Source organism: Kribbella koreensis (assembly GCF_039525325.1).
Classification (GTDB): domain Bacteria; phylum Actinomycetota; class Actinomycetes; order Propionibacteriales; family Kribbellaceae; genus Kribbella; species Kribbella koreensis.
This window is the reverse complement of the sequence record NZ_BAAAHK010000017.1, coordinates 206,984-264,654: the sequence shown is the minus strand read 5'-3', so window position 1 is coordinate 264,654 and position 57,671 is coordinate 206,984. Positions and strand designations below refer to the sequence as shown.

Here is a 57,671-nt window from a genome sequence, read left to right as displayed (position 1 = left end):
GGACATAGGGGAACACGCCGGCCTGATAGACGTTCCCGGCTCCGACCAACCGTGCGATGTGCGACATCACGTTGGTGTTGAACAGGGTGTTCGGTTGCTCCAGATCCCAGACCTGGACGTCGAGATGATGATCGAACTGAACGACCGCCAGGTCGGCAGTGGGCCGGGTCTTCAGCAGCGCCTCGATCAGCGGGTAGGTGATCGAATGGTCACCACCGATGCCCGCCAGCACGGTGCCGGCCGGAAGCGCCGCCAGGATCTCGGCAGCCGTGGCCGACAGCTCGGCGAGCGAGATACCGAGCTCGCAGTTGCCGATGTCCCAGACTCCTGCCAGCTGCCCGGGCCCGTCCGCCGGGGTCAGGTCGAGGACTACCGACGGCCCGGTCGACCAGGCCATGTGGGATGACGCCCGCCGGATCATCGCCGGCCCGTTCTCACTTCCGTTCTTGGCGGACCCGGCAGACGTCGGTATGCCCAGCACAGCTGCTACGGCTCCTGCCTCGACTTCGGCCGGCAGCGCCGGGCGCGCACCCGCGAAGACCGGGTGAGTCGTCGCCGGTGCGGACTGGGCGTCATCGGTCATCGCCATGCGACCGCGATCCAGAGTGCGACGAATCCGCGGGAGGCCGGGACCTCGCTGCGCCGGCTGGCCCCGGTGTCTGCCAGGTCGATCCGCACGCTCTCCTGCAGCAGCGTCTCGAAGAAGGCCATCAGAGCCGCCCGGGCCAGCCCGGCGCCGAGGCAGTAGTGCGCCCCCGCGCCGAAGGAACTGTGCAGGATCGACGGCCGGCTGATGTCGAACTCGGTCGGGGCAGGACTCACCCGTGCGTCATGGTTGGCCAGCGCCAGCGCGGGGAACATCCATTGGCCGCGCTGAACCGGGCATCGTCCCAAGGTCAGATCCGCCGCGGCCACGCGGTCGGTCAAGGTGACCGACGAGTCGTGCCGCAGTACCTCTTCCACAGCGTTCGCCAGGAGATCGGGCCGGCTCCGGAGCAACTGCTGCTGATCGGCATGCCCGGCCAGCTGATAGACGCCGTTGGCCAGGGCGTCCGCCATCGGCTGCACCCCCGCGACCAGTACCGACAGCGCAGCGGAGATCATCTCCTCGGCCGACAACCGGCCGTCGCGCTGAGCCCCGATCAGATCGCCCAGCAGATCGCCTGCCAGGCCCTGCCGCGCCTCCAGCTCCTCGAGCAGGTACGCGACCAGCTCGACCTTCGCGCCGACGATGAGCCGCTGTTCCGGACTGTCCAGCGGCACGCTGAACTCGCGAACCAGCAGCCGGGTGTTCTCCACGAACATCTCCCGATCCGGCGTTCGCACTCCGAGCACACAGGCCAGCACGTCGATCGCGTACGGAAGGGCCGCGCCGGCCACGAAGTCCGTGCCGGCCGTCTGCCAGTTCCGGACCGCGTCCACCGCCGCGTTCTTCAGGCTCGGGCCCAGCTCCTTCACGGCGGCCGGCCGGAACCGGTCGCGCATCGTCGCGCGGATCCGGCCGTGGTCCGGCGGATCCATGAACAGCAGGGAGGAACCCGACAACTCCTGCATCCGGTCCGTGTACGGACCCGGGAGGGCACGGTCCGGGGCTTTCAGGAAGCGCGGGCCGGCCAGCACCTGACGAGCCAGCCGGTAGTCCGCGACGATCCATCCGCCGAGCTCGCGATCCTCGATCAGCCCGCCGCCGCCGACCGATCGCTGCCACGCATACGGATCACGGCCGAATTCAACGCACTGCCATGTCGGACCGACTCGCATACTACCCCCAGTAGTGTCGATGTGCAGAGCTCGTACTGCCCTTTCCGTAGCATTCCAGTGGTTGCTTCAGACCGCCATTACCGCAGCAAAACACTGCATTCCTGAAGAAAGGCCGAGCATTCCGATCCGCTGGCCTTCGGTAAGCTTTTCGGTGGCGTCCAGAATCGCCAGGCAGATCAACGGATCGCTACCGCCGAAATGACCCAGCATCGCCGCCATTCCGATATTGGTACGGTCTGCCGGTACATCGAGCGCGGCGCTGACCTGCAGCATCGATTCCCGCCGGTCGTGCAGCATCAGCAGATGATCCAGCGATCCGGCCTTGATCTCGGCGACCGCGCAGCACCTTTCCAGCGCCTCGATCACCGCCCGGTCACAGTCGGCCGCCCAGTCGATCAGTTTCTCGGCGTCGTCACCGAAGTACTCCATCGTCGCCTCGTCCACGTCGACCTTGCTGTTCGCCGTGTCGTCGGGCAGGCACGAAGCGATCCGGCCGCAGTAGGGCAACCGGAAGAGCGCGTGATGCCGGCCGAGCGTCGTCTGCGCGGTGGAGACCAGGGTCAGCCGTGGCGAGGAACGAGTCAGCAGCATCGCCACCGCGCCGTCGCTGTCGGTGGTGGCGGTACCGCTGCGACGCTGATGGCGCGCGCTCAGCCGGTCGACGCCGACGTAGAGGATCTTGTCCACCTCGGGCCGGGTGGCGAAGATTCCGGCAGCCTGCTCCAGCCCGAGCACGGCCGATCCGCACCCTTGACCCAGCAGCAGCGTCGAGGCCCGGTGACAGCCGGCCTCTGCCGCGACGGCGGCGGACAGGTCCCAGATCAGGTACTCCGGCACCGATGTGCAGACGACGATCAGGTAGTCCACCTCGCCGGGATCCACCCCGGCGCGCTCCAGACACCGGGTCGCGGCGGTGGCGGCGATGGTCTCGGTGCCGATGTCGGCGGAGATCTCACAGAATCGTTTGAAGCCCGAACGCTCCAGCCGGTAACGGGACAGTTCGTCGCCGTCAATGCTTTCCAGCGCGGAGACCCGATCGCCCAGTTGGAGACCGAATGCGGCGATACCGAAGTCGGCTTCCTTCGGACTCCGGCGCATTAACATCCTCCGGCACGGGACGCTGGGCGGAACCGGCCACTAGGCCGGTATTGGGCCAGAACAGGCTCGCATGATCTTCCATCCGGCGCAACCGGATCTGTGCCGCCACGCCGTAATCGGCGAGCCGATCCGAGGTGTGGTAGTGCGATTAGCCGAGCTAATCCTCCGGCTCGCGCAATACCATATGCAGCGCACTGTCCGCGGTGCCAGAAGTGGCAATCTTCGCGCCATTCCTGACATATCAGGAAACGGTGGCGGGGTCGCCGGCCAGCAGCCTGGCCACCAGTTCACCGGTGGCCGACTCGACCCTGGCAGCGAACCGCTCGCCGGCCAGGTCGTTGCCGGTCACGTACACCGACGACGAGATCACGTCGGCCTTCAGGTAGGTGAGCAGTGGGCGGAGGGTGAAGTCGAGGCAGAGCCCGTGCCGGGCAGAGCCTCCCGTCGCGGCGATCAGCACCGGCTTGCCCTGCAGCGCGCCGAACGGCAGCAGGTCGACGAACATCTTCAGCAGACCCGAGTACGACGAGTTGAGAATCGGCGTCAGGAGGATCATCCCGTCGGCGCCCGCGGCCGCGGCGATCAGGTCCTGCAGCGCGGCCGAGGGCACCCCGGTCACCAGCGAATGAGTGAGGTCGGCGCCGACATCAGCAATTCGTAGATCTCGGTCGCGATCCGATCGTCGGGAATCCGGCCCCGCCCCGAAACGGTCTTGGCCAGGTGCTCGGCCAGAAGTCGGGTGTTCGACGGTCTGCCAACGCCGGAAGTCACGACAACAACCTCGTAGCGGCGTTCGCTCGCAGTCTTCATCCGGCGGTGACTCCTTACCGCGCCTCGGCGCATAGCCCGCTCAGTGGGTCGGCCCAGCAAATTCTGCCTGTCCGGCCGACCCCCTGCCGATTCCCCGGCGCGCCAACCTGGTTCGAGATTCAGTCGGCCGCCGGTTCATTCCTCGTCGATCAGTTGCCAGTTTCGGCGTGGGAGGAGGCGGATCAGGAGGTACGTGGCGGCCGCGCCGGCCAGGAAGCCGGGGATGGTCCAGCGCCAGCCGAGGAGCGGTTTCTGTTCTGTTTTGAGGACTGTGGTGGTGGGGGTGTCGTCTACTGCGGCGACCTCGGCCGGGGTTTGCGGCGCAGCGGGAAGGAGGGTCGGCCCGCCGACCACGTCGTTGTGGCCTTTGCCGTGGAGGAGGCCCAGGCCGACCAGGAGCTTGACGAGTTTCACGTCGTCGGTGGCGCGGTGCCAGATCGGCTTGCCGGGGAGTTCGCCGGTGCTGAGGTCCGATTGGGTGGTGGCGATCCAGGGGCCGCCCGGCGCGTCGGGGTAGATGATGTCGAGCCGCCAGGGCGTCATGTCGTGGATCAGCCAGGTCGCGCGGACGAAGGTGCCGCTGGAGTGCTCCACCCCGTCGTCGGCGCCTTTGGGCTCGGCGTCGAGCAGCATCTGCAATTCGGAGTAGGTCTTGTCCTCGTAGCCGGTGGCAACGACTTTGCCGTTGTCGGGTGAGCTCAGCAGCACGCTGGTCGGGCCACCCGCGTGCGCCGGGAGGGTGCCCGCACCTGCGACACCCAGGACGAGCAGTAGGACGGTACGGCGTACCCAGTGCTTCATGGCGGTCTCCTCAGTCGACTGCCCTTGATACACCGCTACCTGTCGGCTGGTTCCCGCATCACCGGGCCAGCTCGACCGCGCGGTCCTTCTCCGGCACACCCTCGAGGCGGAACGTCACGCCGTCCCGCACCCAGACCAGTGTCGGCCCAGCCACCCGGACTGTCTGCTCGACACCGGTCTTCTTCTGCAGGACGAGTTCGTGCGGCGTACTGAACCAGAAGCCGTCGATCTCCTGCACGTACTCCGGCCCCATGTAGAACTTCTTGAGGTACATGGGCGACGGCTCGGCCAGGAACTGCTCCAGCCGCACTACCCCGGTCCTGGTCGTCCAGCTCATCGCCACAAACCCAGCAGACGCCTGGACGTGCGCCGGCGTCCCCAATGCTTTGGGAACCACCGGTGCGAATCCAGCAACCCTGGCAGCCTCAGCCACCGTCAGCTGCCCGGTGGCCGCAGGAGGTTGAGGGGCACTCGTCGGACCTCTGGGGACCTGTACCGCCTCCACTCCCCCGATGTTGAGCCACTCGGCCACTGCGGCGCGCACTGGCGGCGTCACCAGCGCACCGGCCAGCAACACGGCCAGTAGAGCCAGCAGGGAACGCCAGCGACTCCGGAGGGCCTCGCCGAAGGTACGGCGTACAGGTGGCTCTGCGATTCGCTCGAGCACCTTGGCGGCCAGCCCGTCCGCAACGGGAGGCACTGCGGCGCTACGGCCGAGCGTACGGAGCTCCTCTTCCAATGACGTCATCGCTGCACCTCCCTGTCAGGTAGTTGCGTCCGTAGTCGCCCCAGAGCCCGATGCAGCCGAGACTTCACGGTCCCGCGCGGCCAACCCAGCACGGTGGCCGTCTCCTGCTCATCCAGCTCCAACAGGTACCGGCACGTCACCACTAGCCGGTACTGCTCAGGCAGACCCCGTACTGCCGCCAGCAATTCAGCACTGCGCTCAGCCGAGGCCGCCTGGTCCGCCGGGTCGAGCACCGCGTCCGGCAGCACCGCCAACTCCTCGCGCCTAGCCCTACGCCCGCGCGACCGCTGCAGATTGCGCGTCTCGTTGGCAACGATCCTCAGCAACCAGGGCCGGAACGCGGCGTCCTCCCGGAAGCTCCCCAGCGCCCGGAACGCCTTGACGAACGACTCCTGCACGACATCGTCCGCCTCCGACCCAGCGCCCAGAAACACCGCCGTCCGCTTCGCCACCGACGCATGCATCACCACCAACTCGCCGTACGCGGCAATCTCCCCACCACGCACCCGAGCCAGAATCTCCGCCTCACCCGACCCGCTGATCCCGCCTCCCATCAACTACCTACGCCCTCACTACACCTCCGCCGGGCCATTGGTTCCAGTTCCTACTGGCGGGGTTTGACTCGTTTGGTTGGGGGTGCCGTCAGGGGGTCTTCGGGCCAGGGGTGGCGGGGGTAGCGGGCTCGGAGGTCGGCGCGGACCTGGGGGTAGCCCTGGACCCAGAAGGACGCGAGGTCGCTGGTGATCGCGACCGGGCGTCTGGCGGGTGAGAGCAGATGCAGAACTACCGGGACGCGGCCGTCCGCGACAACTGGGGTTGTCGTCCAGCCGAAGACCTCTTGCAGTTTGACGGCGAGCACCGGCGGCTCGACACCGTCGTACGCGAGCCGCACCTGGGACCCCGACGGCACCTGGATCCGCTCCGGCGCAAGCTCTCCGAAGCGGGTCGCAGCCGGCCAAGGCAGCAGCCGTTTCAGCCCCGACGCCACATCGAGCTGGGCAAGATCCTTTGCGCCCCGCACCGACGACAGCTCAAGCCAGTCGTCAAGGTTCGCCAGCAACGCCGCATCATCAACCGCCGGCCACGGCTCGCCAAGATGCGCATGACAGAACGCCAGCCGCTCCCGCAACGAAACCGCCGCCTCGGACCACCGCAGTACGCCGAGCCCGCCCTTCCTCAGCCCATCGCGAACAGCCGCCTGCACCAGCAACGGATCCGGCTTCGCCAACGGCACGTCGCTGAGCACAATCGCCCCCAGCGTCTCCACCCGCCGCGTCACCACCCGCCCGTCCTCCCACCGAATCACCTCAGTGGAAGTAACCAGCTCCCCCGCAACCTCCCGAGCCGTCCCCTCATCAAGAGGCGCCGCCAGCCGAATCCGCGCATCCGCCTTGCCCGGCGCCCGATCCGCCACCGCGATCGCCAACCACCGAGTACTCCGCAACGGCGATTGCGGATCCAGCGCCGCCCCGGTACCACCCGACATCTGGTAAGACGCCGAATCCGCCTCCCGAGCCCGAGCAATCCGATCCGGATAAGCCAGCCCCACCACGATCCCGGCCGCCAGGTCATCACGTACCGCCGAAGGCCCGCCGATCGCCCGGCCTGCCGCCGACCGCCCGGCTGGTCCGGCCGCAATGCCACCAGCCGGTCGGGACCCGACTTCGGCAGCACTCCCCGCGGATTCTGTGCCGCGGCTCAGTCGTTTCACCTCTTCTCGCCAGCGCGAGGTGGCAGCTCGGTCGGTGCCTTGGCGGAGGGAGCGCCAGCGGGCGGGGAGGTCGTCGGTGAAGTCGCGGGCGGAATCGTCGGAGAGCATCGCGACGATCTCGCGAGCCCGTTCGGCGCCGACCCGCGACGTACCGTCCAGCAACGCGCGAGCCAACCGCGGATGCGCGCCGATCACCGCCATCTGCCGCCCGCGCGAAGTGATCCGTCCGTTCTCATCGATCGCATCCAGCCGCCGCAACAGCTCGGTCGCCGCAATCATCGCCACCACCGGCGGCGCCTCCAGCAACCTCAGACCAGCGCCACCCGGCGCACCCCAAGCCGCAAGATCCAAAGCAAACCCGGCCAGATCAGCAGTGGCGATCTCCGGCGCGGGATGATCATCGAGATGCGAGTGATCGGTCGCCGACCAACACCGATAGACCCGCCCAGGCGCCTCCCGCCCAGCCCGCCCCGCCCGCTGATCCGCCGACGACTTCGAGACCCGGCAAGTGACCAACGCCCCCAACCCACGCGACTGATCCGTCCGTGGCTCCCGAGCCAGCCCCGAATCGACAACAACCCGAACCCCCGGCACCGTCAGCGAACTCTCCGCCACCGACGTGGTAACCACCACCCGCCGCCCAACCCCCGGCGTCAACGCCCTCTCCTGCTCAGCCCGAGACTGCCGCCCGAACAACGGCAACACGTTCTGATCACCCAACCGGCGCACCACCCCGTTGATCTCGGCCTCCCCCGGCACGAACACGAGGATGTCCCCCTCGTTCTCACCCAACGCCCGCCGTACCACCGCCGCAACGTGATCCAGCAACCGCGGATCCACCCGCCCGCCAGGCAGAACCGGCACCGCCACCGGAGGCGGCACCCACTCCACCTCCACCCCGAACATCACCGCCGAAGCAGTAACCACCGACGCCGCGCCACCCAGGCCATCACCCAGTACGCCGCTCAGCCGGACCGTCTCCGCCGTCGCCGACGTCGCGACGATCGCCAGCTCCTCGCGCAGATTCGTCCGGACATCGACGCACAACGCCAGCAGCAGATCCGCATCAAGATGCCGCTCATGGCACTCGTCGATGACGATCGCGGCAACCCCAGGCAGGTCCGGATTCTGCTGCAACCGCCGTACCAGCAGCCCGGTCGTCACCACCTCCACCCTCAGGTCGCGACCACCACTTCGCTCACCACGCATCGCATACCCGACTCGGCGCCCAAGCGGCTCACCCACCAGCATCGCCAACCGACTGGCGGCAGCCCGCGTCGCTATCCTCCGAGGCTCGGCGACAACCACCACACCGTCCAGCGCATCGGCGAGCGCCAGCGGCAGCAACGACGTCTTCCCCGATCCGGGCGGCGCCACCAACACCGCAGTACCGTGCCGGCGTACCGCCTCGACAGTCGCAGGCAGCACCGTACGGACAGGCAGGTCGGCCCCAGGCACCGACGGATCAGGCAGCAGCACACCGCCGACGCTAGCCGACCGCCTGCGCCCACCGACGGCCGAGCGCACCGGCGGGGCGTTAAGGTCGAACTCGTGCCTGAAGTCGATGCTTCCTTCCTGACCCTCCCCCGACACGAACTGGCCGATGCCGCGTTGCAGCGGGCCAAGGATCTGGGGGCCACCTTTGCCGAGTTCCGGTTGGAGCGGATCCGGTCCGAGTCGATCAACGTGCGGGACGGAGTCCTCGAGAGCGCTCGCGACGACGAGGATCTCGGCCTCGCCGTGCGGGTGATCCACGACGGGACCTGGGGTTTCGCCGCCGGCGTCGCGCTGACGATCGACGAGGCCGTCCGGGTCGCCGAGCAGGCCGTTCACCTGGCGCAGATCTCCCGCCCGATCAACTCCGAGCCGATCGAGCTGGCCGACGAGCCGATCTACGACGACGTCACCTGGACCTCGGCGTACGAGATCGACCCGTTGGGCCTTCCGCGGGCCGAGAAAGTCGCTCTGCTCGTTGACTGGAGCAACCGACTGCTCCAGCACGACGCCGTCACCCACGTGACCGCGCACGTCTCCTCCGTCAACGAGTGCAAGTTCTACGCGAACTCCGAAGGCACCTCCACCACGCAGCAGCGCGTCCGGATCGGCCCGAAGGTCCGGGCGACGGCAGTGGACGCTGAGACCGGCCGGTTCGACACCATGGCCAGCTGTGCACCACCTGCCGGCCGCGGCTGGGAGTACATGACCGGTACCGGCTGGAACTGGGATGAGGAGCTCGCCCAGCTCCCCGGCTGGCTGGCCGACAAGATGAGCGCCCCGAGCGTCGAGGCCGGCAACTACGACCTGGTGATCGACCCGACCAACCTGTGGCTCACCATCCACGAGTCGATCGGCCATGCGACCGAGCTGGACCGCGCACTCGGCTACGAGGCCAACTACGCCGGTACGAGCTTCGCCACCCTCGACAAGCTGGGCAGCCTCAAGTACGGCTCGCCCGTCATGCAAGTCACCGGCGACCGCACCCAGGTGAACGGCCTGTCCACCGTCGGGTACGACGACGAGGGCGTGGCCGGCCAGCAGTGGGACCTGGTCAAGGACGGGGTCCTGGTCGGGTACCAGGTCGACCGCCGGATGGCGAAGGTCAACGAGGACGTACTGGGCACCGACCGCTCCAACGGCTGCGCATACGCCGACTCCTCCGGGCACATCCCCATCCAGCGGATGGCCAACGTGTCCCTGCAGCCCGCTGTGGACGGCCCCTCGACCGAGGAGCTGATCAGCAGGGTCAAGAACGGCATCTACATCGTCGGTGACAAGTCCTGGTCGATCGACATGCAGCGGTACAACTTCCAGTTCACCGGTCAGCGGTTCTTCAAGATCACCGACGGCAAGCTGGACGGCCAGCTGCGCGATGTCGCCTACCAGGCCACCACGACCGAGTTCTGGGGCTCCATGGAGGCAGTGGGCGGCCCCGAGACGTATGTGCTCGGCGGCGCCCTCAACTGCGGCAAGGCCCAGCCCTCGCAGTCCGGCGCGGTCACCCACGGCTGCCCGTCAGCCTTGTTCCGCGACGTCCGCATTCTCAACACCACGCAGGAGGCCGGCCGGTGACGTCCCCGATTCAGCTCAGCCCGCAGGACACCATCGAGCGCGGCCTGCACCTCGCCGCGGCCGCAGGGGCATCGGGTTGCGTAGTACTGGTCTCTGAAACCTCCAGTGCCAACCTGCGCTGGGCCAACAACACACTGACCACCAACGGCGTCATGCGCGGCTCCCGGGTCACCGTGATCGCCACTGTCGGCGCAGGCGAGGGCACTGCGGCCGGGGTAGTCGGGCGCTCGTCTGTTACCGACGTGAGCCTGCAGGACCTCGTCTCAGCCGCTGTCGCCGCTGCACGCGAGTCCAGCCCGGCCGAAGACGCCAGACCGCTAGTAGAGGGCACTGTCGGCGAGGGCTGGGGCGAGGAGCCCGACGAGACCTCCGTCAACGTGTACGCCGACTTCGCACCAGCACTCGGCGAGACCCTCGCCCGGGCCACCAAGGAGAGCCGCTGGCTCTACGGCTTCGCCGACCACGAGGTAGTCACCCTGTACGTCGGTTCGTCCACCGGACTCCGGTTGCGACAGAGCCTCCCCCGGGGATTCGTCTCGGCCACAGGCAAGTCAGGCGACCTGAGCCAGTCCGCCTGGGCCGGCGCAGCCACCCGCGACTTCCGCGACATCGACGCGCTCGCGATCGACGTCGAACTCACCCGCCGGCTCGGCTGGGCGACCCGTACCGTCTCCGTCGAGGCCGGCCGGCACCCGACCGTCCTTCCGCCCGCAGCGGTCGCCGACCTGACGACCTTTCTCTTCTGGGAGCTCGACGGCCGCGACGCCTACGAAGGCCGCAGCGTCTTCTCCAAGCCCTCCGGCGGCACCCGGCTCGGCGAGACGCTGTTCCCGCAGCCCGTCGCCCTGCACTCGGACCCTCAGCTGGCCGGGCTCGAGACGTTGCCGTTCGCAGTCGCCCGGGCGTCAGGCGGCTCATCGAGCGTCTTCGACAACGGACTGGCTCTCGGCCCAACCGATTGGATCCGCGGCGGCAAGCTCGAGAACCTGATGCAGAGCCGCTTCACCGCGGACCTCACGGGTGCACCCGCGGTCACCCCGGCGATCGAGAACTACGTGCTCTCCGTCGACGGCGCCTCCGGTAGTACCGAAGACCTCGTTGCCGGACTCGAACGCGGCCTGCTGGTCACGTCGCTGTGGTACATCCGCCCGGTCGACCAGCAGACGCTGCTGCTCACCGGCCTGACCCGCGACGGCGTCTACCTGGTGGAGAACGGCGAGGTGACCGGTGCCGTGAACAACTTCCGCTTCAACGAGAGCCCGGTCGACGTGCTCGCCCGCTTCACGGCGGCTGGTGCGACCGTACCGACCTTTTCCCGCGAGTGGGGCGACGACTTCTCCCGCACGGCGACCCCGCCGCTGCTGGTCCCCGACTTCAACATGTCCAGCGTCAGCCAAGCGTCCTGACCGACGCCAGAGGCCCGGCACCCCGTACTACGGGTGCCGGGCCTCTGTCTTGCGTCAGGCAGTCAGGCGATCAGGCCTGGGGCGCCGGCGGGTAGCCCGGGTAACCCGGCTCGCCCCCGCCACCGGGGGTGCCGAAGCGCTCTGCGGCCTTCGGGTCCGGACCGTACTGATTGTCGCCCGCGTTGCCTTCCTGGATGTAGAACACCAGGAGGATGATCCAGCCGATGACGATGGCGAAGATCAGGAACAGCCAGTAGCCCGAGCGGCCGGTGTCGTGCAGGCGCCGTGCGGCGACCGCGAGCGACGGGATCAAGATCGCCAGGCTGAAGATCGAGGCGAGCAGTCCGCTTCCGGTGCCGTTGGTGGTGCCGAGAATCCTGTCGATGACGTTCAGCACGATGCTGATGATCCAGCTGAAGAGCACGAACATCCAGAACTCTTGCCGGCGCGCCCGCCCACTGAACTCCGCGTACTTCTTGATGACGTCGGTAAACCAATGCATGTGCTGACTCCGTAGCTTGAAGGTAAGACGCGGACCGAGCCTGTCGGTACCCACTAGGTTCGTCAATGCAAGGTTTCGCTTCGGTGACCAGATCGCAACACGGCACGCCGTAGTTCGAGTCAACTTGAGATCAACGGAGCCGGTTTCGCCTGGGTGACCCGCCACAGCCGGCGGCCGTTCTCCTCGTACGGATCGGCGCCGCCGAGCTCCCAGCGGTCGGCCAGTTCGTGCACCAGGTCGAGGTCGAAGAACCGGCCGGCGAACCCGTCTTTTGCATACAGTCCGTCGCCGATCTCGGCGCACTTGCCGAAACGGCTGTCATCGGTCGACCACACGGTGTAAACGAAAAGCCCGCCAGGGCGTAGTACCCGGCGGATCTCGTTGACCAGGGTGCGGAGTTCGGTGCGCGAGAAAGCCATGTTCAGCAGGACATTCGCGTACACCGCGCCGACCGTCGCGTCGGCCGGTGGCAGCGGATCGCGGACGTCGTGCAACGCCGCCGTGACCCGGTCGTCCAGCCCTTCCCGCTGCGCGTCCAGCCGCAGCCGGTGCAGCGCCGACTCGCTGAAGTCGGTGGCATGCACGCTGAATCCCTGCCTGGCAAGGTAGAACGCATCCCGCCCCTGCCCGGCGCCCAGCTCCAGCACGTCATCGATGCCCGCGGCACCGAACAACTTCGCCGTCCACCGCGCAGCCGCCGAGGCCTCCGCGCCATGAAGGCTCGGATGCTGCTCGTACGCCGCCTGCCATCGCTCTTGCTGAGCCCTCGCGAGCTCCACATACCCAGTCTTCATCTTGCTCCCCGTGTTCGCCTCGCCAGTCTTTTCCGAACCAGCAGACCCCAGCACCCTACGCGACGAAGTGAGTAGACGTACTCAAGCGCCCACGCGTTCCCCCTGGCGATAGTGAGGTGAACGATCGAGGAGGACGCCAGATGAACACCCACGCCACTGACATCCAGTGCCCCGTCTGCCACACCCAGCTCCACCTGGACGTCCGGGTGGCCACGCCACCGCCGGTAGTACAGCCAAGCGCCTATCCCCCGATCTCCACCGCCCGGCCAGTACCTCCGCCACCGCCGGCAGTCCCGGCGCCTGTCCACAAACTCCCAGGTCAGCAAGGCCCTCTGCTCCCGCCACCCCCGCCGCCACCACTGCCGAAGCCGCGCCGGGCACCTCGCCCGCGCAGGCGATTGAGCCCGCAGGCAACGCTGCTCAGCCTCGGCGTACTCCTCCTGCTCGCCGCCGGCGTCACCTTCCTCGCCGTGACCTGGGACAGCCTCGCCGTCTCGGTCCAGGCCTCGATCATCGCCACTCTCGCCGCCATCTCCTTGACAGCTTCCGTCCCGGCCGCCCGCCACAAACTCGCCGGTACCGCCGAGGCGCTCGCCATCCTCGGCAGCGGCCTGCTCACCGTCGACCTGTACGGCGCCCGCGCGCTCGGCCTGATCGGCCCCGACACCATGGACGGCCGCACCTACTTCGGCCTGGCCGCAGCGGTAGTTGCCGTGACCAACCTCTTGATGTCACGCATCGCGCCTAGCGTGATCACGTACGGTGTCGCCGCCGTGATCATCGGCCAACTCCCGCTGCCCTTCCTGCTGGCCGACCGCATCGCACTGGCCCCCTTCCTGCTCGGCCTGCTCATCCAGGTCGCGATCACTCTGTACTGGACGTCGAAGGGCACCAAGATCGTCCGCGTCACCGGCGCGATCTGCTCCGCCGTCGTCTTCTGGGGCGTGATGATCACCGGCTCTGTCCGCATCCTCATCAGCCTGGTCGCCCACCACTCACTCCAATCCCGCCCAGACCTCAACGACTTCGTCGACGGCTCCGCGACCGCTCTCTCCCCAGTCCTCGCCACAACAGCCGTCATCTGCCTGTCGGCCTTGGTGGGCATCGTCCTACTCCGCAAGGTCCCGCTCCCCCGTGCCCTTCCGCCAGCCCTCGGCGAATCAGCCTGTACTGCGGCTGCGGCGTTCGCCCTAGCCACGTGCCTTCCCCAACTCCCCACCACCGGCCGCTGGCTCGACACCGCCCTGGCCACAGCCCTCGCCCTAGCAGCCCTCCTGATGCCCACGCGGACCGGCGTACGGGTCACCATGCTCTGGGCCGCGGCAGCGGTTGTTGCCGCAGTCAACTTCTTCGTCTGCGCCGCCCTCGACGACCTCGTGCAACTCGGCCTCATCTCCACAACCGTCGCAGCACTGACTCTCGTCGCCACATGGCGCAACCGCCTGCAACCCGCACCCGCCGCGATCACCGCCAGCTTCGCCACCCAACTAGCGATCGTCCTGATCACCTACGACGGCCTCTTCACCCTCTGGACCGGAGCAATCCTCCTAGCCGTAACAGGCGCAATCTCAATCGCCACCGCCTGCCTCGTCCCCCACCAAAGCTCTCAACTGGAGCGCTCACTGCTCTGGCCCGCAACCTGCGCAGTCGCCATCGCAGAGTTCATCGCCCTGATCGACACCAGCCCCACCATCACCGGCATCGTCCTCACCATCGCCGCCGCCCCCTTAGTTGCCTACGGCACCCGCCCAGCCCGCCGCCAGGCCCTACTAATCGCCGGCGCCCTACTAACCTTCGCCAACACCGCTTTCATCCTGGGATCCGGCGCCACCACCCTCGAATGGTTCACCCTCCCCCCAGCCGCGGTATTCCTCGCCATCGGCATCTACGCCTACCGCACCCAACCCAGCTGGATCTACCTAGGCCCTGGCCTCCTGCTAGGCCTCGTCCCCTCAGCTCTAGTTGCCAACAGCAACAACGACTACCTCCGCACCACCTTCGTAGTAGCCGCCGCCGTAACGATCATCCTCATCGGCACCCGCTACTCCCTCCAGGCCCCCTTCATCATCGGCGCCACCGTCCTCCTCAAAATCGCCCTCTGGCAATTCCTCCAGGTAGCCCCCCTGATCCCCCGCTGGATCACGCTAGCCACCGCCGGCCTGATCCTCCTCACAGTCGGCGCCACCTACGAACGCCGCCTACAAAACGCCAAACAAGCCGCCCGCTGGCTAACCGCCCTGCGCTGATGCCCAACTTCGTCCGGCGACAGCGGTTTGGGGCTTCGCAGGGAACGCATAATGACAGCAGGTAGTGAAGTAGGGACGGAGACGAGTGGGGGCACTGAGTCACGGGGAATGGGAGCCACCCAGCGCGCCGATTCTGACGCACGCGCTGGAGAAGATCCGGGCGCGCGACGGACTGACCCTCGCGCGATTGCAGGACGACCGCAGCCAGGCCGTCGTGCCCCTGCTCCGGCTGAACGCCAGCCGGCGTTTCGCCGACGTGCACAAGGTCGATCTGTCCGCGGCAGCGCACGCGGTCATCTGTCAATGTGTCCTCGAGACGATCGACGGCACGCACCGGATCGTCGCTGATGCGATCCTCGCGCTGGGGCTGTTCTCGGCGCAGTACCTCGCGCACGGCGTCGACGACCGCATCGTCCAGGCCCTTCATGCCGGCTCGCTGGGCATCCGCAGGAGCACGCTGCTGGCCAACTGGGCGCGCCTGCACGACTCGCTGGGCCTGCCCGCCACGGAGGCTCCCAGCGACCGTACTCTGCGCGGCACGACGGAGAGCGAAGTACTCCGTGAACTGGCCCGGCAGTTGATCCGCCGCGAGGTGAACTCGGTCGGCTCGCGCAATGTCGTCGCGTCGCCCTCGGATGACGCGACGGCCAATCCCGAGCCGAAAGGACGCGTGATCGTCGTCGGCGGCGCGGTCATGGACGCGACCTTCCGCACCAAGTCGCTCCCCCAGAGCGAGACCTCGAGCGAGGCCTACGGATTCGATCTCTCACCCGGCGGCAAAGGTGTGTCGCAGGCCGTGGCAGCCGCTCGCCTGGGCCTGGAGGTCTCCCTGATCGCCGCCGTGGCCGACGACCGTTTCGGCCAGGAGATCATCCATTATCTGCACGACGAAGGCGTCAACACCTCGTTGCTGAAGATCGCCCGCCAGGCGCGAACGCCGTTCACCGGCGTCATCGAAATGGAGCTCGGCGACAGCATCGCGGTGAACTGGCGAAATTCGACGGAGATCAGACTCGAGATTCGCGATGTGGAGCGGCTCTCCCAGGAGCTGACCGACTGCGACGCGGTCCTGGTGACGTTCGAGATTCCCCGGGAAACAGTGCAACGGACCCTTGAACTGGTCCACACCGCCGACCACGATCGTCCACTGGTCATCGTCACTCCGGGGCAGCCCTATCCGGAGGACGACATCTCCCGGCATTCACTGGCTCATATCGACTACATGGTGGCCCACGCCTGGGAACTCGGTCGCTATTCACCACCCGGCCAGGAAAGATTCGATCCGGATCCGGTGGCGCGCCACCTGCTCGCCTACGGCGTCGAAACCCTCTGCATCCCCGGGAACGGCGGTTGCACGATCTACTCGGACACCGACCTCCAGACCTTCAGCGTCCCCAGCTTCCCCTCGATCTACAAGGAGTCGTCCGCCGCCCGCGACGCCTTCTGCGCGGCCCTCGCCGCCCAGCTGATCGACAACGACGGCATCTTCACCGAACAGCAAGCCATGTGGGCAACAGCCGCAATGGCCTGCGCCACCGCCGACTTCCCCCTCTCCAACTCGATGCCCGACCGCCGCCGAGTCGAATCCCTCCTCAGCCGCTCCCGGTTCACTCTCAGGCCACAACCGGGCAACTGAGACGAGTCAGCGGTGCAGCCGGTGCTGGAGACCTGCGGGAACGACCTCCGTCTCGCCTTTGAGCCGGCAACAGAAGATCATCGAATCGAGCAACTGGGTCCTGCTCAGCCCGAAATCCCCGCCGTGCATCGACCGTAATTCAGCCACGTTCGTCGTGGCGAATTCAGTCCGCAACTGACGCGGACTGACATATCTCCCGCGATAATACAGATACGGCCGCGGCCTGATCGTCATCCATCGATTCCAGTTCGCCGCAAGATAGCTGGCTCCGGTGAATCCGAGATTGGGATCGACCGCAGTGGTCAGCAGTTGCAGATCAGGTCTTCTCCGCCGGATATCACTCCGGACCCTGGCCAGCAGATAAGAGATCGCATTGGCCGGGGCCACGTCGAACGAATAGACCCGGGAGATATCCCAGACGGTATCCATCGCTATCTCGAACCGACTGGCGATATGCCGCCCGACACGACGCCACTCCAGCGGCGACACGCTGCAGAGGCTGACCGGCCGGCCGTAGAGGGGATCGACCAGGGCGTAGTTGAGCGCTCCGGGACGGGCGCTGCGCAGATAGTGGAGGTGAGTGAAGATCTCCTCCGCGTTGTCGCGGTTGTAGTCCGCGACGAACCGCAGATCCTGCAGCTCGAAGCGACCCTCCGGCATCAGCCGCTCGACCTTCGCCTGATCGTCCACCAACTCTTGCAGCTGGGTGGCGATCTCAGCTCGCACCTGGGCCCAGGTCAACTGACCATCGAGCCTGGCGACGCGCGGCAGATGCAACAGGGTCCGGACGGCCAGCGCCCGCGGCTCGACCGCCCGCTTGCCGGCGGCAACTCGCACCAGCCGGACGAACTCGGAACCGTGCTCGCGGCAATCGTCGAGCAAGACACCTCGGCGCGGACGCACACTGCGCTCCGCGGGCCGCGAATCGACCGCCGGCCCCGGGGGATTGCCAATCACTCAGAGCGCCTGCCTGTCCGTCTGGTAGCGAGATCGAGTAGCGCCCATGCGAACAGGCCGGGCCGGCACTCAGTATCACAGGGCTAAACCCTCGAGCCCGTCACCATCGAGTAACGATCTGGACGGAGAATGGTCACGGTCCGGTGCCGGTTGCCAATTGGCAACCTCCGGCGACCAACTGGAATCCTCTCCGGACCCCCGTCCGGGAAAGGCAGAATTCAGGCGACCGAACTGCAGGCGTTGGCATTCTGGTCTCCACCAAAACTTTGTCTTGACAGCCTTTTGACCTGCCGTTCACTGGAATCAACAGCAAACGAGACGGGGCACCGGGCCAATCTAACGCAGTGCCGGTGAAATGCAAGTATTCGAGGGCGTGAAACGGAAAAGAGGGTCGATCATGATGCACAACCAACTCCTCGTCATGCTAGTCGCACTCGCCGGCGCGGTACTCATCTTCTCGTTCTGGAAGCAGATCCTGCTCATCCTTCTGTTCGGGGTGGTGGTGATCTTCTGCCTCGGCGTCTACAACCTCACCGCAGCCGTCCTCTGAGCTGCCGGCGACCCGCCCGGGGAATCCTCGGGCGGGTGTTTTTCCGTAGGCTCGTCGAGTGACCGAAGACGCCGCGGACCTCAGCCTGGTCGAGATTCTCGACCAGTTGTCCGGTCACCACCTCTCGGCCCGGGAACTGGTCGCGGCCTGCCTTCGCCGGATCGAGAGATCGGAACCCACGGTCCGCGCGTTCGTCACAACGACACCCGAGTTGGCGATCGCCGCCGCCGAGCGCGCCGACTCTGCTCGCGCCAGACAGTCGCCCGTCGGCGCCCTGGCCGGAGTACCGGTAGCGGTCAAGGATCTCTTCCTCACCAGAGGAGTTCTGACCACGGCTGGAAGCAAGGTGTTCGCGGGCTTCTATCCCACCGAGGACGCGGCCGTCTGGGAACGGCTGGCGGCCGCTGGTGCCGGCTTGCTGGGCAAGACGACCACACACGAGTTCGCTTATGGCACCAGCTCTTCTCCGACGAGGAATCCTTGGGATCTCCGGAGGAGTCCCGGTGGTTCGTCGGGAGGATCTGCCGCGGCCCTCGCGACCCGGATGACTCCGGTGGCCACCGGGACCGACACTGGCGGGTCGCTGCGGATTCCTGCTGCGGCCTGCGGCTTGTCCACCCTGCGAAGCGGGATGGGAAGGGTGTCCCGGTACGGCGTGATCCCGTTGAGTCGTTCGTTCGATGTCAGCGGACCGATGGCCCGGCGAATGCTCGATGTGTCGTTGCTGATGCGAGTGCTGGCCGGCTACGACGCTCGCGATCCGGGAAGCAGAGAACTTGCTGTCCCCGAGTACCCGCTGGCTCCGGCGTCCGATCTGAGCGGCGTCCGGATCGGGCTGCCGGTGGAGATGTCGTGGAAGGAAGTGGACGAGCAGCTGGCCGACGTCTGCCGGGACGCGCTGCACGAGCTGGTGATTCGCGGCGCCGAGCTGGTGGAGATCGATACCCCGGCCCTCGCGGAAGAGGTTCTGCGAAACTCCGTCAACGTCTTCGACACGATTACCAGAGTCGAGGCGCTGGAGGTCCATGATCCGTTGCTGCCCCACAGTCATCTCTACACACCACAGGTGCTCGGGCGTCTTCAGATGGGCGAGGGCGTCAGCTCCGAGCGCTATGCCGAAGCTCACCGCCTCCGTGAGCAATGGGAGAGCAGTTGGCGGCAGATCATGGCCGACTACCGGCTGGACGCCATCGCCCACCCGACGCTCGATGCTCCTCCCCCGATCATCAGCTCGGCCGCCGAGCCCATCGGCCCGCGCATTCTGCTGTCCGTGCCCTGGTCGCTGGCCGGCTTCGCGGCTCTCAGCGTTCCGGCGGGCCTGGATGACCGCGGGCTACCAGTGGGTCTCTCACTGGCCGGCCTTCCTGAGCGTGAAGCCGAGCTGGTCGGATTGGGGGTCGTCATCGACGAAGAACTGCAGAGCTGGCGCAAGCAACCGCCGGCATCGCCCCGGGCGACCTCGCCGGACACCAGTCGCTGAGTACCGCGTCAGCGCTCGGATTGCAGGGCTTGTTTCAGGGCTGCGAGGCGGGTGTGGATTGGGTCGTATTGGAGTTGGAGGGGGGTTAGTCGGTGGTGGGGGCGGTAGTCGATTCGGTGGAGGGTTTGTAGGTCGTCGTGCCAGGCGTAGGTGACTGGGTGGGGGCGCAGGAGGGTTGATTGGTCGCTGGTGAGGTCTACTACCAGGCGGTCGTCGGCGTAGGTGACTTCTACCCAGGCGTGGTGCTCCAGGTCGAGTTGGCCGGGGGCGTCCATCGAGTAGAGGTCGCCGGTGCAGTAGGTGAGGTTTCGGACGTGGGCGGCGGCGAGGGTTTCTATCAGCCAGGCGGAGGTTACTGCGCATTGGCCGTGGGAGGGCATGACCTGGACGCCGGCGGGACTTCTGAAGGACTCGTGGATGGTGGCGTCGGACCAGGCGTCCTGGAGGCGTTTTCGGAGGCCTTGGAGGTCGTCGGTCCAGCGGGGGTACGAGCGGCTGTGGAGCGACGGGGTGGTGGACGTGACAGGGCGGCTGAGGCTGCCGGTGAACGACACTGTTCAGGACCTTCTGTGGGGTGTTGGACTGGCGCACGAGTGTGGCGCACGCCACAAAATATCCAACGAGGCGCTGGATCGCCAGTTACCACCCTCGCGCCGGTTTGATGCCCTCCAGTCCGTGCATCGGGTTCGGCATCCGCCCCGTAACCGGGATCGGGGGGCGGGTGTCGAGGTCGGTGTAGCCGAGGGTCAGCCGGTAGCCATTCAAGGGGTACCGGGCGAAGGTCTCGCCTAGTAGGGCCGTGGCTTCGAGGCGGTCCTGATACTGCGGATGCGCCCGGGCATACTCCTCGATCTCACCTCGAAGGATGCCCCAAAGTTGATCCGAGGCAATGAGGTTCATGTCTGCCAGAGGGTTGAGGACGCCTAGGAAGAGGGCGTCGACCAGGTACTGGCGGAGGATGTGCCAAGGCTTGCGGGGCAGGACGCGGTCGTGGGAGTCAGGTTCGGGGCCGCGGGCGGGGATCGGCTCCGTGGAGATGTTGACGTCGTCGATGAGGTCTTTGATGACCAGGCGGGCCGGGACACCGTCGGGGCCGCAGATGATGGAGAGGTTCTCGCCGTGGGGGTTCACGGTGATGCCGTAGTGGTGCATCAGGTGGAGCAGTGGGCGGATGAGGGTGGAGATGAGCTCGGCCAGCCACGCGGTGGGATCGCTGGAGCCGATCAGGGTTGCTATCAACGGTTCGCCGCTGACATCCCGGTGCAGTACTGCGGCCAGCGGCCAAGCCGTCTCGCCGGGGGCGATGGTCAGCGGGTCACGCCAGATGCAGCCGAGGGTTTCGGTCCACTGGTAGGGGACGCCGGTGGAGAGCTGCGGATGGTGGACGGTGACCGACGCGACTTCGCCGAGCAGTACGGTGCCGAGGCGGTTGAAGACCTCGTCGCGAGACCAGAGCCCGCGGAGCCACTGGGTGACCATGGGAGCGGCCAGTGAGCAGTGGGCGGGTATGCCCCGGTAGACGGAGGTGTTGAGGATCTTCAGCGGCAGCTTGACCTGATAGCGCTCAGGTTGGGAGAGGTTGGCCATCGTCCGGATGGACTGGGTCGGGAGGTAGTCGTCGGGCCCCTCCCCCAGGACGACGATCTCCCCGGTGGCCAGCTCTCGTGCCCACTGGGTCGCCACTACGTGATCGAGTTGCCACGGATGGCACGGGAGCCACACGTAAGAGTCCGGGTCGACCAGCCGCCCCCGGAAGGCCTCCAGAGCGTCCGGGCTCAACTCCCGGCCGACCACTGCATGCTCGGACAGCTCGGGAGTCCCCCGGAACTCGGCCAGGCCCCTTCTCACGGCCAGCCAGACCAAGCGGAGCGGAGTACGGGCCTCTGGGGTGTAGCGGAGGCTGTCGGCGGCTGAGAAGCCCAGCCGACCCTTGTTGGCCACCAGCAGCGGATGGCCGGTCAGGTGTCCCTCAAGGGCAGTGTGCGACAGGCCGACCAGCGATGCGTTGGGTACGGCCGTAGAGGCCATCCGTACGTCGGCAGCCAACGTGCTGGACAGTTCGGCCACATACCCAGCCACTGTGGACCCGGAGAGCCCGAGAGCCTCCGCCGCATCCACCAGGAACTGCACTGGGTCAGTGGCCTCCTCACTCTCGTCGTTGCCGAGGATGCCGGCCGCTGTACGGCGTACCGACCCGGGGACCACCTGGTAGCTGCCGAACCCACCACGTGTCGCAACAAACGTGTACGTAGCCGCACCGAACGACAAGCGATCACCATCAGGCTGCAGCAGATCCTCTGTGCAGAGCTGCGAGATCAACTTGGCCAGCAACGAGGACGAGCTCCCAGACCAGGTCATCCCGGGATGGCGAAGGTCGTGAACGCAGTGGACTTGGGCAGCCGGAAGATCTCCCTTCCGGCGACACTGTTGAGGATGGTGGCGTTGCGGATGGCGCCGATGCCCAGGTCCGGCGCCGCTACCCCGTGGCTGTGCAGGTCCGCGTTCGCAACGAACAGCCGACCGGTCAGCGGGTCATCCGTGCTGATGCTGTGATCCCTGTTCACCACCCACCGCCCAGCAGCATCCCTGTGCACTAGCGGGTCCAGCGCAGTGAAGAACGGCAGCGGACGGTTGCGGTAGCCAGTAGCGGCCACTACTGCGTCCGTCACGTGCTGGAAGGTACGCCCGCTGTCAGCGTGCCGCATTGTCAGCTCGATGCCGTCGGCGCGAGCAACCGCCGACTCCACGGCCACGCCCACCTGCAACTCCACAGGCGCTACCGCCGAAGCATTGAGATCGCGCTGGTAGAGCACGTCGTGGATCTCCTCCAAGGTGTCCGAGGAGATGCCCTTGTAGTGCCGCCACTGATCCTTGACCAGCCGATCACGCGTCGACTCCGCCAGCTCATGGAAGTAGTCCACGTACGACGGCGTAGTCATCTCCAGGACCAGCTTGGAGTAGTCCAGAGGCGTGTACGCCGCTGTGCGGGTCAGCCAGGCCACACCCGGTCCACCCTCTGCGTTGGCCCGCAGCAGGTCCAGCGCACACTCCGCACCCGACTGGCCGGATCCCACCACTGTCACGCGCCCAGCCCGCAGGAGGTCGTCCCGGCGGAACAGGTAGTCGGACGAGTGCAGGAACCGCTCCGCGGGCAAATCAGCAAGCGCAGCCGGTACTGCGGGCTCAGTGCCAACCCCCACCACCAGGTGCCGAGCCTTGAACACCTCTACCGTCCCAGCGCGCTCCACTGTCAGCACGAAGGCATCGCCGTCGAACACCACCTCCGACACGTGGTGCCCGAAGTGCAGCGAGTCCAGTTGCGCCGCACACCAGCGCAGGTAGGCCTCGTACTCCCGCCGCGTCGGGTGGAACTTCTCCCGCACGTAGAACTGGTAGAGCCGGTCGTTGTCCCGCAGGTACGACAGGAACGACAGCGGATGCGCCGGCTCTACCAGGCTGACCAGGTCGGCCATGAACGACACCTGCAGCATCGCATCGCCGAACATCAGCCCCCGGTGCCAGGTGAACTCGGGCCGGCTGTCCAGTACTGCCAGCCTCACCTCGTCCACGCCACTGGCCAGCGCGGCCAGCCCCAGATTGAACGGGCCACACCCGATCGCGATCACGTCGTACGGCTCGGTACTCATCTCAGGCCTCCACGGTCCGGGTGTGGACCATCAGTAGTGCTTTCTTCTCGGGTAGCTCCAGCTCCGCGTGGATGACGAAACCAGCTGCCTCGAATGCGCGGATGGAAGGAAGATTCGTGACATCTGGTTCGGCGACCACGCGCTGGCTCAGCGGGTCGGCCCGGAGCAGGGCCTCGGCCAGCGCCCGCAACAGCCGGCGCCCAAGTCCCCGGCCGAGCCGCTCGGCGTCGCCGATCGCCACATGGATGCCCCAGTCGCGCTCCTGCCAGGTGTAGTACTCCGCCAGCCGGTCGTGCCGGACCCGGTACAACTCGGCGTACGCGAAGTCCTCGCCGTCGACAGCAGTGAGGCAAGGGATCGAGTGCTCGCCGGCGAGCTGTTCCTCGATCGCCTGCGCCCACCGCTCGACCGACCAGTCCTGCTCCCACCACTTCTGGATGTGCGGCTTCGCCATCCACCAGGCGATGGTCGGGGCATCCGAAGACGCGGCGGGCCGCAGGTCGAAGCCACTGTCCAGGTGGAGCAGCGGCGCGACGTCACACCTCACTGCGCGCACCCAATCGCAGGGGATTCGGTATGTCCAGATAGACCGACTGCGCGTCCAGCGGAGCGACTACCTCGTCGATACCGCGCAGCCGGGTCATCATGTTCGCCTTGCAAGGCAACTGTTCAGCCGACAGCCAACGCTGCGCCAGCCGAGCCCCGTCAGGCCCAGCAGCTTTCAGGAAAGGCAGTGCCTCGGACAACCGGTCGCGGACGACCTCAAGCAACGCATCCTCATCAGCGAGCCCATCCACCGCCAGCGAGCCCACCACCGCGAGCGCCTGGTTGTGCAGCAGGTAGTACGTCAACCGGTCATCAACGATCGCGTCATCGACCACTGCCAGCGTGGAGTCACTCAACCCGGTCACGTCCAGCAGTCCCCGCAGGTACGACGACGCGAGGTAGTAGCCCTGGTTGTCGCGATAAGCGCCACCAGCAACCCGCCCTGCGTCATCCAGCCGGACCAGTGTGTTCTGCTGATGCGCCTCCAGCCCGATCCCCGTCTCGGCGTACAGGTGGAGCATCGGGACCAGTACTTCGTCCACGTACGACGCCACCCAGGCCTCTGCCCCGCCATCGCCATGCCCGGCGACAGCACTGCCCAGGCGACTGAGCTGCCCCGGCCGCGGCGCCACCAGCCCCGCCAGACACGCGTAGCTGTCAACACCAGCCGGTACCTCGCGCACAGCGACGTCCAGCCCCGTCAACAGCGGCCCACCCTCGTCCAGCGCGACCCACGCCGGGTCCCGGACTATGGAGAACCGGGGGTGCGCTGTCGCAGTACCGGCGTTGTAAGCAGCATCGAGAAGCCGGTTGATCTCCAGACCTCGGCGCAGCTCCGTCGGCGTCGACTCTCGGCGCGAGTTGGTGATGCGCAGTCCGAGCGACAGCTTGAGCATCACGGGCAGGTCTGGGTGGTAGACCGTGCGCAGGCTCGAGGTCGGGTACCACTGCGCACCCAGCGGCCCCAGCGGCTCCACCCGCCCGTCAGCGATTAGCGAAGCGACCCGTGGCCGCTTCAAGACGTCAGCGGCCTGCCACGGATGAGCAGGAACCAGCACCCGGCCAGACGGCGGCGTGATGCCGGCCAGCGCGGCCATCAGCTGCAGGGCGTCCAGTCCCTGCAGTGATGGCGCGCCGGCCACCTGGTCCGAGGACACCAGCTCGGCGTCCACTGCGAACCAGTGCACCGCGAAGCGGCCACCCAGCTCCGGCGAGTACGCCGCCAGCTCGGCACCGCTCAACCCGTCTCGACTCTTCGGAGCCGGATGGTTCAGGTGGCCGAACAGCAGGGCCTGCTCAGCCTCGAGGAAGCGCCCCGGGCCACGCTCATCGCTGTCGGCCACGAAGACCGTCACGTTGCGGACGGACTCCGCAGTACGGGCCGCGAGGTCGTCGACCTCGGCCGGGTCGGCATCGACCGACAGCAGCCGCACCAACTGCTCCGGGCTCACCACCGCGCCGTCGACCCGTACCTCGGCAAAGCTGTGCAGCCCAGTTCTCGACGCGTGCAGCACTGTCGCCGTCACTGTCGAAGGGCCGACCACCAGCGACAGTGGGCCGACCGAGACCGGCACAGAGGTCTCCCGCGTGTAGCACCGCAGGATCGCGTTGAGATGAGCTTCGACCGCCACTGTGCTGGGTGAGATCACGCTGCTCCTTCGCGAGGCAGGACGTCGTGACCGGTGGCCACGACCTGGTCGAGCAGTTCCTCGATGTCCGTCGCGGTGGCATTCGGGTTCAGCAGCGTCAACTTCAACGCGACCGCCGCCGGGCGGCCGCCACGGGCCGGGATCCTGGTCCGGCCGATCAGCACCCGTCCCGACGTCAGCAACCGGCGCCGGACCTCACCCTGGACAGCGTCCAGCTCGGCCGCCGCCAGCCCCTGCCCGGCGACCCGGAACAGCACCGTGGTCAGGGTCACCGGCGCCAGCAACTCGAGGTTGCTGTCGGCAACGACCCGGGCCGCGGCGGCATGCGCGAGCTCGTGACAGGTGTCGAGCATTCTGCCCAGTCCGGTCCGGCCGTATGCCGTCAGAGTGGTGGCGACTTTCACCGCGTCCGGCCGGCGGGTGGTCTGCAGGCTCCGGCCGAGCAGCCCGTCCAGCCCGGAGTCGATGTCGTCGGCCGGGTTCAGGTACTCCACCGAGCGGCCGAGCGACGCGAACCGCTCCCGGTCGGCGACGAGCAACATACTGGTCGCCGCCGGCTGCCAGCCGATCTTGTGCAGGTCCAGCGTCACCGAGTCGGCAGCCGGCAACTCAGCCAGCAGCGGCGCGAGCCGGTCCGAGAACAGCGCGCCGAACCCGTACGCCGCGTCGACGTGAACCCAGGCCCCGTGCTGTCTGGCCAGCGCGGCGATCTCCCCGATCGGGTCGATGGACCCGTAGTCCGTCGTACCGGCCGTGGCGACCACCGCGATCGGCGTGCGACCGGGCTTGTCCAGCTCGTCGGCCAGGATGTCCGCACGCATCCGGAAGTCACCGTCGGCCGGGATCGTGATGGCCGCGTCCTCCCCCAGACCGAGCGCCGCGCACGCCCGCTGGACGGAGAAGTGAGCGAGCTCCGAGCAGAACACGACCGGCTTCGCCAAGCCACCCAGGCCGTTTCGCCGTACGTCGATACCGCGCGCCGCAGCCGCATTGTCCCGGGCGATCAGCACCGCGAGCAGATTGGAGATCGACCCACCAGGCGTCAGCACACCATCGGCGGACGGCCCGAACCCGGCCATCGTCGCGAGCGCCCGGACCACCCAGCGCTCGATCTCCAGCGTCACCGGACCGGAGTCGTAGGTGTCCATCGATGCATTGCTCGCGGACGCCAGCGCATCCGCGTCGACGGCGACCTGCAGCACCGGCGGCTGCAGATGCGCGGCCGCATGCGGGTGACTGAGATCGATGCCGTCCCGATCGAGCAGACCGGCGATCAGGTCCAGCGCGGCGGACTCGCCGACCCCTGTCGACGGCACCCGCGGAGCACCCAATGTGTCCGCCGTCCGCTGCTGCACAGCAGCCGGAGTACCGGCCGGCAGCGGCCCCCGTTTACTGTCCCGAACGGTCGTTGCCAAGGGCCAGCGATGCAGCTCCACCACCCGCTGATCGCGATCGAAGGGACTATGGGGAGCGTCGAGGGACGACATCCAGCTTCTCCTGGGAAAGTTGTCGAGTAAGGCAGCCCTTACTTAGGTAGCCCTAACCTACTAACCTCGAAGCTGTGCGTGTCAACCGGGGTGACCTGCGTGATGAAACACAGCGACAGCCGCCCGTGTCGTGGTAGACACAGGCGGCTGATGGTGAACGAGCCAGCGGCCGGATGAGGTACGGGCCAGCCCGGAAGTCGCGCCGGCCGCCCGTCAGTTGCCGTACGGCGTGCGGGTCAGGGTGAAGGTGGCGAGGTCGAGGTGAGTGATCCGGTCGCCGTCGCGGATCACCCGGAGGCGTTCGCCGGCGAAGTAGCCGTCGCGGCCTTGGTAGAGATCCGGGCCGATGGGTGAGAAACGGCACGGGTAGCCGGTGGTGAGCTGGAGGATGCCGCCGGCGACGGACATCGTCAGCTGGGTGTTGCCCCAGTACCAGTGGCCGAGGAGTTCGGAGCCTTGCGCGAGTTCGGGTTCGGGGACCCACTCGATCGGCAGCGGCGGCTCGTACGACGCGAGGATGCGCATCAGGTCGAGCGGCACCGAAGCAACCCGCCCGTACGTCGAATTGCCCAGCGTCACGGCCCCGATCCGCCGCGCGCGGTCGACGAACAGTCCGGCCATGAAGCCCGGCATCGAGCCGGTGTGGCCGACGAAGAGGTACGGGTCGTCGGCATGCAGCCGCAGGCCCAGCCCGTACGACGCGGTCAGCGCCTCGCGTGGATCGGCCGCCGTCGGAGCGGCCATCTCGTCGACGGTGTCGCGGCTGAGCACCTCGTAGCCGGGGTCGATCCAGAACGCGGCGTACTTCGCCAGGTCCTCGATCGTGCTCCACAGCTGTCCGGCCGGCGCCATCGCACCGGAGTCGTACGCCGGCTCCAGGTCGAGCCGCCCGCTGAACGGATGCACCGAGTACCCCTTGGCGGCGGGGGTGACCGGGAAGTACGTCGTACGCCGCATCTCCAGCGGGTCGAGGATCCGCGCCGCCACCAACTCCATCCACGCGGCACCCCGCAACCGCGCGACGACCTCGCCCAGCAACGCATAGCCGAGGTTGGAGTAGTGATGCCGCCGATCGGGTCTGCCGGCCGCCTGCGACTCGTCCATCGCCGCCGTCAGCGCCTCGAACGAAACGCCCGGATTGCGTTCCCACCAAGGGCCTTCGGGCTCGGCGTTCATCCCGCCCGAGTGGGCGAGCAACTGCCGGATGGTCAGGTCGCCGAACGCCACGCCGGGCAGATGCTTGCCCACGGCATCATTCAGCGACAGCAGCCCGTCGTCGCGACACTGCAGCACCAGGATCGCGGTCATCGTCTTGGTGATCGACCCGATCCGGTACTGCACGTCCGGGCCCGGCGCCAGCCCTTCACCGTCCACGATCTGCCCGCGGGAGCCGGTCCACGCCAACGCGCCGTCCTTCAGCACACCGGCTGTGATGGTCGGCAGCTTGGTCTCACTCTGGGCCGCGGCGATCTCGGCGTACAAGGCCGCCGCGGTGTCAGCACGAACGTCAGTCACTCACCCAAGTATGCCCGTTACTCGAAGGCCTCCGGGGAGGGGCAGGAGCAGATCAGGTTGCGGTCGCCGTAGGCTCCGTCGATGCGGCGGACCGGCGGCCAGTACTTCGTGGTGCGGTCGACCGACTGGGGGAAAGCGGCCTCCTCGCGGGTGTAGGCGTGCTCCCACTTGTCGTTGATCACCGACGACGCGGTGTGCGGCGCGTTCACCAGCGGGTTGTCACCGGCCGGCCACTCCCCTGCCGCGACCCGGTCGATCTCGTGCCGGATCGCGATCATCGCGTCGCAGAACCGGTCCAGCTCACCCAGGTCCTCGGACTCGGTCGGCTCCACCATCAACGTCCCGGCGACCGGGAACGACATCGTCGGCGCGTGGAAGCCGTAGTCGACCAGCCGCTTCGCGACGTCGTCGACGGTGATACCGGTCTCCTTGGTCATCGGCCGCAGATCCAGGATGCACTCGTGCGCGACCAGCCCGTTCTCCCCCGTGTACAGCACCGGGAAGGCGTCCTCGAGCCGCTTGGCGACGTAGTTGGCGGTCAGTACGGCGGCCTTGGTCGCCGACGTCAGCCCCTCGGCGCCCATCATCCGGATGTACGCCCAGGAGATCGCCAGCACACCGGCCGAGCCGAACGGCGCCGCGCTGATCGGACCGACACCCGACTCCGGGCCGGCCTGGTCGAGCAACGGGTGGTTCGGCAGGTACGGCGCCAAGTGCGCGGCGACCGCGACCGGACCGACACCCGGGCCACCGCCACCGTGCGGGATGCAGAACGTCTTGTGCAGGTTCAGGTGGCTGACATCGCCGCCGAACTCGCCCGGCCTGGCCAGCCCGAGCAGCGCGTTCAGGTTCGCGCCGTCGACGTACACCTGGCCGCCGTGGTCGTGGACGATCTGGCAGACCTCGGTCACGCTCTCCTCGTACACGCCGTGCGTGGACGGGTAGGTGATCATGATCGCGGCCAGCTTCTCCGCGTGCTCGTCAGCCTTGGCGCGCAGGTCGGCCAGGTCGATCGTGCCGTCATCGTTGCCCTTGACAACAACAACCTTCATCCCGGCCATCACCGCGGAGGCGGCGTTGGTACCGTGCGCGCTCGCCGGGATCAGGCAGACGTTGCGATCTTCGTTGCCCTGGGCCCGGTGGTAGCCGCGGATCGCGAGCAGCCCCGCGAGCTCACCCTGCGAGCCGGCGTTCGGCTGGATCGAGACCTTCGCGTAGCCGGTCACCTCGGCCAGCCAGCGCTCCAGCTGGCCGATCAGCTTCACGTAGCCGGCGGCGTCCTCGATCGGCGCCAGCGGGTGCATGTCGGCGAACTCGGGCCAGGTGACGGCTTCCATCTCGGTGGTCGCGTTCAGCTTCATCGTGCAGGAGCCGAGCGGGATCATGCCGCGGTCGAGCGCGTAGTCGTAGTCCGACAGCTTGCGCAGGTAGCGCAGCATCGCCGTCTCGGACCGGTGCGTGTTGAAGACCGGGTGCGTCAGGTACTCCGAGGTCCGCGTGACCGTCTCGGCCAGGGCGTCACCGCCGAGCGCCGCGTCGTACGTCACGCCGAAGGAACGGCAGACCCCGACCAGCGCCGTCGCGTCGGTCTTCTCGTCACAGGAGATACCGACGTGGTCCGCGTCGACCTCACGCAGCCAGATGCCGTTCTGCCGAGCCGTGTCGACAACATCCGCCGCACGACCGGGCACCCGGGCCAGGACGGTGTCGAAGAACTGGTCGTGCACGACCTCGACGCCTCCGGCCTTCAGCGAGGCGGCGAGGCTGTCCGCGTGGCGGTGGACCCGCTCAGCGATCGCCTTCAGCCCCTCCGGACCGTGGTAGACGGCGTACATCGACGCGACGACAGCGAGCAGCACCTGCGCGGTACAGATGTTCGAGGTCGCCTTCTCACGCCGGATGTGCTGCTCCCGCGTCTGCAAAGCCAACCGGTACGCCGGCGCGCCATCTGCATCGACCGAAACGCCGACCAGCCGACCCGGCAGCGACCGCTCCAGCCCGGCGCGCACCGACATGAACCCAGCGTGCGGCCCACCGTAGAACAGCGGCACCCCGAAGCGCTGAGACGACCCGATGACGATGTCGGCCCCGGCCTCGCCCGGCGCCTCGAGCAGCGTCAGGGCCAGCAGGTCGGACGCGACCGCGACGAGCGTCTCCCGGTCGTGTGCCGCCGCGATCAGCGGCTTCAGGTCCCGAACGACACCGCCGGAGCCCGGGTACTGCACCAGGAAGCCGAAGAAGTCGCCCTCCGGCAGCCCATCGGTCGTGTCAGCGACGACGACCTCGATGTCGAGCGCCTCGGCGCGCGTCTGGACGACCGCGATCGTCTGCGCGAAGCAGTCGGCGTCGACCAGGAACCGGTTGCTCTTGCTCTTGCGGTTCGACCGGTGCGCCAGCGTCATCGCCTCGGCGGCGGCAGTGCCCTCGTCGAGCAGCGACGCGTTCGCGGTCGGCAGGCCGGTCAGGTCGGAGACGACGGTCTGGAAGTTCAGCAGCGCCTCGAGACGGCCCTGGGAGATCTCCGGCTGGTACGGCGTGTAAGCGGTGTACCAGGCCGGGTTCTCGACCAGGCGGCGGACGATCACCGACGGGGTGAACGTGCCGTAGTACCCCTGGCCGATCATCGAGGTGGCGACGTTGTTGCGGGCGGCGAGCTGGCGCAGTTCGGTCAGCGCGTCGACCTCGGAGGCCGGCTCGGGCAGCCGGAGCGGCTCGGTCGAGCGGATCGAGGCGGGCACCGCGGCGTCGACGAGCGCGTCGACATCGGCGTACCCGAGGGTCTCGACCATCTTGGCGATCTCGCCGGACCGCGGGCCGATGTGACGGTCGGCGAACACCGCTGACACCTGAACAGGGGTTTCAGTCATTGTGTGGAGGCTCCGTTGCTGACAATTGCCGGTGGCCTCCCCCTCTGTCACGCGGCGCGCGCTTCAGAGTCGCCTAAGACACTCGGTCCATGGGCCTGAGAGGTTCCGGGGAGGAATTGCCCCTTCGGCGCCCGACCAGACAGCAGGTCGAGACTCTCCCGAGTGTTGTGTACGGCTGAGAACGAGGGTACCTCAGCCCGTCATCCGGGCACGGCGGCGGGCAGCGAGCTCGTCGTTGGCGTGGTCGTCGCCGGTCTCGCCGTGCGCGTCGAGCCGCTCGGTCGGCAGCTCGGACAGCGATCCCTCGACCTCGCGCCAGACGCCACCGAGGGCGATCCCGAAGACGCCCTGGCCGCCGGCCAGCAGGTCGATGACCTCGTCGGGCGAGGTGCACATGTAGACCGAGGCGCCGTCGCTCATCAGCGTGATCTGGGTCAGGTCGTCGATGCCGCGCTTGCTCAGGTGGGCGATGGCGCTGCGGATCTGCTGCAGCGAGATGCCCGCGTCGAGCAGCCGCTTGATCACTTTGAGCAACAAGACGTCGCGGAAGCCGTAGAGCCGCTGGGTGCCGGAACCGGTGGCCGGGCGGACGGACGGTGAGACCAGTCCGGTGCGGGCCCAGTAGTCCAGCTGGCGGTAGGTGATACCGGCCGCGGCACAGGCCGTCGGGCCGCGGAAACCGACGTCGTCGGGCATCGGTTTCAGGTCGTCCTCGAAGAGCAGACCCTGGACGCCGGCGGTGACGGCCGCCTCGGCGTGTGCTTCGGACGTCGACTGCGCCGTCAGATCTGTGTCGCCGGTGCGTGTCACGCCTGAGCCTCCCTGGGTACCGACTGGAACGGATCACATCCGTGGAGTTACAACACCCCACGACTCCTTCAAGGTAAGCCGCCGCTCAGGCCGGGTCAACGACAACCGCCCCGAGCCGGATGCGTGTCGCGGATCCAATACGAATCGTTACCTGTCAGCTCTTGTCGAAGTCTTCCGGTGTGACGTGATCGAGGAACTCGCGGAAGCGCTCGACCTCCTCCTCCTCGACCACCTCGTCGTCCTCGTTCTCACTGTCCGGAACCGGGATGCCGGCCTCGGCCAGGATCTCCTCGGTGCAGAACACCGGCGTACCGGTCCGCAGCGCGAGCGCGATCGAGTCCGACGGGCGGGCGGAGATCTCGGTCTTGTCGTCGAAGACCAGGATCGCCTCGAACACGCCGTCGGTCAGGTTCACGATCCGGACCTGGCTCAGCGTGTGCCCGAGCACCCGGATGGTCTCCGCGAACAGGTCGTGGGTCAGCGGCCGGGGAGGCTCCATCCCCTGCTGGGCGAAAGCGATGGCGCTCGCTTCGGCCGCGCCGATCCAGATCGGCAGGTACCGCTCTCCGCCGACCTCCCGGAGCAGCACGATCGGCTGACTCGAGGGCATCTCAACCCGGACTCCGACCACGTCGACTTCGCGCACTCCTTCAGCCTACTCTGCGGGCCAGGCCGGGGCTGCCCCGCCGGGGTCAGCGGGTGAGCCGTGACCGGACGAGTGCCGCGTGCAAACGCACCGCGAGGGCGGCCAGTTCGAGCGTCTTGTCGTCGCGCCGGGGCTGTACGACCTGCTCGATCAGCCCGACCTCACGATCGGCGGCGGCCCGGAACGGCCGCAGATGCCGCGGCTCGATCCCGTACTGCGCGAACTCGGCGGCCGCCTTGGCGATCAGGATCGCGTCGCCGTCGTAGTGGTTGCCCCGGGCCACGACGAGGTTGTGACTCTCCAGCTGCTCGAGCAACTCGGCCGTGATCCCGGCCGCCTCGCGCAGCTCGTCCCGGGTCAGCTTCAACTCGGTCCCGTACGTCGAGAAGTCCTCGGCATCGGGCAGCCCGGCAGGCTGGGGCAACGTCTGCGGCGCCGCCGGCCGGCCACCAGGAGCAGGCGGCCGCAGCCCGCGATCCATCGCGTCGAGGTGGTCCTTGATCACCTTCAGCGGCAGGTACTGGTCGCGCTGCGCGGTCAGCACATAGCGAAGCCGCTCGATGTCGGCGGTACTGAACTTGCGGTACCCCGAAGCGGTCCTGGCCGGCGTCACCAGCCCCTCCGCCTCGAGGAAGCGGATCTTGGAGATGGTGACGTCGGCGAACTCGGCCTGCAGGAGCTGCAGCACCTCACCGATGCTGCTGCCCCCTAGTGCGGAGTCTCCAGACTCAGGCTTGGCCACTGGCGTAGTAGACCAGCCGGTACTTGCCGATCTGCACCTCGTCGCCGTTCGACAGCTGCAGCTCGTCGATCCGGTCGCGGTTCACGTAGGTGCCGTTCAGGCTGCCGACGTCGCGGACCTTCACGCCCTGCGGGTCGCGCCGGAACTCCGCGTGCCGGCGGGACACGGTCACGTCGTCGAGGAAGATGTCGCTGTCGGGGTGCCGGCCGGCGGTGACCACGTCGACGTCGAGCAGGAACCGGCTGCCCGCGTTCGGGCCGCGCTGGACGATCAGCAGCGCCGATCCCTGGGGCAGCGCGCCGACCGCGGCCTCGTCCTCGGCGGACAGGCTCTCGCCGAGATCGAAACGCTCGGTCTCCGGCTCGACGCTGATCGGTGCGAGCATCGCGGTGTCGGTCACCCCGGGGGCGGTCACCGGACGGTCCGCGCCAGGGAGCATCGTTCCGCACTGCGAGCAGAACTTGCTGCCCTCGGAGTTCTCGTGCCCGCACTGGTTGCAGAACGGCATGCTGTGATCCTCCCGATCGCCGGCGGTCCGGCGACGTTCTCGTTGACCCCGTGATGACAGTGTGGACTAGGACCCCAACCCTCGACCGGCGGTTGAGGTCCGACAGAACTTACCAGCTACTGCCCTGCGTCCGAAGTTCAGCTCTGGTCGAGCTGTCCCTTGTACGTGTCGGCGTCCATCAACGCCTCGATCTCCTCGTCGTCGTCGACCTCGATGTCGAGCAGCCAGCCCTCGCCGTACGGGTCGGTGTTGACCAGGTCGGGCTGGTCGGCCAGCGCCTCGTTGACGGCGCGCACGGTGCCGTTGAGGGGCGCGAACAGGTCGCTGACGCTCTTGGTGGACTCCAGCTCGCCGCAGGAGTCGCCGGCCCGGACGGCGGTGCCGACCTCGGGCAGCTGTACGTACACGATGTCGCCGAGCGCGTCCTGGGCGAAGTCGGTGATACCGACCCGCACCGGGCCGTCGCCGGCCTTGACCCACTCGTGCTCGGCCGTGTACTTCAGATCTTCGGGATACACCTCGGTCCCTCTTTCTTTCAATGGAAACTGCAGGGAGTTACTTCGTCGGGCTCGGTGCCGGGCGAGCGTAACGATGCTCGTCCGGCGCGTGCAAGACGGTGATCGACACGCTCGGCAGCTCGCTCACCTCGGCGGTGCCGCCGACCTGGGGACCCTCGACCTCGCTGACCAGGCCGCCGGGGAAGTTGGCCGCCTCGGCCAGGTTGTGGGCATCGCCGATCGCCTCGATCACGTACGGCGACTGCACCTTCTCGCCGTCGATCTTCACCCCGGGCGGGTCGTCGACCAGATCGGTGCTGGCCACCACCCGGACCTGCCCGTTGATCTGGATCGCCTCGGCGCCCGCGTCGCGGAGCTCCTCGATCGCGTCCAGCAGGTTGCTGGACTGCATCTTGGCGTCCGGGTCGTTCAGCGTGATCCGGACCCCGGGGCCGACGGCGGGCAGCGTCCCGGCCAGGATGCCGAGCACGCGCACCTGCTGCTCGGCCTGCTCACGGGCGGTCTGCGCCTTGTCCGCGCTGGAGGTCAGCGTGTTCTTGCGCGCCTCCAGTTCGGTGATCTCGGTCTCCAGCCGCCGGGTGTTCTGGCCGAGGCCGTCGAGGATCGCGATCAGGTCCTCGCGGCGGGCGTTCTGGTAGCCGTCGTCGGCCCGGTTCACCCGGACCTGGACGACCGCCATACAGGCCACCAGCGCCAGCACCACGGCCACGATCGCCTGCCCGCGGGACGGCTTGAATCCGGTCCGCAGCCGCCGCAGCGCCAGGTTCGGCGTCTTCGGTTTCGGCTTGGGCATCGGCGTCGGCTCGGCCGGCTCCGGCTTGTCCGGCGGCGGGAACGGGGCGTCGGTACTCATCTCAGGCCCTGAAGACGTGGCGCCGGATCGCGGCCATGTTGGTGAAGATCCGGATCCCGAGCACGACCACGACGCCGGTGGACAGCTGCGAGCCGACCCCGAGCTGGTCGCCCAGGTAGACGATCAGGGCCGCGATCAGCACGTTCGAGACGAACGAGACGACGAACACCTTGTCGTCGAAGATGCCGTCCAGGAACGCCCGCAGGGCGCCGAAGACCGCGTCCAGCGCGGCGACCACCGCGATCGGCAGATAGGGCTGGGCCCACTCGGGTACGTCGGGAGCGACCAGCAGACCGACGACGACGCCGATCACCAGGCCGAGGACGGCGATCATCTCCCACCCACCTTCGCGTACCGCAGCGCGATGGTGGCATCGGCTGGCACCAGCAAGGAATCCTCCGTCGTGATCGTCATCCGGACATGGAAATTGCTGACCAGGTACTGCACCCACTGGCCGCCCGAGCTCTGCGCGAACCGGGCCGGCATGGTCGCGGTGTCCCCGATCGCCAGCACCGTGTACGGCGGGGTCAGCGAACTGTAGTCGACGGTGATCGCGCTGCCCGCACCGCGGATCGCGGTCAGCGTGGTCAGCCGGTGACCGTTCACCGAGATCGCCTCCGCGCCGGCCGTCCACAGCCCGTTGACGAACTGCTGCAGGTCGACGTCGAGCAACCGGCCCTGCTTGTCGTCGGAGTCCTTGGCGTCGTCGACGACGGCCTTCAGGCCCGGACCGGTCACCGCGACGGCTCCGACCTGCAGCTCGAGGTCGTTCAGCTTCTGCTGCAGCGCCGCGCCCTCGCTGGTGTTGCTCAGTCCACCGGCCTGCAGCCCACGGACCTCGTCGGCGAGCTTGATCTGCTCGCCGCGCAGGTCGGTCAGCCGGCCGTCGGCGGTGTTGATCCGGGTGATCAGTTCTTTGCGCTGCTTCTCCGCCTCGGGCGCGCTGCGGTAGTTCTGCGACGCGGCGACGGCGAGCAGGAAGCCCAGGAAGAGCAGTGCGATCACCAGGATGATCCGGTGCCGCGACTTGTTGGCCTTGCCGCCCTGCGACGGACGGGCTTTCGCCGCGACGGCGTAGCCCTCGTCCAGCGGGTGGGCCATCAGGTTGTTCAGCAACGACATGGACGCGTCGACGCGTCGCTGCCCGGGTGGAGCCTGGCCGGGTGGAGATTGGGTCACGGGATCGCCCTTAGCCCGCCTGCTTGCTGATCGGCTTCACGGTCTGCATCAGATGGCGCAGCTGTGCGAAGTACAGGGCGCCGGCCCAGTAGTACAGAGCGGTGCCCCAGATCGCGAAGGCCCAGCCGAAGACGCGGGCCAGCAGGTTGAGCGTGCTGTCGCCGTCACCGAGTAGCAGCAACGGGAACGCGTACAGCAGACAGAAGGTCGCGGACTTGCCGAGGAAATGCACCGGCAGTGCGTTGACGCCCCGGCGGTGCAGCGCCGGCAGAGCGAAGGTGAGCAACAGGTCCCGCAACGGCAGTGCGATCGCCAGCCACCACGGGATGATGTCGCGCAGCGCGAGACCGAGCACGGTGGCGAAGATGTAGAGCCGGTCGGCGACCGGGTCGAGCATCTGGCCGAGCCGCGTGGTCTGGTTCATCCGGCGCGCGATCTGGCCGTCGGCCCAGTCGGTGAAGCCCGAGATCGCCAGCACCAGCAGGGCCCAGCCGTCTTCCTCCGGCCCGAGGATCAGCCAGAGGAAGAGCGGTACGCCCAGCAACCGGATGAAGCTCAGTGCGTTCGGGATCGTCAGCACCCGATCGGACACTTCCAGGTCCGGCACGCGATCCTCCCCCTGCTTGCGAATCGGGCGACCGCGAACGGCGCCCCTGTCCCGGTCGTTACTGTACTTGGGCCCGGTACCGGGTTCTGCCCCGGCCACACCGGTGTTCCTTGATTAGGTGAACGTATTCACAACCGCATGGCTACGCAGGCCGCGGCGCGGTGACCCGAAGGTGACCTGATCGAGATCAGCCCGTAGCTCGGCCCGGTCCGGCTCTAGGCTGGGACGGTGAAGTTTCTGGTACTGATCTACGGCAATCCCGAGTCGCGGCAGGTCTGGGACGGGCTGTCCGACGAGCAGAAGGCCGAGTCGATGACCGGGTACGCCGCGCTCAACGACGCCCTCGCGGCCAGCGGCGAGCTGGTCGTCTCGCATTCGCTGGGTGACCCGGAGGCGACCAAGCAGGTGGTCTTCCGCAACGGCCGGCCGATGACGACCGACGGGCCGTTCGCCGAGGTGAAGGAGCAACTGGCCGGGTTCTACCTGCTCGACTGCCCGTCGATGGAGCGGGCGCTGGAGATCGTGCCGCAGATCCCCGAGGCACCGTTCAGCATCGTCGAGGTACGGCCGATCCGGGACCTGAGCTCCTTCAGCTGATGATCGACCAGCTGCTCCGCGAGCTCGCCCCACAGATCGTGGGTCCGCTGGTCCGCCGGTACGGCGGGTTCGACACCTGCGAGGACGCCGTCCAGGAGGCGCTGCTGGCCGCGTCGCAGCAGTGGCCGGTCGACGGGGTGCCGTCGAATCCGCGGAGTTGGCTGATCACCGTCGCGTCGCGCCGCCGGATCGAGATGCTGCGCAGCGAGGCCGCCCGGCTCCGGCGCGAGGAGACTGTCGCGGGGCTGGAATCCTCCGAGCCCGCGCCTCTTGATGTCGACGACTCCTTGACGCTGCTGTTCCTCTGCTGTCATCCGTCGCTCACTCCCCCGTCGCAGATCGCGCTGACGTTGCGGGCGGTCGGCGGGCTCACCACGGGCGAGATCGCCCGCGCGTTCCTCGTCCCGGAGTCGACGATCGGCCAGCGGATCAGCCGGGCGAAGGCGACGATCAAGAAGGAGGGCGCGGAGTTCCGGCTACCTCCTGCCGACGAGTTGCCGGAGCGGCTGACCGCAGTACTGGCCGTGCTGTACCTGATCTTCAACGAGGGCTACACCGCAAGCTCCGGCGAATCTCTGCACCGAGTCGAGCTGAGCACCGAGGCCATCCGGCTGACCCGTCAACTGCAGGCCCGACTCCCCTCCGAGGGCGAGGTCGCCGGCCTGTTGGCTCTCATGCTCCTGACCGATGCCCGCCGCCCGGCCCGCACCGCACCCGACGGCGCACTGATCCCGCTGCCCGACCAGGACCGCTCCCTGTGGCTTGACGACTTTGTTGCTGAAGGCACCGAACTGATCTCGGCCACGCTACGCACCGCCTCCATCGGCCCCTACCAACTCCAGGCCGCGATCGCCGCCGTCCACGACGAAGCACCCCGGGCCGAAGACACCGACTGGCGCCAGATCCTCGTCCTCTACGAACTCCTGGAAACCCTCTCCCCCGGCCCCATGGTCAGCCTCAACCGCATCGTCGCCCTCGCGATGGTGCACGGCCCGGAGTACGGACTGGAACGCCTAGCAGCCACCGCCGACGACCCGGCCCTGAAAGACCACCACCGAGTAGAAGCCGTCCGGGCCCATCTACTCGAACTCTCCGGCGACACCACCGCCGCCCAAGCCGCATACCGCCTCGCCGCCCGCCAGACCCTCAGCGCTCCCGAGCAGCAGTACCTACTCGCCCGCGCCGACTCGCTCTGAACCCTCACCGCGTGATCAGTTTTCTGAACACAAGCCCGCTGTGACCAGAAAACTGATCACCTACGACCAGGTCGTCGCACGCTCCGCGAACTCCTCCGGTGCGCTGTGCATCGGAATGACACAGAGCAGCTGCCCGCCCGGCACCCGCATCGTGTGACACCCCTGCCAGCTCGCCACCTCGACCGCCCCCAGCCCCGCCAACCGCGCAACCTCGGCGGCGACGTCGTCGGTCTCGATGTCGAGGTGGTACCGAGGCTCGTCATCGACTGCCTGGACAGCCAGTACGAACCCCGGCAACGCTCCCTTCAGATCCGTGTACTGCGGCTCGCCCGGCTCGCTCTCCGGGGTGGCGTTCAGGGCCGCCGCCCAGAACGTCGACGCCTCCACCGCCTGCTCCTTCGGTACGTCGATCAGAAAAGTAGACACTCGGCTCCTGTGCATTCTCCGAACTTAGTGCTCCGTCAGCGAGGTAGCTTGAGCCGGATGATCGTCGTGCCGGCCGAGTTCGTCAGGACCACCGTCGCCCGCGAGGGTGAAGCCTGTACTCCGTGGCTCGACGCGCTCCCGTCGCTGGTGGCTGAGCTGCTGGATCGCTGGGACTGCGAGCCGGATGGGGCTGTGATGTTCGGCGGCGTGGGGATCATCGTTCCCGTCCGACGAGGCGATGCGGGCGTCGCAGTACTGAAGGTGTCCTTCCCTCATCCCGGCAACCGGTACGAACCTGACGCCTTCGCAGCCTGGGCCGGCCGGGGGGCCGTCGTACTGCATGAGCGGGACGACGATCACTTCGCGATGCTGCTCGAGCGAGCGCATTCGACGACCCTCGCCTCACTGACCGACGAAGACGAGATCGCCGAAGTCGCCGGCCGCCTCAACCACTTGCTGGCCATCGACGCACCCGCCGCCCTACCCCGGTTGCAGGACCAAGCAGACTCCTGGGCGGAAGACCTGGAGAAGGACGCCCGTACGTTGCCGCATGGACTCTCGTCCCGCGCGCTCGACGCCGCCAGAGCGACCATCGACGAACTCGCCCGCACGCAACCGAACCTGATCATCCACGGCGACTTCCACGGCAGAAACATCCTCCGCGCCGACCGCGAACCCTGGCTGGCCGTAGACCCCAAAGGCTACGCCGGAGACCCCGCCTCCGACGCCGGCACCCCTGCTCAAAACCCGCGCCCTGACCATCCTCACCACCCCCGACCCCGCCAAGGGCCTCCACCGCAGCCTCGACATCTTCGCCGAAGCAGCCCACCTGGACCGCGAACGAGTAGGCCGCTGGGCCCACCTCCACGCAGTCCGAACCACCTTCTGGGGCCACCACCACGGCTACCGCCGAGGCCGCACCGGTCCCGCCCTCACCAACCTCCTAACCCTGGTAACCACCCTCGTAAACCACCTCACTCCACCTCGCCCCGCGTAGAAGCAGGGTGGGTGGTGGCGGTCCAGGAGGTGAGGATTTGCAGGGCGTCGTGGGAGGGGGTGTTGGGGGCGGCGGTGAGGATGAGGATTCGTTGGTCGGGGTCTTCGGGGCTGACCCAGGTATCGCAGTCGAGGAAGAGCTCGCCGACCAGGGCGTGGCGGTAGTGCTTGGTGGCCGTGCCGGTGCTCGTCACCTGGTGAGTCGCCCACCAAGTACGGAAGTCGGCGTCGCGGACGGACAGTTCGCCGACTAGGGACGCGAGCTTCGGATCGTCGGGGTAGCGGGCCGCCTCCATCCGCAGGGTGGCGGCAGCGGTACGGGCCGCGCTCTCCCAATCGGCATGCAGTTCCCGCATCACCGGATCGACGAAGAGCAGCCGCACATAGTTGCGCTCGGCATCGTCATACCGGGAAAAGTCCGTATAGAGGGTAGTAGCTCCATCGTTCCAGGCGAGGATGTCCAGCCGACGGCCGAGCACCATCGCCGGCGCTTCCCTCAGTTGGTCGAGCAGCCGTCGCATCGATGGCGTCACCCGTTGCGCCCGCTGCCGACGCCGCTTGGCCGGACTCTTCCCAGCCAGCCGGTACATGTACGCCTGCTGATCCTCGTCCAGCCGCAACGCCCGAGCCAACACAGCAAGGATCGACGCCGACGCCTGCAGCCGTCCTTGCTCGAGCCGCGTGTAGTAGTCGACGCTCATCACCGCCAGCTGCGCCACCTCCTCCCGACGCAACCCGGGCACCCGACGAGCCGAACCAGTCTCGGGCAGCCCAACAGCGGCCGGGCTCAGCTCAGCCCGTCGCGCCTTCAGGAATTCGCCCAGCTCGGCTGCCGGCGTACCGTGCTCGCTGCTCATGGCAACCATTCTCCAACCTGGCAGCAGCTTTCTGGGGGGACAAGTTCCTTCCCAGGCAGAAACCCGTCTCTACTCCCCGGCTCGAGCCCGCAGCACGGTGGACCCATGAGAACAACCGTCACCTTCGACAGCGCCGGCCTGAACCTCGCCGGCCACCTCTACCTCCCCGACTCCGAAACCACCGATCGCCTCCCCGCCGTCGTCGTCGGCCACCCCGGCACCGGCGTGAAGGAACAAGCCGCCGGCCTGTACGCCGAACGCCTCGCCCGCGCCGGCTTCATCACCCTCGCCTTCGACGCCGCGTACCAGGGCGAGAGCGAAGGACTCCCCCGCGGCCTGGAGGATCCCGCCCACCGCGTCGAGGACATCAAGGCAGCCGTCTCGTTCCTCAGCGTCCGTGACGAGGTCGACCCCGACCGCATCGGCGCCCTCGGCATCTGCGCCTCGGGCGGTTACGTCATCCCGGCGGCCGCGACCGATCATCGGCTGAAGGCGATCGCGACGGTCAGCGCCGCCGACATCAGCCTCCAGTTCCGCGAAGGCGCCGACGGCCGGCAAGACCCGGCGATCATCCAGGGCATGCTCGACGCCGCGGCCACGGCCCGTACTGCGGAAGCGCGCGGCGAAGGCGTCGGGGAGTTCGCGCTCTTCCCGGCCAGCGAGGAACAGGCGCGAGCAGGCGGACAGCACGTCTTCGAAGGCTGGCAGTACTACTGCACCGACCGGGCGCAGCACCCGCGCTCGGCCAAGACCCTGACCTGGAACAGCGTCGACCGCATCGCCCAGTTCGACGCTTTCCGCTTCATCAGCCGGCTCGGCCCACGCCCCCTGCTGATGATCGCCGGGCGGGAGGCCGTCACCTCCTGGATGACCACCCAGGCCTTCGAACAGGCAAGCCACCCCAAGGAACTGTTCTGGCTCGACGGCGCCAGCCACGTGGATCTCTACGACAAGGACGAGTACGTGACTCCCGCAGTCGCGAAGCTGGCCGACTTCTACCGAACCACCTTGTAGCGGAGCCAGAGCATGCCGTCTGCTTCGGTATGACTGGACAGCAGCTCCAATCGAGTCGGCAGCTCATGATCGCCGAGCTCGGGACCGTCGAACACCGTCGGCGTACCGAGCCCGCCGATCACCGCCGGAAGCACCAGCAGCTGGATCTCATCGACCAAACCTGCCCGAAGCAGAGCTCCATTGAGCCCACCACCAGCCGTGGACAAGACACAGCCAACGCCCAGAAGATCCCGCATGCGACCCAACGCCGCCGCAAGCTCAACACGCTCGTCACCGGCGACCAGGTAGCAGATCCGCCGCGTGCGGAGATGCGCGAGATACGCCGCCGGAGTCGCCCGCGCGACGAGCACCAGGACATCCCACTCCCCATGGTCCTCGTCCTCCCAGGTAACCCGCCCGCGACTGTCGACGACCGTGAACCACTTCGCGTGCCCCGGCCGCTCGACCACCTCCTCAGGCAGGAAGTCGCTGTAGAGCAGGTCGGCTGGGTAGTCGAACTCGGTCGGCAGCCCGGTCAGTGGGCCGGCAGAGTCCGCCACCAACGACCCGCTACCCTCCAGGATCGCCTCAGGTTGGTACAGACTGTCGAGCTGCGCCGAACGCGCCTTGTCGAGCACCTGCGCGCTGGCCGGCGCCAGTGATTGCCAGACCTTCGAGGCATCGGCATCCATGAGCAACCGGCTGCGGCCGAGCGTGATCCGCCCGTCGACCGACATCGTCACCGAGACCACGACCCTGGGGCGATCGAGCTGTTCCATTCACCCAGTACTACCGCCCGCCACCGACATTTCAGTCGTAGGTGATTGTGCGCAGCACCTTCGCCGGGACCCCGGCCGCGATCGAGTACGCCGGGATGTCCTCGGTGACGACGCTGTTGGCGCCGATGACGCAGCGATCGCCGATCGTCACTCCGCTGGTGACGACCACGTTCGCACCGAGCCAGACGTTGTCGCCGATCCGCGTCGGCCCCTTGGAATCGAACCCCTGCCAGGGCACCGGCCGATCGGGATCATCGAACCGGTGATTGGCATCCGTCACGAAACACCCGTTGGCCAGCATGCAATGCGACCCGATCTCCACCAGCTCATGCGCGGCCACCATCACCGCGATGTTCAGGAACGTCCCCTCCCCGATCCGCACCCGCCCCTGCTCGCCCATCGTGATCCACACATTGGGCTCGAACATCGTCTGCGCCCCGACCTCGAGCCGCCCGTCCCTGAACCCCTCCAGCACCTCCCCATGCAACGGCCACCGCGCGAACGCCCCACGACGCATCAGCTCCCAGTGAATCCGCGCCCGATTCCAAGGCAACGAATTCCGCTGATACCACCACCACTTCTGCCCCCAAAGCTTCGCCTGCGCAGCAAGATCGTCCACACCCGGCAGGTTACGTCGCGTGCCGGACCCGGTAGCGGAGGTGCATCACCTGCTGGTGTGACGGCGTGGTCTCCGGGGTGGTCAGGGTGCGGAGCAGGTCGAGCTCGACGATCTCCGCGGGCAGGTTGTCGAACAGCCGTCGCCCCTGGCCGAGCAGGACCGGCACGACATGGAGCTCCAGTTCGTCGAGCTCCCCCGCTCGCAGGAGCGCTTGCGCCGCCCCGGCTCCATGCACCATCACGTCATGGTTTCCGGCTGCTCGACGGGCTTGCGCGGCACACTCGCGAACGTCGGTGACGTACCGGGCCGATCCCGGCGGCGGGTCCGCCGGAACCTGATGGGTGAGGACGAAGATCGGCACGCCGTCATGGTGATCGCCGGCCCAGCGTCCAGCCAGCTCGAAGGTCCGGCGTCCGGAGATGACCGCCCGGGTGGCCATCATCTCCGCGAACGGCTGACCGCTCGGCCCTGGCGCATCGCGAAGGTCGAGCCAGTTGAAGAGCCGGAACCCACCGACCCCCATCGGAGCCTCCTCCCCGTCGTCCGGCCCGGTGACGAACCCGTCCAGGGAGATGGTCATGTAGAGCCTGATGATCGCCATCACCCCAACCTGGCTTCCGGCCCGCCGGCACGCAACAGGGCGGCGACTCCTTCTTCGGTACTCCGTACCGGTCGGAGCGCTCGGTCGCGTCGTGCCGGTTCAGCTGGGGCGAGCATGCGGCGTGGGGACCGAGTCCTCCCCTAGTCGAGGGTGGCGCTGGGGGCGACGAAGACGATCTTCCCGTTGATCGGGGCGGTGGCGGCTTCGGCGTGCACCTGTGCCAGTCCGGCCAGCGGGACCCGCCGGGTTGCACCCAGGTGCAGCTTGCCGGCGTCAAGCAGGGTCACCAGCTGGGCGAGCTGTTCGGCGTCGGGACGGAAGAAAAGGTTGATTCCCCGTACGCCGCGGGCCTCGTCGGACGCAGCGGGCATCCACACGGTGGTGTTGACCAGCACACCGCCGTCCCGGATCACGCCGGCCTGGGCGGCCATCTGCTCCGGGGCGATCGGGGCGAAGTTGAGCACGACGTCGACCGGCTCGGACAGCTCCGGGATCCCCGAGCCGTGGATCTCGTCGGCGCCGGCCGTCTTGGCCTGCTCGGCGCTGCCCGGGCCGGTGGTGGCGATCACGTACGCGCCGGCGTTCTTGGCCAGCTGGACCGCGTAGCCGCCGACGACGCCGCCCGCGCCGTTGATCAGCACCCGCTGGCCAGTGGTCAGCTTCGCGTGGTCGAACAGCGCCTGCCATGCGGTGAGCCCGACCAGCGGTAGTCCGGCGGCGTCCACCAGCGGGACGCTTGTGGGGGCCGCCGCCAGAAGCCGGGCCGGGGCGATGGCGTACTCCGCGGCTGCGCCGGTGCTGGTCAACGGCAGGGCGCCGATCACCCGGTCACCGATGTCGAAGCCGGTCACGTCCTCGCCGAGCGCGTCGACCGTGCCCGCGATGTCGAGGCCGGGGGTGTGCGGCAGCCGGATCGGGATGGGGCCCTGCATGACCCCGGCGCGGATGTTGCCCTCGACCGGGTTGAACGACGTCGCCGCCACCCGGATCCGGATCTCGCCGGCGCCGGGGGCCGGTTGGTCCACGTCTTCGTAGCGCAAGACCTCTGGGGTGCCGTACTCGTGGAAACGCACTGCCTTCATGACGGGCCTCATCTTTCTGATTCGGCGTGCTTCGATTTCGAAGCACTTCTGAACAATAGCAAGCTTCGAATTCGAAGCAAGTGTGGTGTGCGGGACAGCCGGCTCAGCCGGGGTCACTGCCGGTCGGCAGAACTGTCCTCGTTACTCGCGGCGGCCGGAGCCTTCCCGGTTCGACCACTCAAGCGTGGCGCAGAACGGGAGGCGGGTGAATGTCCTCGTTATCCACGGTATGACAGACCATGGATAAGGGGTTCAGGCTTGGCTCACGCCTCGTCCCCCGGCCACGGTGATCAGCCGCCGGAGCTTGGCCTCACTCGGTGAGCCCGGTTCGGCCATGAAGACCAGCAGATCCTGGTCCTCGTCGGGATCCACCAGCCGCCGGCTGTACAACTCCAACTCGCCCAGTTCCGGGTGCCGGTAGCGTTTGAGCTCGTGGTGATGGGTGACGTCCACCTCGTGCCGCCGCCAGACCTCGGCGAACTCGGGGCTGACCGCCAGTAGCGCGTCGACGATCTCTCCGGCGGTGCCCGCCGGATCGGTCGTGTACGCCGCCCGCAAATCCACGGTGAAGACCCGGGAGCGTACGTCATGGTCCTCGGGTGGATAGATGGCACGCTGGGCCGGGTCGGTGAACCAGCGATAGACCAGGTAGCGCGCCATGCCTTCGAAGCGGGTGTAGTCACCGAACAGCGCCACCGCCCCCGGGGTCTGCAGCAATGCCTCACCGAACCGGGAGAACACGATCGCGGGTGTGTCCGAGAGCTGCTCCGCGATGGTCCTGATGGCCAGACTGACCCGGTCGTCCGGCAGGGTGCGCCGCGGCGCCGCGTGCCCGCCGAGGGCGAACAGGTGCTCCCGCTCGCTCGGGCTGAGCCGCAACGCCTGGGCCACGGCGGCCAGTATCTGCTCGGACGGCATCGGGCCGCGCTTCTGCTCAAGCCGGCTGTAGTAGTCGGCCGACATACCGGCCAGCACCGCGACCTCCTCGCGCCGCAGCCCACCGGTACGACGCCGGGCACCCCGCGGCAGTCCCACCTCCTCCGGCTGCAGTGCTTCCCGGCGAGCCCGGAGAAAGTCCGCCAGCAACGCGCGGTCCATCGTTCTCGCCCGCCTCAGCCGGTCTGGTTGCGCCGCGCGCGAGGCTTGGCGGAGCGGGGCGGGGCGGCTCGCATATGGTCGCGGACCCGGCCCAGCACGGTGTTGAGGGCGGTGACGTCGTCGCTGGTCAAGGGTTCGAACAACAGGTGCCGGACCCGGTCAACGTGCCCCGGGAGTACCTGGGCGACCAGGTCACGGCCGACGTCCGTGACCGCCACCATGACACTGCGCTCGTCATCCGGGGACGGCGAACGGGTGATCAGGCCACGCTTGTCCAACAAGCCCGCCTGATAGGTCAGCCCGCTACGGCTGTACACGACACCGTCGGCCAGATCGGTCATCCGCAGCTTGCCCCCGGGCGCGTCGACAAGTCGGGCGAGGACCTGAAACTGCACATAGCTGAGGTCACCGTCGATGCGCAGGTGCTCGTCCACCGCGTACTGAAGAAGGCTACTGACCTCCACCAGAGCGAAGTACGCACCAAGCTGCTCCGCGCTCAGGCCTGGCGCCGCGTCCCTCATCCCGCGATAGTACATGCTTTGAATTCGAAGTTATCCACAGGAAAGCGTTCGCTTCACCGGAAGTCTCGGGAGGTGGTTTTGGCGGCCAGGGGGAGGCGTTCGAGTTTGTCGGCTACCAGGTTGGTGACGCCTTGGGAGCGTTCGAGGCGGCCGCGGATGATCATGGCGCTGGACTCGCGGGCGACGCGGCGGTAGCGGTTCCAGACGCCGTTGGAGCAGACGATGTTGATCATGCCGGTTTCGTCTTCGAGGTTGAGGAAGGTGACGCCGGCGGCGGTGGCTGGGCGTTGGCGGTGGGTGACTACGCCGCCGACGTAGACACGGCTGCCGTCCTCGGCTGTCGAGAGCTGGTTCGCGCGGAGGATGCCGCGCTCGTCGAGGGCGGCGCGGACGTGCCGGATCGGGTGGTCGTCGGGTGAGATGCCGGTGGCCCACAGGTCGGCCATCGTCGTCTCCACGCCGGTCATCCCGGGCAGCATCGGTGGCGGACCGGAGCTGCTCACACCGGACAGATGCCCGGGCCGCTCCTCGGCAGCACGTCCCGCATTCCACAACGCCTGCCGCCGCGACAACCCGAACGAGTCGAACGCCCCCGCCGTCGCCAGCGCCTCCACCTGTACTCCGGTGAGCCCAGTCCGCCGAACAAGGTCCGCCATGTCCGCGTACGGCCCGTTCTTCTCACGCTCCTCCACGATCACGGTCGCCGACGGCACTCCGACCGACTTGACCCCGGCCAGCCCGAGCCGCACCACGAGCTGCCCGTCGCGCCGGTGCAGGTCCGAGTCGAACGGCACCTTCGGATCGAACTCCCCGATCGGCGGCTGCTCCTTCAGCAGACACGACTCATTGCCGGTGGCAACCACCTCATCAGCCGTCGACTCGAGGGTGGCGTGGACACCGGAGGTGAACAGGTCAGGGCGGAGCACCTCCACACCATGGCGCCGAGCGTCGGCCACCAGGGACTGCGGCGAGTAGAAGCCCATCGGCTGCGCCCGGAGCAGCGCGGCGAGGAAGGCCGCCGGGTAGTGCAGCCGCAACCAGGTGCTGGCGTAGACGAGCAGTGCGAAGCTGATCGAGTGGGATTCGGCGAACCCGAAGTTCGCGAAGGCCTCGATCTTCTCGTAGATCTCGTCGGCCGTGTCGCCGGTGATGCCGTTCGCCGCCATCCCGTCGTACAGCTTGGTCTTCAGCGACGAGATCTTCTCCACGCCGCGTTTGGAACCCATCGCGCGGCGGAGCAGGTCGGCGTCCTCGCCACTGCAGCCGCCGACCGTCATCGCGATCTGCATCAACTGCTCCTGGAACAACGGCACGCCCAGGGTCCGTTTCAGCACCGGCTCCAGCGCGGGATGCAGATAGGTGATCGTCTCCTCCCCCAGCTTGCGCCGGATGAACGGATGCACCGCGCCACCCTGGATCGGACCGGGCCGGATCAGCGCCACCTCGATCGCCAGGTCGTAGAAGCTGCGCGGCCGCAACCGGGGCAGCGTGCTCATCTGGGCCCGGCTCTCCACCTGGAAGACCCCGACCGAGTCCGCCTTGCAGAGCTGGTCGTAGACGCCTCGCTCCTCCTTCGGGATGGTGTCCAGATTCCAGTCTTCGCCGAGATGTTTGCGGATCAGGTCCATCGCGTACTGCAGTGCCGCCAGCATGCCGAGCCCGAGCAGGTCGAACTTCACCAGCCCCATCCAGGCGCAGTCGTCCTTGTCCCACTGCAGCACGGTCCGGTTCTCCATCCGGGCGTGCTCGACCGGCACCACGTGCCCGACCGGGATGTCGGTCAGCACCATGCCACCGGAGTGGATGCCGAGGTGCCGCGGGAACTTCAGCAGGTCCTCGGCCAGCGCCACCACCGGTGCCGGGATGTCGTGGTCGACGCTGCTCCGCACAGCACCCCACGCGTCCACCTGCTTGGACCACGCGTCCTGCTGCCCGGTGCTGAACCCGAGCGCCTTGGCCATGTCCCGCACCGCGAGCTTCGGCCGGTAGGTGATCACGTTTGCCACCTGGGCCGCGTTGCGCCGGCCGTACTTGCCGTAGACGTACTGGATCACCTCCTCGCGCCGGTCGGAGTCGAAGTCGACGTCGATGTCGGGCTCCTCGTCGCGGGCCGCGGACAGGAACCGCTCGAAGGGAAGGTCGTACTGCACCGGGTCGACCGCGGTGATCTCCAGCGCGTAGCAGACCACCGAGTTCGCCGCCGATCCCCGGCCCTGGCAGAGAATCCCCTTCCGCTTGGCGAACATCACGATGTCGCGCACGATCAGGAAGTACCCCGGGAACTTGAGGCTTCTGATCACCTTCAGCTCACGCTCGACCCTGGCCACCGCTTCGTCCCGGTACTTCGGCTTGTCCGCGTACCGCTTGCGAACCCCGTCCTCGCAGAGCTTCTCCAGCCAGCCCATCTCGTCGTACCCCTGAGGCACCTCCTGGCGCGGCAGGCTCGGCTTGGCCGCCCGCAGGCTGAACTCCAGCTGGTTCGCCAGCTCGACGGTCCGCGCGACAGCCCCGTCGTACCGATGGAAGCGGGCGAGCATCTCCTCGCCCGAGCGCAGGTGGGCCGTGCCGGCGGGTGGCAGCCAGCCGTCCATCGCGTCGAGGCTGCGCCGGGCCCGGACGGCGGCGACCGCAGCGGCGAGCCTGTGTCGCCGGGGCTGGGCGTAGTGCACGTTGTTGGTGGCGATCACCGCCAGCCCCGCGTCGGCGGCAAGCCGGGCCAGTACTGCGTTACGCGTGCTGTCGGTCGGCAGCTGGTGATCGATCAGCTCGACCACCACCCGGTCCTTGCCGAACAACGCGGTCAGCCGGTCGAGCTCGCGGGCCGCGGCGGCCGGTCCGTCGGCCTGGCCACCCAGCTCGAGCGCCCGGCGGACCAGGCCCTTGCGGCAACCGGTGGGGATCAGCCAGTGATCCTCACCGATCGCCGCAAGCTCCTCCAGGTCGTAGACGGGACGACCCTTCTCCTGACCGCGCAACTGCGCCTCGGTGATCGCGCCGGCCAGCCGGTGATACCCCTCCTGGCGCTCGGCCAGCACCAGCAGGTGACTGCCCTCGGGATCGGCCATCCCGTTCTGCGGTTTGGTCAGGTCGAGGGACAGCTCGGCGCCGAACACCGTCTGGAGATCGTCGTACTCCTCCGCGGCCTCGGCCATCCGGACGACGCCGTAGAAGCCGTCGTGGTCGGTCAGCGCGAGCGCGTTCAGCCCGAGCCGGACCGACTCCTCGACCAGTTGCTCCGGCGAGGACGCGCCGTCGAGAAAGCTGTAGTACGAGTGGCAGTGCAGCTCGGCATACGGCACCACCGGTCCCTCCGGGCGGCGTGGTTTGTCCGCCGGATCCGGATCGTACGGCGGCCGGTGGCGCGACCAGGCCGGCCCGTCTCCCCCGTCGGCGTCCAGCAGCTCGTCCGCGGGCGCGGGCGGCCGCGACCGGCCGGACAACTTCCGCTCCAACTCCGACCACGGAATCGGCGGGTTGTCCCACCCCATCAGAGAACTCCGCTACCTGACGTCATACTCCGATGTTCGAACACTTGTTCGAAAGAGTCAAATCGCCCCGGGCACAGCGACCTGGAAGGCCAGAACCTCACCGGTACGAGGCCCGCCGGTCAACCGCCCGAGGTTGTCCCCGATGCTGTCGTCCGGGCGCCACTCGGCAGTCATGACGAACAAAGTCCGCCCGTCCGGACCACCGAGCGCCAGCGCAAAGGGAGCGCGCTCCGACGCCAATTCGATCCGCTCCAGCACCTCACCACCCTCGACCACCCGGACGACCGACGAGCCACCGGTCGAGACCCAGATCGCCCCCTCCGCATCGAGGCAGATGCCGTCCGGCCCGAGCCCTTCGGCGAAGACCCGCCGGTTCGACAGTCCCCCGTCCGCGTCGATGTCGAAAGCGGTGAGCCGCCCCGCGAACGACTCCGAGATGACGAGCGTCTTGCCGTCCGGAGTGATCACCATCCCGTTCGGGAACTGGATGTCACCAGCGACCTCGCGGAGCCGGCCGTCCGGCGTGAGGCGCTTGATATAGCCGGGCTTCGGCGCTTCACCACCGGCGAAGTCGAAGTCCGCGCCATTGAGATAGACGTTGCCCCGCCCATCCACGACCAACTCGTTGCCGCCCTGCTCGGCAAGCACGACCACCGACCCATCCGGCTCCTGGAGCCGCAACTTGTCGCCGGTCATCAACAACCTGCCATCGGGCAGCCAGTCGATGGACCATCCCATCAACTGCTCGACCGGTACGGCGAAGTACTCCGCCTCACCGTCCGGATCGACGGCCACCACCTGCTGGTCGATCCAGTTGCAGAACCACAACCGGCCGTCGTGCCAGCGGGGCGACTCGGGAATCCCCAGCCCGGTCAGCAAGATCCTCGGTTCGGACATCACGCCACCTCTCACTCGGTTTCACTCCCTACACGAGTGGCGGACCTCCAGATCGACAGGACCTAGATCGACGGGCCGATGAGTTCCTCCGCGACCCACTTGGCGACCCCGACGGGATAGGGCGCCGGCAAGCTGAGGATGAAGTGCTGGAAGCCGATGGCGCCGACCCTGGCGATCACCTCGCGCGTGCCGGCCGGATCGTCATAGGAGACCGGCACATGGATCGAGCGCGTGATCGATGACGGATCCCGGCCGATCTCGACGCAGTACCGATCCAGCAGGGCACTCCGACTGGCCGCGTCGTCCAGATCCTCGCCGGTGTGATTCCAGATGTCCGCGTGCTCCGCCACCACCCGCAACGTCCCCAGCGACCGTCCACCGATCAGAATCGGCGGATGCGGCCGCTGGACCGGCTTCGGATTGCCGAACGCGCCAACCAACTCATGCCGCTTGCCCCGGAAGTCGAACGGCTCGGCCGAGGTCCACAGCCGCCGGATGATCGCGCACGCTTCACCCAGACTCTCCACCGCCTCAGCCGCATCGAGGTACGGCAACCCATGCGCGTCGTACTCCCGCCGAGCCGCCGGCAGACTGGGCCGAGACCCAGCGCCGATCCCGAAGTCGAGCCGCCCGCCCGACACGATGTCCACAGTCGTAGCGATCTTGGCCAGCATCGCCGGCGGCCGGAACCGATTGCTCGTCACCAGCAGCCCGAGCCGCAGCCGTTGAGTCTGCGCGGCCAGCGCCGAGAGCAGCGTCCAGCCTTCGAAGATCGGTCCGGCCGGGTCACCGCCGATCGGCATCAGGTGATCGAACAGCCAGGCGTGCTCGATCGCCGGGATCGCGTCGGCCTCCCGCCAGACCCGCAGCAGTTCGTCGTGCGAGACCTGTTGCGGAGCGGTCAGGATCCCGAAACTGGCGGTCATGCGACTCGCCGCCGCAGCGACGGGTCGATCAGCGAGGGCGGCGCGTCGAACTTCTCGTCCGGCGCAAGGTCGGTGCCAGGAGCAACGATCTCGTCGATGGCGTCGAGCACATCGCTGGACAGCACCGTGTCCGCGGCGGCCAGCTGCGACTCCAGGTGCGCCAGCGTGCGCGGGCCGATCAGCGCGCTGGTGACGGCCGGATGCGCGGTCACGAACCCGAGCGCGAGCTGGATCATCGTCAGCCCGGCAGCGTCGGCGACCTTCGCCAGCCGCTCCACCGCGTCGAGCCGGGCCTGGTTGGCCGGGATGCTCAGATCGAACCGCGCCGGTACGACGGTCGCCCGGCTCGTGGTGATCTCCTGGCCCGCACGGACCGCACCCGACAGCCAGCCCGACGCCAGCGGGCTCCACGCCAGTACGCCGAGCCCGTACTGCTCGGTCACCGGCAGGACATGCGTCTCGATCCCCCGCTGCAGGATCGAGTAGCTCGGCTGCTCGGTGACATAGCGGCTCAGGTGGTTCTCCCGCGCGGCCCACTCGGCCTGCACGATCCGGTACGCCGGAAAGGTGGAGCTACCGAAGTACCGGATCTTCCCGGCCCGCTGCAGGTCCGTCAGCGCCGACAAAGTCTCCTCGTCGCTGGTCGTCGGATCCCAGCGGTGGATCTGGTAGAGATCGACGTGATCGACGCCGAGGCGACGCAGGCTGTTGTCGAGCTCGGTGACCAGCCAACGGCGCGAGCTGCCCCGATGGTTGCGCTCGTCCCCCATCGGCATGGTCGCCTTGGTGGCCAGGACCAGGTCGTCGCGGCGGCCGGCGATCGCCCTGCCGACCATCTCCTCCGACTCGCCCTGGCCGTACATGTCGGCCGTGTCGATCAGGTTGATCCCGGCTTCGAGAGCCGCGTCGACGATGGCGGTCGCCTCGTCCTGGGTGGTGCGGCCGATCTGGCCGAAGTTCATCGCGCCGAGCGCGAGCGTGCTGACCTGTACTCCGGTACGGCCCAAGGTGCGGTAGTGCATGACGGTCCCTTCTGGCATCATTCACAGTGGAAGCGGAACGAGGTTCCGATAACCAACATACGGAACGATGTTCCGCTTATCAAGTGGGAGTGGCTCAGTGGCCGACCTCGAGGACGGATCGACGTCGCCCGCGCCGCGGAAACGGGCCGACGCCCGGCGCAACGAGAAGGCGTTGCTGGACGCGGCCGCGGCGGCCTTCGTCACGTCCGGCGTCGACGTGCCCGTGCGCGACATCGCGGCCAAGGCCGGGGTCGGCGTCGGGACGATCTACCGGCACTTCCCGACCCGGGCCGACCTGATCGTCGCCGTCTACCAGCACCAGGTCGAGGCCTGCGTCCAGGCCGGCCCGGCACTCCTGGCAAGTTCCAGTACGCCGTACGCCGCGCTGGCCGCCTGGATCGACCTCTTCGTCGACTTCCTGGTCACCAAGCACGGTCTCGCGAAGGCGATGCAGTCCGGCGACTCCGCCTACCAGTCACTGCACGGCAGCTTCATCGACCGGCTTGTCCCCGTCTGCGGACAACTGCTGGAGGCCGCCGGGGCAGCCGGTGAGATCCGCCCCGGCATCGGCGGCTTCGAGCTGATGTTTGCCGTCGGCAACCTCTGCAGTGGCGCCGACTACGGGGACGCGCGCTATGACGCCCGCCGCATGGTCGACCTCCTCGTCGCCGGCCTCCGCGCCGGCTAGTCCACCTGCGCGGCAGCCGCCAGCAGATGGCGTCTGGCGCACTGCAAATGATGCTGGGCAGCCAGGTGCTGACGTTGACGCTCGGCAGCAAGCAGATGTCTGCGCGCACACCACAGGTGACGTTGCACAGGTAGCCGTTGTCGCTGCCGACCGGTGAGCAGTTGACGTCGCCCGCAGAACAGCTCCCGCTTGCCGGAGCATCGACAGCACTGGTCAGTCATAGCTCGCTTCTGTCCACCATTGGTTGTTCCGTACTGCGAAGAGCCAGGCCCGCCCATCAGCGCCCACCAACTGGAAGCGGGCCAACCGGTTCTCGCCGTCGGAGTCCCACCAGCGCTCATCCACCGGCCACGGCCCGGCCCACGCGGTGATCGGATGGAGTTTGTTGCTGTCGGCAACCTGTGGGGCAGGCGCGAAGCGGAAGGCCGCCGGAGCGCCGGACAGCACGCCGCGGGCGCTCACCGAGACCTGCCGCCCATCCGCCGAGAGCACCAGGGCCGGCTTCGGCTTCGGGTAGATCGAGCTGGGCGCCGGCGTCGGCCAACGACTCCCGGTGCCGGTGATCGCGCCGGGCCATGGGTGCTCCGGTGGGTTGGCGGGCACCGGGCGATCACCCCATGGAATCAAGGTCTGCCGCTCCAGGAAGCCGCGGCCGCCACCGACCACCACCGAGACGACTCCACCATGGCCGAGCATGCTCTGCACCCGGGACAGCGCCCGGTGGATCCGCTCGTCGGGACCGCCTCCCCAGAGTCCGTCGACATGCGCGCCGACCGGGTCGACCTGCTCCGGGATCAACCGGATCCGCACCACCGCCGAGGTCAGCTCGCTGGTCGCCGTCCCACTGCCCTGCAGCTGCCAGCGGACCCGGTCGACGAGGTCGGCAGGACTGAACCAGCGAGGATGCAGCCACTCCCGCTCGTGCACCCGGCCCGACTCGGTCCCGACCTCGACCCGCAAGGTGGTGCAGACCAGGCCGAGCTTGGTCAGCTTCTCGATCAGTTCGTCGGCGACCGTCCGCACCGCGAACGCCACCTGGTCCACCCGATCCACCGGCGGCTCGAAGTCGAGTTTGCGGGTCAGCTCGAGCGGCACCTGCCGGGCGACCACCGGGCGGTCGTCGTCGCCACGGGCGAGCCGATGCGCGAACGCGCCGTCCGGTCCGAACCTGGTCAGCACCTCGGTCGCGGGCAACCGCGCGAAGGCGCCGAGTGACCGGAGCCCGAGCCGCCGGAGCAGGTCGGTGAGCGCCGGCCGCTCGAGGGTGTCGACCGTAAGCGGCGCGAGGAACTCCGCCGACCCGCCCTCCGGGATCACCAGCACCCGCGTCCGCGCCGAACTCCCCCGCGCGGCTTGCTCGGCAGCAAATGCGCCATCGGCGATCCCGACCCGCCCACCCGGTACGTCGAACGTCTCCAGCCGGTCGAGCAGCTTCTCCGCGGCCGCCGACTCACTCCCGTAGAACCGGCTCGGCCCACGCGCCTTCAACGCGCACATCCCCGGCCGGATCACCTGGATGCCCGGGGTGAGCGCCTCCAGGCAGCCGATCACCGGATCGAAAGCGCGGGCGTCGATCACCGGGTCGTACTTCAGCACCACCAGCTCCGGGCACCGCGACTGCGCATCCCGGGCACGCAACCCGCGGCGCACCCCCTCGGCCCGCGCAGTCGCCGAACTGGCCAGCACCCGCCCCTTCGCGAGCACCGCGACCGCCGCCTCCGGCGAACACCCAGCAGCCGAAGCAGCCGCCGTCACCGGCCAGTCCGGCACCCACACCACCATCGTCCGAGTCATCAGCCCACCGCCTCCCAACGCGCGGGGTCTTCCAGCGGACGCGCCGATTCGATCCGGCGGATACTGCCGTCCGAGGCCGGCAGCCAGAGGTGATGCAGCTGTGGACGGACGGCGGCGCCTCGCCCGGTGACCGCGATGGTCGCCTGACGGCCGGTCAGGTAGCCCTCGCCTTCACCGAGACCGGTCCACGTGTTGCCCTGGACCTCCAGGCGGGCTTCGCTGCCCGGCCAGGAGCCGACCGCGATGAGCATCGCCCCACGGGTACGCAGCCGTGCCGACAGCCGGGACGCCTCCCCCGAGGTCACCTCCCCCGGCGGGCGGACCACGACCACGGTCAGGGCGTCGACCAGCGCCGCCACCACGCTCAGCCAGTCACGCTCCGGGTCGGGGACAAGTACCAGCCGATCGAGATCGACCCCGAGACCACGGGCCGCCTCCGCGCCGAACGACGGCATCCCGACCACTCCACACCAGGCGCCCTCGGCGGACGGCCCGGCCATCATCGCCATCACGAGCGCCGTCGACCCGCGCACCGAGTACACCGAGCCGCCTCGGAGCACCGCGCCCGGCAAAAGGTCGGCGATGGCCGGCAGAGTAGGCAGCGCCCGGTCGACGGTGGCCGTGTCCAGCGCCTGCTGGACACGGGTCTCGGTCGTCCGCGGCGCCACCACGGCCGGAGCCGACCGCGCAGCCTTCTGCTCCTTGGCCCGGGCCAGCAGCGTGCGCGCCTGATCCAGCGCGGTCACCCGCGCAGGCAGCTCAGTAGCAGAAGTCCCCGTCACACCCCCATGTTCGAACACCTGTTCGACTCCTGTCAATTGCAGGAAGTGAGAGGGTAGGGGGTATGCCGAGATCGATTGCTACCAATACCCAGGTGGACACCGACGCGTTGCTGGAGTTCGTGCGGCCGCGTCATCACATGTTGCTGATCACCCGCCGCGCGGACGGTACGCCGCAGGCCTCGCCGGTGTCGGGTGGGGTCGACGCGGAAGGGCGGATCGTCATCTCGTCGTACCCGGGGCGGGCCAAGAGCAACAACGTGAAGCGTGACGCGCAGACCAGCGTGCTGGTGCTGTCCGACGAATGGGACGGCCCCTGGGTGCAGATCGACGGTACCGGCGAGGTGATCGACCTACCGGACGCAGTGGAGCCCCTGGTCGACTACTACCGCTCCATCTCCGGCGAGCACCCCGACTGGGACGAGTACCGCGAGGCGATGCGCAAACAGGGCAAGTGCCTCATCCGCGTCACCCCTGAGCGCTGGGGCCCAGTAGCCACCGGAGGCTTCCCAGCCCACCTGGCCTAGTCACCGGAACAAGCCGACGATCAAGCTGATCACCAGGAGCTTGAGCAGCCAGTCACCGCCGTGAATGGCTGCCAGCTTCGGATTCACCCCGTCCCAGATGACCGAGCCGGTCAGCAGGACGAAGGGGAAGCCTGCGAAGAGCACCAGCCCCAGGAGCAGCGCCGGCCCGACCCCGGTCAGCTCCAGATGCGCGGCCAGCCCGGCGATCACGGCCGCCACCAGCGCACTCCGGCCCAGCTCCAGGACAACCTTCCCCGGCGACGGCTTCTCGTCGGCGGAGGGCACATTCAGCAGGGCGCTCCGGGCCTTGGCGAAGGCGACGTACCAGACACTGCTCACGACGAACACGGCAACAGCGGAGACGGCAACTGCAAGGACGAGCTTCATCTCGGTGACTCCTGTCCAGAGGGCGCTTACACCCCTAGGTAGAAACCACGGCCCGGCTTTCGACATCCCCGCGCACAGTCAGGCCTTGTTGTAGCGGCGGGCCATCGTCTCGGTGATGCGTTGCATGGCGCCTTCCAGGTGCTGGCGCAGAGCTGCCTCGGCACCGGGCTCATCATGCGCGAGGCAGGCGTCCAGGATCGCCTGGTGCTCCCGCCGGGTCTGCTCGATCCGCGCCTTCGTCTGCCGCGAGCCGAA

The 57,671-nt window shown here is 68.0% G+C and carries 56 protein-coding genes, 1 pseudogene and 1 riboswitch (2 of these 58 running past the window's edge); of the genes and pseudogenes, 12 read left to right on the top strand and 45 right to left on the bottom strand.

What is annotated here, in order from left to right:
• The 9 genes from ABD116_RS30750 to hrpB all read right to left on the bottom strand — a co-directional run.
• A protein-coding gene (locus ABD116_RS30750; RefSeq protein WP_343978169.1) for an arginase family protein crosses the window boundary here: on the bottom strand, positions 1-589 show its 5' portion. It extends 398 nt beyond the left edge of the window; the window shows 589 of its 987 coding nt (coding positions 1-589); its start codon is at positions 587-589; the stop codon falls past the left edge of the window.
• The gene (locus ABD116_RS30745) at positions 580-1,761 is read right to left on the bottom strand and encodes a cytochrome P450 (protein ID WP_343978166.1); all 1,182 of its coding nucleotides are present in this window, start codon (positions 1,759-1,761) and stop codon (positions 580-582) included. Before ABD116_RS30745 ends, ABD116_RS30750 begins: the two co-directional genes overlap by 10 nt.
• Positions 1,762-1,827: 66 nt before the next feature.
• Complete coding sequence (locus ABD116_RS30740) at positions 1,828-2,859, bottom strand: thiolase family protein (RefSeq protein WP_343978163.1); 1,032 nt, start codon at positions 2,857-2,859, stop codon at positions 1,828-1,830.
• A 241-nt stretch (positions 2,860-3,100) separates the two neighbouring features.
• Positions 3,101-3,478 (bottom strand): NAD(P)H-dependent oxidoreductase, encoded by a 378-nt coding sequence (locus tag ABD116_RS30735; RefSeq protein WP_343978160.1) that lies wholly within the window; start codon positions 3,476-3,478, stop codon positions 3,101-3,103.
• Positions 3,475-3,669, bottom strand: a complete 195-nt coding sequence (locus ABD116_RS30730; RefSeq protein ID WP_343978157.1) for a hypothetical protein — start codon at positions 3,667-3,669, stop codon at positions 3,475-3,477. The genes ABD116_RS30735 and ABD116_RS30730 overlap by 4 nt, the downstream gene beginning before the upstream one ends.
• A gap of 135 nt (positions 3,670-3,804) precedes the next feature.
• Entirely contained in the window at positions 3,805-4,470 is a 666-nt protein-coding gene (locus tag ABD116_RS30725) for a hypothetical protein (RefSeq protein ID WP_343978154.1), read from the bottom strand.
• A gap of 58 nt (positions 4,471-4,528) precedes the next feature.
• Positions 4,529-5,218: a hypothetical protein gene (locus tag ABD116_RS30720; RefSeq protein ID WP_343978151.1), complete on the bottom strand. Its 690-nt coding sequence runs from the start codon at positions 5,216-5,218 to the stop codon at positions 4,529-4,531.
• Complete coding sequence (locus ABD116_RS30715) at positions 5,215-5,772, bottom strand: RNA polymerase sigma factor (protein WP_343978148.1); 558 nt, start codon at positions 5,770-5,772, stop codon at positions 5,215-5,217. The genes ABD116_RS30720 and ABD116_RS30715 overlap by 4 nt, the downstream gene beginning before the upstream one ends.
• A 50-nt stretch (positions 5,773-5,822) precedes the next feature.
• Positions 5,823-8,408, bottom strand: coding sequence for an ATP-dependent helicase HrpB (gene hrpB / locus ABD116_RS30710; protein WP_343978145.1), 2,586 nt, complete (start codon positions 8,406-8,408; stop codon positions 5,823-5,825).
• Positions 8,409-8,480: 72 nt separating this feature from the next.
• Between hrpB and ABD116_RS30705 the strand changes: the two genes are divergently transcribed.
• Together ABD116_RS30705 and ABD116_RS30700 are read left to right on the top strand one after the other, a co-directional pair.
• Positions 8,481-9,998, top strand: a complete 1,518-nt coding sequence (locus ABD116_RS30705; protein WP_343978142.1) for a TldD/PmbA family protein — start codon at positions 8,481-8,483, stop codon at positions 9,996-9,998.
• Complete coding sequence (locus tag ABD116_RS30700) at positions 9,995-11,404, top strand: metallopeptidase TldD-related protein (RefSeq protein WP_343978139.1); 1,410 nt, start codon at positions 9,995-9,997, stop codon at positions 11,402-11,404. The genes ABD116_RS30705 and ABD116_RS30700 overlap by 4 nt, the downstream gene beginning before the upstream one ends.
• 70 nt (positions 11,405-11,474) lie before the next feature.
• On the opposite strand, the gene ABD116_RS30695 is transcribed toward ABD116_RS30700, so the two are convergent.
• Positions 11,475-11,906 (bottom strand): DUF805 domain-containing protein, encoded by a 432-nt coding sequence (locus tag ABD116_RS30695; protein WP_343978136.1) that lies wholly within the window; start codon positions 11,904-11,906, stop codon positions 11,475-11,477.
• Positions 11,907-12,025: 119 nt separating this feature from the next.
• Positions 12,026-12,700, bottom strand: coding sequence for a class I SAM-dependent methyltransferase (locus ABD116_RS30690; protein ID WP_343978133.1), 675 nt, complete (start codon positions 12,698-12,700; stop codon positions 12,026-12,028).
• Positions 12,701-13,098: 398 nt separating this feature from the next.
• Between ABD116_RS30690 and ABD116_RS30685 the strand changes: the two genes are divergently transcribed.
• A complete protein-coding gene (locus tag ABD116_RS30685; RefSeq protein WP_343978130.1) occupies positions 13,099-14,946 on the top strand; it encodes an SCO7613 C-terminal domain-containing membrane protein in 1,848 nt (615 codons plus the stop codon).
• A gap of 85 nt (positions 14,947-15,031) precedes the next feature.
• The gene (locus ABD116_RS30680) at positions 15,032-16,582 is read left to right on the top strand and encodes a PfkB family carbohydrate kinase (protein ID WP_343978127.1); all 1,551 of its coding nucleotides are present in this window, start codon (positions 15,032-15,034) and stop codon (positions 16,580-16,582) included.
• Between the two features lie 6 nt (positions 16,583-16,588).
• Here the strand turns inward: ABD116_RS30680 and ABD116_RS30675 are convergent, their stop codons facing one another.
• Positions 16,589-17,485, bottom strand: coding sequence for a Mom family adenine methylcarbamoylation protein (locus ABD116_RS30675; protein ID WP_343978124.1), 897 nt, complete (start codon positions 17,483-17,485; stop codon positions 16,589-16,591).
• A gap of 427 nt (positions 17,486-17,912) precedes the next feature.
• On the opposite strand from ABD116_RS30675, the gene ABD116_RS30670 reads away from it, so the two are divergent.
• Both ABD116_RS30670 and ABD116_RS30665 read left to right on the top strand, forming a co-directional pair.
• Complete coding sequence (locus ABD116_RS30670) at positions 17,913-18,089, top strand: hypothetical protein (RefSeq protein ID WP_343978121.1); 177 nt, start codon at positions 17,913-17,915, stop codon at positions 18,087-18,089.
• 58 nt (positions 18,090-18,147) lie between these two features.
• Positions 18,148-19,569 carry an amidase gene (locus ABD116_RS30665; RefSeq protein WP_343978118.1) on the top strand — a complete coding sequence of 474 codons (1,422 nt, stop codon included), beginning with the start codon at positions 18,148-18,150 and terminating at the stop codon, positions 19,567-19,569.
• An 8-nt stretch (positions 19,570-19,577) separates the two neighbouring features.
• On the opposite strand, the gene ABD116_RS30660 is transcribed toward ABD116_RS30665, so the two are convergent.
• The 17 genes from ABD116_RS30660 to clsA form a co-directional block, all read right to left on the bottom strand.
• Positions 19,578-20,123: a hypothetical protein gene (locus ABD116_RS30660; RefSeq protein WP_343978115.1), complete on the bottom strand. Its 546-nt coding sequence runs from the start codon at positions 20,121-20,123 to the stop codon at positions 19,578-19,580.
• An 85-nt stretch (positions 20,124-20,208) separates the two neighbouring features.
• Positions 20,209-21,927 carry an IucA/IucC family protein gene (locus tag ABD116_RS30655; RefSeq protein WP_343978112.1) on the bottom strand — a complete coding sequence of 573 codons (1,719 nt, stop codon included), beginning with the start codon at positions 21,925-21,927 and terminating at the stop codon, positions 20,209-20,211.
• Entirely contained in the window at positions 21,924-23,216 is a 1,293-nt protein-coding gene (locus tag ABD116_RS30650; RefSeq protein ID WP_343978109.1) for a lysine N(6)-hydroxylase/L-ornithine N(5)-oxygenase family protein, read from the bottom strand. Before ABD116_RS30650 ends, ABD116_RS30655 begins: the two co-directional genes overlap by 4 nt.
• Position 23,217: 1 nt before the next feature.
• A complete protein-coding gene (locus ABD116_RS30645; protein ID WP_343978106.1) occupies positions 23,218-23,763 on the bottom strand; it encodes a GNAT family N-acetyltransferase in 546 nt (181 codons plus the stop codon).
• Positions 23,753-25,411, bottom strand: coding sequence for an IucA/IucC family protein (locus tag ABD116_RS30640; RefSeq protein ID WP_343978103.1), 1,659 nt, complete (start codon positions 25,409-25,411; stop codon positions 23,753-23,755). The genes ABD116_RS30645 and ABD116_RS30640 overlap by 11 nt, the downstream gene beginning before the upstream one ends.
• Positions 25,408-26,898, bottom strand: coding sequence for a pyridoxal phosphate-dependent decarboxylase family protein (locus tag ABD116_RS30635; protein ID WP_343978101.1), 1,491 nt, complete (start codon positions 26,896-26,898; stop codon positions 25,408-25,410). Before ABD116_RS30635 ends, ABD116_RS30640 begins: the two co-directional genes overlap by 4 nt.
• Before the next feature lie 213 nt (positions 26,899-27,111).
• The gene (locus ABD116_RS30630) at positions 27,112-28,413 is read right to left on the bottom strand and encodes a serine hydrolase domain-containing protein (protein WP_343978098.1); all 1,302 of its coding nucleotides are present in this window, start codon (positions 28,411-28,413) and stop codon (positions 27,112-27,114) included.
• 17 nt (positions 28,414-28,430) lie between these two features.
• The gene (gcvP, locus tag ABD116_RS30625; RefSeq protein ID WP_343978095.1) at positions 28,431-31,280 is read right to left on the bottom strand and encodes an aminomethyl-transferring glycine dehydrogenase; all 2,850 of its coding nucleotides are present in this window, start codon (positions 31,278-31,280) and stop codon (positions 28,431-28,433) included.
• Positions 31,281-31,353: 73 nt separating this feature from the next.
• Positions 31,354-31,451, bottom strand: a riboswitch (glycine riboswitch).
• 21 nt (positions 31,452-31,472) lie between these two features.
• Positions 31,473-32,066, bottom strand: coding sequence for a MerR family transcriptional regulator (locus ABD116_RS30620; RefSeq protein ID WP_425552196.1), 594 nt, complete (start codon positions 32,064-32,066; stop codon positions 31,473-31,475).
• A gap of 178 nt (positions 32,067-32,244) precedes the next feature.
• The gene (locus ABD116_RS30615; protein ID WP_164596575.1) at positions 32,245-32,736 is read right to left on the bottom strand and encodes a bifunctional nuclease domain-containing protein; all 492 of its coding nucleotides are present in this window, start codon (positions 32,734-32,736) and stop codon (positions 32,245-32,247) included.
• Positions 32,737-32,782: 46 nt separating this feature from the next.
• The gene (gene ftsR, locus ABD116_RS30610; protein ID WP_425552187.1) at positions 32,783-33,424 is read right to left on the bottom strand and encodes a transcriptional regulator FtsR; all 642 of its coding nucleotides are present in this window, start codon (positions 33,422-33,424) and stop codon (positions 32,783-32,785) included.
• Between the two features lie 40 nt (positions 33,425-33,464).
• Positions 33,465-33,986 (bottom strand): zinc-ribbon and FHA domain-containing protein, encoded by a 522-nt coding sequence (locus ABD116_RS30605; protein ID WP_343978087.1) that lies wholly within the window; start codon positions 33,984-33,986, stop codon positions 33,465-33,467.
• 137 nt (positions 33,987-34,123) lie between these two features.
• Positions 34,124-34,504 (bottom strand): glycine cleavage system protein GcvH, encoded by a 381-nt coding sequence (gcvH, locus tag ABD116_RS30600; protein ID WP_343978083.1) that lies wholly within the window; start codon positions 34,502-34,504, stop codon positions 34,124-34,126.
• 37 nt (positions 34,505-34,541) lie between these two features.
• Positions 34,542-35,357: a DUF881 domain-containing protein gene (locus ABD116_RS30595; protein ID WP_343978080.1), complete on the bottom strand. Its 816-nt coding sequence runs from the start codon at positions 35,355-35,357 to the stop codon at positions 34,542-34,544.
• Position 35,358: 1 nt separating this feature from the next.
• A complete protein-coding gene (locus ABD116_RS30590; protein WP_020389931.1) occupies positions 35,359-35,691 on the bottom strand; it encodes a small basic family protein in 333 nt (110 codons plus the stop codon).
• Positions 35,688-36,536 (bottom strand): DUF881 domain-containing protein, encoded by an 849-nt coding sequence (locus tag ABD116_RS30585; protein ID WP_343978077.1) that lies wholly within the window; start codon positions 36,534-36,536, stop codon positions 35,688-35,690. Before ABD116_RS30585 ends, ABD116_RS30590 begins: the two co-directional genes overlap by 4 nt.
• 10 nt (positions 36,537-36,546) lie before the next feature.
• Entirely contained in the window at positions 36,547-37,143 is a 597-nt protein-coding gene (gene clsA / locus ABD116_RS30580) for a cardiolipin synthase ClsA (RefSeq protein ID WP_343978074.1), read from the bottom strand.
• Positions 37,144-37,371: 228 nt separating this feature from the next.
• On the opposite strand from clsA, the gene ABD116_RS30575 reads away from it, so the two are divergent.
• Positions 37,372-37,740 carry a YciI family protein gene (locus ABD116_RS30575; RefSeq protein WP_343978071.1) on the top strand — a complete coding sequence of 123 codons (369 nt, stop codon included), beginning with the start codon at positions 37,372-37,374 and terminating at the stop codon, positions 37,738-37,740.
• Complete coding sequence (locus ABD116_RS30570; RefSeq protein WP_343978068.1) at positions 37,740-38,936, top strand: RNA polymerase sigma factor; 1,197 nt, start codon at positions 37,740-37,742, stop codon at positions 38,934-38,936. Before ABD116_RS30575 ends, ABD116_RS30570 begins: the two co-directional genes overlap by 1 nt.
• 60 nt (positions 38,937-38,996) lie before the next feature.
• Here ABD116_RS30570 and ABD116_RS30565 read toward each other — a convergent pair whose 3' ends face one another.
• Positions 38,997-39,362, bottom strand: a complete 366-nt coding sequence (locus ABD116_RS30565; protein WP_343978065.1) for a VOC family protein — start codon at positions 39,360-39,362, stop codon at positions 38,997-38,999.
• Between the two features lie 57 nt (positions 39,363-39,419).
• Here ABD116_RS30565 and ABD116_RS41865 point away from each other — a divergent pair.
• Positions 39,420-40,070: pseudogene (locus ABD116_RS41865) on the top strand (aminoglycoside phosphotransferase family protein); the annotation flags it as partial.
• A gap of 266 nt (positions 40,071-40,336) precedes the next feature.
• On the opposite strand, the gene ABD116_RS30555 reads toward ABD116_RS41865, so the two are convergent.
• The gene (locus tag ABD116_RS30555; RefSeq protein WP_343978060.1) at positions 40,337-41,215 is read right to left on the bottom strand and encodes a helix-turn-helix domain-containing protein; all 879 of its coding nucleotides are present in this window, start codon (positions 41,213-41,215) and stop codon (positions 40,337-40,339) included.
• Positions 41,216-41,320: 105 nt separating this feature from the next.
• Here ABD116_RS30555 and ABD116_RS30550 point away from each other — a divergent pair, with 105 nt between their 5' ends.
• Positions 41,321-42,229 (top strand): alpha/beta hydrolase, encoded by a 909-nt coding sequence (locus ABD116_RS30550; protein ID WP_343978057.1) that lies wholly within the window; start codon positions 41,321-41,323, stop codon positions 42,227-42,229.
• On the opposite strand, the gene ABD116_RS30545 is transcribed toward ABD116_RS30550, so the two are convergent.
• The 10 genes from ABD116_RS30545 to ABD116_RS30500 all read right to left on the bottom strand — a co-directional run bounded on the left by ABD116_RS30545 (position 42,211) and on the right by ABD116_RS30500 (position 53,241).
• Positions 42,211-42,987 (bottom strand): RibD family protein, encoded by a 777-nt coding sequence (locus ABD116_RS30545; RefSeq protein WP_343978054.1) that lies wholly within the window; start codon positions 42,985-42,987, stop codon positions 42,211-42,213. The two genes, ABD116_RS30550 and ABD116_RS30545, sit on opposite strands and share 19 nt — an antisense overlap.
• A gap of 31 nt (positions 42,988-43,018) precedes the next feature.
• Entirely contained in the window at positions 43,019-43,606 is a 588-nt protein-coding gene (locus ABD116_RS30540) for an acyltransferase (RefSeq protein ID WP_343978051.1), read from the bottom strand.
• Between the two features lie 10 nt (positions 43,607-43,616).
• Positions 43,617-44,207 (bottom strand): dihydrofolate reductase family protein, encoded by a 591-nt coding sequence (locus ABD116_RS30535; protein WP_343978048.1) that lies wholly within the window; start codon positions 44,205-44,207, stop codon positions 43,617-43,619.
• 140 nt (positions 44,208-44,347) lie between these two features.
• Positions 44,348-45,289, bottom strand: coding sequence for an NADP-dependent oxidoreductase (locus tag ABD116_RS30530; protein WP_343978045.1), 942 nt, complete (start codon positions 45,287-45,289; stop codon positions 44,348-44,350).
• 252 nt (positions 45,290-45,541) lie between these two features.
• Complete coding sequence (locus ABD116_RS30525) at positions 45,542-46,387, bottom strand: helix-turn-helix transcriptional regulator (RefSeq protein ID WP_343978042.1); 846 nt, start codon at positions 46,385-46,387, stop codon at positions 45,542-45,544.
• 14 nt (positions 46,388-46,401) lie between these two features.
• Complete coding sequence (locus ABD116_RS30520) at positions 46,402-46,908, bottom strand: MarR family winged helix-turn-helix transcriptional regulator (protein ID WP_343978039.1); 507 nt, start codon at positions 46,906-46,908, stop codon at positions 46,402-46,404.
• A 53-nt stretch (positions 46,909-46,961) separates the two neighbouring features.
• Positions 46,962-50,396: an error-prone DNA polymerase gene (locus ABD116_RS30515; protein ID WP_343978036.1), complete on the bottom strand. Its 3,435-nt coding sequence runs from the start codon at positions 50,394-50,396 to the stop codon at positions 46,962-46,964.
• Positions 50,397-50,453: 57 nt separating this feature from the next.
• On the bottom strand, positions 50,454-51,293 hold the full coding sequence (locus ABD116_RS30510) for an SMP-30/gluconolactonase/LRE family protein (RefSeq protein WP_343978033.1): 840 nt from the start codon (positions 51,291-51,293) through the stop codon (positions 50,454-50,456).
• A gap of 62 nt (positions 51,294-51,355) precedes the next feature.
• Positions 51,356-52,219, bottom strand: coding sequence for an LLM class flavin-dependent oxidoreductase (locus tag ABD116_RS30505; RefSeq protein ID WP_343978030.1), 864 nt, complete (start codon positions 52,217-52,219; stop codon positions 51,356-51,358).
• Entirely contained in the window at positions 52,216-53,241 is a 1,026-nt protein-coding gene (locus ABD116_RS30500; RefSeq protein WP_343979480.1) for an aldo/keto reductase, read from the bottom strand. The genes ABD116_RS30505 and ABD116_RS30500 overlap by 4 nt, the downstream gene beginning before the upstream one ends.
• A 97-nt stretch (positions 53,242-53,338) precedes the next feature.
• On the opposite strand from ABD116_RS30500, the gene ABD116_RS30495 reads away from it, so the two are divergent.
• Positions 53,339-53,929, top strand: coding sequence for a TetR/AcrR family transcriptional regulator (locus ABD116_RS30495; RefSeq protein WP_343978027.1), 591 nt, complete (start codon positions 53,339-53,341; stop codon positions 53,927-53,929).
• A gap of 213 nt (positions 53,930-54,142) precedes the next feature.
• On the opposite strand, the gene ABD116_RS30490 is transcribed toward ABD116_RS30495, so the two are convergent.
• The gene (locus ABD116_RS30490) at positions 54,143-55,723 is read right to left on the bottom strand and encodes a DNA polymerase Y family protein (protein ID WP_343978024.1); all 1,581 of its coding nucleotides are present in this window, start codon (positions 55,721-55,723) and stop codon (positions 54,143-54,145) included.
• On the bottom strand, positions 55,723-56,505 hold the full coding sequence (locus tag ABD116_RS30485) for a hypothetical protein (protein ID WP_343978021.1): 783 nt from the start codon (positions 56,503-56,505) through the stop codon (positions 55,723-55,725). The genes ABD116_RS30490 and ABD116_RS30485 overlap by 1 nt, the downstream gene beginning before the upstream one ends.
• Positions 56,506-56,567: 62 nt before the next feature.
• Here ABD116_RS30485 and ABD116_RS30480 point away from each other — a divergent pair, with 62 nt between their 5' ends.
• Complete coding sequence (locus ABD116_RS30480; RefSeq protein ID WP_343978018.1) at positions 56,568-57,029, top strand: PPOX class F420-dependent oxidoreductase; 462 nt, start codon at positions 56,568-56,570, stop codon at positions 57,027-57,029.
• Here the strand turns inward: ABD116_RS30480 and ABD116_RS30475 are convergent, their stop codons facing one another.
• Entirely contained in the window at positions 57,030-57,416 is a 387-nt protein-coding gene (locus ABD116_RS30475; protein WP_343978015.1) for a DUF1761 domain-containing protein, read from the bottom strand. It lies immediately after the preceding gene.
• Between the two features lie 78 nt (positions 57,417-57,494).
• Positions 57,495-57,671 carry the final stretch of a GntR family transcriptional regulator gene (locus tag ABD116_RS30470; protein WP_343978012.1) on the bottom strand. The gene runs 516 nt beyond the window's last position, so the window shows 177 of its 693 coding nt (coding positions 517-693); its start codon lies off the right edge, out of view; its stop codon occupies positions 57,495-57,497.

Coding starts and splice junctions, on each gene's coding strand:
- ABD116_RS30555 (WP_343978060.1), bottom strand. CDS start 41,215: ATGAGCAGCGAGCACGGTACGCCGGCAGCCGAGCTGGGCGAATTCCTG.
- ABD116_RS30590 (WP_020389931.1), bottom strand. CDS start 35,691: ATGATCGCCGTCCTCGGCCTGGTGATCGGCGTCGTCGTCGGTCTGCTG.
- ABD116_RS30650 (WP_343978109.1), bottom strand. CDS start 23,216: ATGAGTACCGAGCCGTACGACGTGATCGCGATCGGGTGTGGCCCGTTC.
- ABD116_RS30570 (WP_343978068.1), top strand. CDS start 37,740: ATGATCGACCAGCTGCTCCGCGAGCTCGCCCCACAGATCGTGGGTCCG.
- ABD116_RS30690 (WP_343978133.1), bottom strand. CDS start 12,700: ATGAAGACTGGGTATGTGGAGCTCGCGAGGGCTCAGCAAGAGCGATGG.
- ABD116_RS30720 (WP_343978151.1), bottom strand. CDS start 5,218: ATGACGTCATTGGAAGAGGAGCTCCGTACGCTCGGCCGTAGCGCCGCA.
- gcvP (WP_343978095.1), bottom strand. CDS start 31,280: ATGACTGAAACCCCTGTTCAGGTGTCAGCGGTGTTCGCCGACCGTCAC.
- ABD116_RS30730 (WP_343978157.1), bottom strand. CDS start 3,669: ATGAAGACTGCGAGCGAACGCCGCTACGAGGTTGTTGTCGTGACTTCC.
- ABD116_RS30695 (WP_343978136.1), bottom strand. CDS start 11,906: ATGCATTGGTTTACCGACGTCATCAAGAAGTACGCGGAGTTCAGTGGG.
- ABD116_RS30635 (WP_343978101.1), bottom strand. CDS start 26,898: ATGTCGTCCCTCGACGCTCCCCATAGTCCCTTCGATCGCGATCAGCGG.
- ABD116_RS30475 (WP_343978015.1), bottom strand. CDS start 57,416: ATGAAGCTCGTCCTTGCAGTTGCCGTCTCCGCTGTTGCCGTGTTCGTC.
- ABD116_RS30520 (WP_343978039.1), bottom strand. CDS start 46,908: ATGAGGGACGCGGCGCCAGGCCTGAGCGCGGAGCAGCTTGGTGCGTAC.
- ABD116_RS30515 (WP_343978036.1), bottom strand. CDS start 50,396: ATGGGGTGGGACAACCCGCCGATTCCGTGGTCGGAGTTGGAGCGGAAG.
- ABD116_RS30530 (WP_343978045.1), bottom strand. CDS start 45,289: ATGAAGGCAGTGCGTTTCCACGAGTACGGCACCCCAGAGGTCTTGCGC.
- ABD116_RS30605 (WP_343978087.1), bottom strand. CDS start 33,986: ATGCCGTTCTGCAACCAGTGCGGGCACGAGAACTCCGAGGGCAGCAAG.
- ABD116_RS30505 (WP_343978030.1), bottom strand. CDS start 52,219: ATGACCGCCAGTTTCGGGATCCTGACCGCTCCGCAACAGGTCTCGCAC.
- ABD116_RS30740 (WP_343978163.1), bottom strand. CDS start 2,859: ATGCGCCGGAGTCCGAAGGAAGCCGACTTCGGTATCGCCGCATTCGGT.
- ABD116_RS30525 (WP_343978042.1), bottom strand. CDS start 46,387: ATGGACCGCGCGTTGCTGGCGGACTTTCTCCGGGCTCGCCGGGAAGCA.
- ABD116_RS30715 (WP_343978148.1), bottom strand. CDS start 5,772: ATGGGAGGCGGGATCAGCGGGTCGGGTGAGGCGGAGATTCTGGCTCGG.
- ABD116_RS30745 (WP_343978166.1), bottom strand. CDS start 1,761: ATGCGAGTCGGTCCGACATGGCAGTGCGTTGAATTCGGCCGTGATCCG.
- ABD116_RS30510 (WP_343978033.1), bottom strand. CDS start 51,293: ATGTCCGAACCGAGGATCTTGCTGACCGGGCTGGGGATTCCCGAGTCG.
- ABD116_RS30550 (WP_343978057.1), top strand. CDS start 41,321: ATGAGAACAACCGTCACCTTCGACAGCGCCGGCCTGAACCTCGCCGGC.
- ABD116_RS30725 (WP_343978154.1), bottom strand. CDS start 4,470: ATGAAGCACTGGGTACGCCGTACCGTCCTACTGCTCGTCCTGGGTGTC.
- ABD116_RS30480 (WP_343978018.1), top strand. CDS start 56,568: ATGCCGAGATCGATTGCTACCAATACCCAGGTGGACACCGACGCGTTG.
- ABD116_RS30595 (WP_343978080.1), bottom strand. CDS start 35,357: ATGAGTACCGACGCCCCGTTCCCGCCGCCGGACAAGCCGGAGCCGGCC.
- ABD116_RS30535 (WP_343978048.1), bottom strand. CDS start 44,207: ATGGCGATCATCAGGCTCTACATGACCATCTCCCTGGACGGGTTCGTC.
- ABD116_RS30655 (WP_343978112.1), bottom strand. CDS start 21,927: ATGACCTGGTCTGGGAGCTCGTCCTCGTTGCTGGCCAAGTTGATCTCG.
- ABD116_RS30500 (WP_343979480.1), bottom strand. CDS start 53,241: ATGCACTACCGCACCTTGGGCCGTACCGGAGTACAGGTCAGCACGCTC.
- ABD116_RS30545 (WP_343978054.1), bottom strand. CDS start 42,987: ATGGAACAGCTCGATCGCCCCAGGGTCGTGGTCTCGGTGACGATGTCG.
- ABD116_RS30490 (WP_343978024.1), bottom strand. CDS start 55,723: ATGACTCGGACGATGGTGGTGTGGGTGCCGGACTGGCCGGTGACGGCG.